The organism is Candidatus Binataceae bacterium, assembly GCA_035294265.1.
Lineage (GTDB): Bacteria > Desulfobacterota > Binatia > Binatales > Binataceae > DATGLK01.
On the sequence record DATGLK010000076.1, the window covers coordinates 1 to 44,296 of the forward strand.

General features: G+C 62.9%; 45 protein-coding genes, 2 tRNA genes and 1 other RNA gene. 18 read left to right on the forward strand and 30 right to left on the reverse strand.

Features of this window, described 5'->3' with window-relative positions; all coding sequences use genetic code 11:
* From VKV28_12430 to rsmI, 4 genes are all read right to left on the reverse strand, one after another.
* Window positions 1–498, reverse strand: a 498-nt coding sequence (locus VKV28_12430; protein HLH77603.1) for a biotin carboxylase N-terminal domain-containing protein, incomplete at its 3' end; no start/stop codon positions are given.
* 19 nt (window positions 499–517) lie between these two features.
* The gene (gene accB / locus VKV28_12435) at window positions 518–1,030 is read right to left on the reverse strand and encodes an acetyl-CoA carboxylase biotin carboxyl carrier protein (GenBank protein ID HLH77604.1); all 513 of its coding nucleotides are present in this window, start codon (window positions 1,028–1,030) and stop codon (window positions 518–520) included.
* Window positions 1,023–1,547, reverse strand: coding sequence for a type II 3-dehydroquinate dehydratase (gene aroQ, locus VKV28_12440; protein ID HLH77605.1), 525 nt, complete (start codon window positions 1,545–1,547; stop codon window positions 1,023–1,025). Before aroQ ends, accB begins: the two co-directional genes overlap by 8 nt.
* 111 nt (window positions 1,548–1,658) lie before the next feature.
* A complete protein-coding gene (rsmI, locus tag VKV28_12445) occupies window positions 1,659–2,531 on the reverse strand; it encodes a 16S rRNA (cytidine(1402)-2'-O)-methyltransferase (protein HLH77606.1) in 873 nt (290 codons plus the stop codon).
* Between the two features lie 211 nt (window positions 2,532–2,742).
* Between rsmI and purU the strand changes: the two genes are divergently transcribed.
* The 6 genes from purU (at window position 2,743) to VKV28_12475 (ending at window position 9,024) form a co-directional block, all read left to right on the forward strand.
* Window positions 2,743–3,615, forward strand: coding sequence for a formyltetrahydrofolate deformylase (gene purU, locus VKV28_12450; protein HLH77607.1), 873 nt, complete (start codon window positions 2,743–2,745; stop codon window positions 3,613–3,615).
* Entirely contained in the window at window positions 3,616–4,512 is an 897-nt protein-coding gene (gene folD, locus VKV28_12455) for a bifunctional methylenetetrahydrofolate dehydrogenase/methenyltetrahydrofolate cyclohydrolase FolD (GenBank protein HLH77608.1), read from the forward strand.
* A gap of 84 nt (window positions 4,513–4,596) precedes the next feature.
* The gene (locus tag VKV28_12460) at window positions 4,597–6,495 is read left to right on the forward strand and encodes a formate--tetrahydrofolate ligase (protein HLH77609.1); all 1,899 of its coding nucleotides are present in this window, start codon (window positions 4,597–4,599) and stop codon (window positions 6,493–6,495) included.
* 9 nt (window positions 6,496–6,504) lie between these two features.
* On the forward strand, window positions 6,505–7,143 hold the full coding sequence (locus VKV28_12465) for a cyclodeaminase/cyclohydrolase family protein (protein ID HLH77610.1): 639 nt from the start codon (window positions 6,505–6,507) through the stop codon (window positions 7,141–7,143).
* Window positions 7,144–7,357: 214 nt separating this feature from the next.
* On the forward strand, window positions 7,358–8,026 hold the full coding sequence (locus VKV28_12470; protein HLH77611.1) for a hypothetical protein: 669 nt from the start codon (window positions 7,358–7,360) through the stop codon (window positions 8,024–8,026).
* A gap of 656 nt (window positions 8,027–8,682) precedes the next feature.
* Entirely contained in the window at window positions 8,683–9,024 is a 342-nt protein-coding gene (locus VKV28_12475) for a DUF202 domain-containing protein (GenBank protein ID HLH77612.1), read from the forward strand.
* A 569-nt stretch (window positions 9,025–9,593) separates the two neighbouring features.
* On the opposite strand, the gene VKV28_12480 is transcribed toward VKV28_12475, so the two are convergent.
* From VKV28_12480 to VKV28_12510, 7 genes are all read right to left on the reverse strand, one after another.
* Window positions 9,594–9,827 carry a DUF1902 domain-containing protein gene (locus tag VKV28_12480; GenBank protein ID HLH77613.1) on the reverse strand — a complete coding sequence of 78 codons (234 nt, stop codon included), beginning with the start codon at window positions 9,825–9,827 and terminating at the stop codon, window positions 9,594–9,596.
* A 105-nt stretch (window positions 9,828–9,932) separates the two neighbouring features.
* Window positions 9,933–10,070 carry a hypothetical protein gene (locus VKV28_12485; GenBank protein HLH77614.1) on the reverse strand — a complete coding sequence of 46 codons (138 nt, stop codon included), beginning with the start codon at window positions 10,068–10,070 and terminating at the stop codon, window positions 9,933–9,935.
* 454 nt (window positions 10,071–10,524) lie between these two features.
* Window positions 10,525–10,601: transfer RNA gene (locus VKV28_12490), tRNA-Arg, on the reverse strand.
* Window positions 10,602–11,040: 439 nt separating this feature from the next.
* Window positions 11,041–11,478: a hypothetical protein gene (locus tag VKV28_12495; GenBank protein ID HLH77615.1), complete on the reverse strand. Its 438-nt coding sequence runs from the start codon at window positions 11,476–11,478 to the stop codon at window positions 11,041–11,043.
* A gap of 622 nt (window positions 11,479–12,100) precedes the next feature.
* Window positions 12,101–12,739 (reverse strand): LON peptidase substrate-binding domain-containing protein, encoded by a 639-nt coding sequence (locus VKV28_12500; protein ID HLH77616.1) that lies wholly within the window; start codon window positions 12,737–12,739, stop codon window positions 12,101–12,103.
* A gap of 71 nt (window positions 12,740–12,810) precedes the next feature.
* Window positions 12,811–13,620: a carbon-nitrogen hydrolase family protein gene (locus VKV28_12505; protein HLH77617.1), complete on the reverse strand. Its 810-nt coding sequence runs from the start codon at window positions 13,618–13,620 to the stop codon at window positions 12,811–12,813.
* A gap of 57 nt (window positions 13,621–13,677) precedes the next feature.
* Complete coding sequence (locus VKV28_12510) at window positions 13,678–14,004, reverse strand: rhodanese-like domain-containing protein (protein ID HLH77618.1); 327 nt, start codon at window positions 14,002–14,004, stop codon at window positions 13,678–13,680.
* 94 nt (window positions 14,005–14,098) lie between these two features.
* On the opposite strand from VKV28_12510, the gene tadA reads away from it, so the two are divergent.
* From tadA to VKV28_12530, 4 genes are read left to right on the forward strand one after another with little or no spacing between them, the layout of a single operon-like run.
* The gene (tadA, locus tag VKV28_12515) at window positions 14,099–14,560 is read left to right on the forward strand and encodes a tRNA adenosine(34) deaminase TadA (protein ID HLH77619.1); all 462 of its coding nucleotides are present in this window, start codon (window positions 14,099–14,101) and stop codon (window positions 14,558–14,560) included.
* A gap of 4 nt (window positions 14,561–14,564) precedes the next feature.
* Window positions 14,565–14,900 (forward strand): DUF4236 domain-containing protein, encoded by a 336-nt coding sequence (locus VKV28_12520; GenBank protein ID HLH77620.1) that lies wholly within the window; start codon window positions 14,565–14,567, stop codon window positions 14,898–14,900.
* 30 nt (window positions 14,901–14,930) lie between these two features.
* Window positions 14,931–16,484: a TldD/PmbA family protein gene (locus VKV28_12525; GenBank protein ID HLH77621.1), complete on the forward strand. Its 1,554-nt coding sequence runs from the start codon at window positions 14,931–14,933 to the stop codon at window positions 16,482–16,484.
* A gap of 4 nt (window positions 16,485–16,488) precedes the next feature.
* Window positions 16,489–17,997, forward strand: coding sequence for a metallopeptidase TldD-related protein (locus tag VKV28_12530; protein HLH77622.1), 1,509 nt, complete (start codon window positions 16,489–16,491; stop codon window positions 17,995–17,997).
* A gap of 238 nt (window positions 17,998–18,235) precedes the next feature.
* On the opposite strand, the gene VKV28_12535 is transcribed toward VKV28_12530, so the two are convergent.
* The 6 genes from VKV28_12535 to VKV28_12560 all read right to left on the reverse strand — a co-directional run bounded on the left by VKV28_12535 (window position 18,236) and on the right by VKV28_12560 (window position 24,009).
* On the reverse strand, window positions 18,236–19,003 hold the full coding sequence (locus tag VKV28_12535; protein HLH77623.1) for an enoyl-CoA hydratase-related protein: 768 nt from the start codon (window positions 19,001–19,003) through the stop codon (window positions 18,236–18,238).
* Window positions 18,996–20,552, reverse strand: a complete 1,557-nt coding sequence (locus VKV28_12540) for an AMP-binding protein (protein ID HLH77624.1) — start codon at window positions 20,550–20,552, stop codon at window positions 18,996–18,998. The genes VKV28_12535 and VKV28_12540 overlap by 8 nt, the downstream gene beginning before the upstream one ends.
* A 23-nt stretch (window positions 20,553–20,575) precedes the next feature.
* Window positions 20,576–21,280: an enoyl-CoA hydratase/isomerase family protein gene (locus VKV28_12545; protein HLH77625.1), complete on the reverse strand. Its 705-nt coding sequence runs from the start codon at window positions 21,278–21,280 to the stop codon at window positions 20,576–20,578.
* 13 nt (window positions 21,281–21,293) lie between these two features.
* On the reverse strand, window positions 21,294–22,826 hold the full coding sequence (locus tag VKV28_12550; GenBank protein HLH77626.1) for an amidohydrolase family protein: 1,533 nt from the start codon (window positions 22,824–22,826) through the stop codon (window positions 21,294–21,296).
* A gap of 86 nt (window positions 22,827–22,912) precedes the next feature.
* Window positions 22,913–23,056, reverse strand: a complete 144-nt coding sequence (locus VKV28_12555; GenBank protein HLH77627.1) for a hypothetical protein — start codon at window positions 23,054–23,056, stop codon at window positions 22,913–22,915.
* A gap of 26 nt (window positions 23,057–23,082) precedes the next feature.
* Window positions 23,083–24,009 (reverse strand): glycine cleavage T C-terminal barrel domain-containing protein, encoded by a 927-nt coding sequence (locus VKV28_12560; GenBank protein HLH77628.1) that lies wholly within the window; start codon window positions 24,007–24,009, stop codon window positions 23,083–23,085.
* A gap of 153 nt (window positions 24,010–24,162) precedes the next feature.
* Between VKV28_12560 and VKV28_12565 the strand changes: the two genes are divergently transcribed.
* The 3 genes from VKV28_12565 (at window position 24,163) to VKV28_12575 (ending at window position 27,740) form a co-directional block, all read left to right on the forward strand.
* Window positions 24,163–25,680: a hypothetical protein gene (locus VKV28_12565; protein HLH77629.1), complete on the forward strand. Its 1,518-nt coding sequence runs from the start codon at window positions 24,163–24,165 to the stop codon at window positions 25,678–25,680.
* 212 nt (window positions 25,681–25,892) lie between these two features.
* Entirely contained in the window at window positions 25,893–26,453 is a 561-nt protein-coding gene (efp, locus tag VKV28_12570; protein ID HLH77630.1) for an elongation factor P, read from the forward strand.
* A 132-nt stretch (window positions 26,454–26,585) separates the two neighbouring features.
* A complete protein-coding gene (locus VKV28_12575) occupies window positions 26,586–27,740 on the forward strand; it encodes a methyltransferase domain-containing protein (protein HLH77631.1) in 1,155 nt (384 codons plus the stop codon).
* A gap of 91 nt (window positions 27,741–27,831) precedes the next feature.
* Here the strand turns inward: VKV28_12575 and VKV28_12580 are convergent, their stop codons facing one another.
* The 4 genes from VKV28_12580 to VKV28_12595 form a co-directional block, all read right to left on the reverse strand.
* Window positions 27,832–28,746 carry a 2-dehydropantoate 2-reductase gene (locus VKV28_12580; GenBank protein HLH77632.1) on the reverse strand — a complete coding sequence of 305 codons (915 nt, stop codon included), beginning with the start codon at window positions 28,744–28,746 and terminating at the stop codon, window positions 27,832–27,834.
* 71 nt (window positions 28,747–28,817) lie between these two features.
* Window positions 28,818–29,432, reverse strand: a complete 615-nt coding sequence (gene coaE / locus VKV28_12585) for a dephospho-CoA kinase (GenBank protein HLH77633.1) — start codon at window positions 29,430–29,432, stop codon at window positions 28,818–28,820.
* Between the two features lie 10 nt (window positions 29,433–29,442).
* The gene (locus VKV28_12590) at window positions 29,443–31,311 is read right to left on the reverse strand and encodes an ABC transporter ATP-binding protein (GenBank protein HLH77634.1); all 1,869 of its coding nucleotides are present in this window, start codon (window positions 31,309–31,311) and stop codon (window positions 29,443–29,445) included.
* Complete coding sequence (locus tag VKV28_12595; protein HLH77635.1) at window positions 31,263–33,212, reverse strand: glycosyltransferase; 1,950 nt, start codon at window positions 33,210–33,212, stop codon at window positions 31,263–31,265. Before VKV28_12595 ends, VKV28_12590 begins: the two co-directional genes overlap by 49 nt.
* Before the next feature lie 80 nt (window positions 33,213–33,292).
* Here VKV28_12595 and VKV28_12600 point away from each other — a divergent pair, with 80 nt between their 5' ends.
* Window positions 33,293–34,132: an alpha/beta hydrolase gene (locus tag VKV28_12600; GenBank protein HLH77636.1), complete on the forward strand. Its 840-nt coding sequence runs from the start codon at window positions 33,293–33,295 to the stop codon at window positions 34,130–34,132.
* 17 nt (window positions 34,133–34,149) lie between these two features.
* Here VKV28_12600 and VKV28_12605 read toward each other — a convergent pair whose 3' ends face one another.
* Window positions 34,150–34,899, reverse strand: a complete 750-nt coding sequence (locus VKV28_12605; GenBank protein HLH77637.1) for a methyltransferase — start codon at window positions 34,897–34,899, stop codon at window positions 34,150–34,152.
* A 494-nt stretch (window positions 34,900–35,393) separates the two neighbouring features.
* Between VKV28_12605 and VKV28_12610 the strand changes: the two genes are divergently transcribed.
* The 3 genes from VKV28_12610 to VKV28_12620 all read left to right on the forward strand — a co-directional run bounded on the left by VKV28_12610 (window position 35,394) and on the right by VKV28_12620 (window position 37,536).
* Window positions 35,394–35,807, forward strand: a complete 414-nt coding sequence (locus VKV28_12610; GenBank protein ID HLH77638.1) for an Hsp20/alpha crystallin family protein — start codon at window positions 35,394–35,396, stop codon at window positions 35,805–35,807.
* Window positions 35,808–35,933: 126 nt separating this feature from the next.
* The gene (locus VKV28_12615; protein HLH77639.1) at window positions 35,934–36,506 is read left to right on the forward strand and encodes a LemA family protein; all 573 of its coding nucleotides are present in this window, start codon (window positions 35,934–35,936) and stop codon (window positions 36,504–36,506) included.
* A 25-nt stretch (window positions 36,507–36,531) separates the two neighbouring features.
* The gene (locus VKV28_12620) at window positions 36,532–37,536 is read left to right on the forward strand and encodes a M48 family metallopeptidase (GenBank protein HLH77640.1); all 1,005 of its coding nucleotides are present in this window, start codon (window positions 36,532–36,534) and stop codon (window positions 37,534–37,536) included.
* Between the two features lie 49 nt (window positions 37,537–37,585).
* Here VKV28_12620 and smpB read toward each other — a convergent pair whose 3' ends face one another.
* Both smpB and VKV28_12630 read right to left on the reverse strand, forming a co-directional pair.
* Complete coding sequence (gene smpB / locus VKV28_12625; GenBank protein ID HLH77641.1) at window positions 37,586–38,068, reverse strand: SsrA-binding protein SmpB; 483 nt, start codon at window positions 38,066–38,068, stop codon at window positions 37,586–37,588.
* Window positions 38,069–38,121: 53 nt separating this feature from the next.
* Complete coding sequence (locus tag VKV28_12630; protein ID HLH77642.1) at window positions 38,122–38,292, reverse strand: hypothetical protein; 171 nt, start codon at window positions 38,290–38,292, stop codon at window positions 38,122–38,124.
* A gap of 144 nt (window positions 38,293–38,436) precedes the next feature.
* Between VKV28_12630 and ssrA the strand changes: the two genes are divergently transcribed.
* Window positions 38,437–38,798: a transfer-messenger RNA gene (gene ssrA, locus VKV28_12635) on the forward strand.
* A 160-nt stretch (window positions 38,799–38,958) separates the two neighbouring features.
* Here the strand turns inward: ssrA and VKV28_12640 are convergent.
* The 6 genes from VKV28_12640 to serS all read right to left on the reverse strand — a co-directional run bounded on the left by VKV28_12640 (window position 38,959) and on the right by serS (window position 44,224).
* A tRNA-Arg gene (locus tag VKV28_12640) sits at window positions 38,959–39,035 on the reverse strand.
* Between the two features lie 110 nt (window positions 39,036–39,145).
* Complete coding sequence (locus tag VKV28_12645; GenBank protein ID HLH77643.1) at window positions 39,146–40,573, reverse strand: ATP-binding protein; 1,428 nt, start codon at window positions 40,571–40,573, stop codon at window positions 39,146–39,148.
* Entirely contained in the window at window positions 40,566–41,306 is a 741-nt protein-coding gene (locus VKV28_12650) for a response regulator (protein HLH77644.1), read from the reverse strand. Before VKV28_12650 ends, VKV28_12645 begins: the two co-directional genes overlap by 8 nt.
* The gene (gene phoU, locus VKV28_12655) at window positions 41,303–41,989 is read right to left on the reverse strand and encodes a phosphate signaling complex protein PhoU (protein ID HLH77645.1); all 687 of its coding nucleotides are present in this window, start codon (window positions 41,987–41,989) and stop codon (window positions 41,303–41,305) included. The genes VKV28_12650 and phoU overlap by 4 nt, the downstream gene beginning before the upstream one ends.
* 11 nt (window positions 41,990–42,000) lie before the next feature.
* Complete coding sequence (gene pstB, locus VKV28_12660) at window positions 42,001–42,762, reverse strand: phosphate ABC transporter ATP-binding protein PstB (GenBank protein ID HLH77646.1); 762 nt, start codon at window positions 42,760–42,762, stop codon at window positions 42,001–42,003.
* 187 nt (window positions 42,763–42,949) lie between these two features.
* Window positions 42,950–44,224, reverse strand: coding sequence for a serine--tRNA ligase (gene serS, locus VKV28_12665; protein HLH77647.1), 1,275 nt, complete (start codon window positions 44,222–44,224; stop codon window positions 42,950–42,952).
* Window positions 44,225–44,296: the final 72 nt, after the last annotated feature.

Genomic DNA, 44,296 nt, shown 5'->3' on the forward strand with positions numbered 1-44,296 from the left:
GCCGCCGGCCGCCGCCTTGATCAAGACCGGAAAGCCAAGTGCGGCGCCCTGTGCCATCGCATCGCGCAGCTCGCTAACCCCAGTCCCTTCGCTGCCGGGCAGGACCGGCACGCCGGCGCGCTTCATGATTCGCAACGCCCGCGGCTTGTCGCCCATCAGCCGGATATGACGGGCGCGCGGGCCCACGAAATGCAGGCCTGAGCGCTCGCAGGCTTCGGCAAAATCGCCATTTTCGGATAGGAAACCGTAGCCCGGATGAACCGCGTCGGCGCCGTAGGCAACCGCCGCACTAACCACGGCCGGAATATTAAGATAGCTATCCTGAGCCGCGGGCGGACCGATACAGACCGCTTCATCCGCCATCCGTACGTGCATTGCCGACTGGTCGGCGGTGGAATATATCGCCACCGTCGGGATCCCCAGCTCTCGGCAGGCCCGAATAATTCGAATCGCGATAGTGCCGCGATTAGCGATGAGTAATTTGCGAAAACCAGCCACGATTATTCCGATTGTAACCTTAGGCGCCTTCGATCACCATCAGGGGCTGCCCATACTGTACCGGTTGGCCATTGTCCACCAATACCCGCACCAACCGACCGGCTACCGTCGCCTCGATTTCGTTAAGCATTTTCATCGCTTCCACGATGCAGAGGGTTTGTCCCTTATGGACCGAATCGCCCTCCCGCACGAAGGGCTGCGCGTCGGGCGCCGCGGCGCGAAAAAATGTCCCCACCATCGGCGACGTAATCAGCACCTGTCCGGCCGCCAGCTCCAACGCCGGGATAGCCGCCGGGCCGGCGGGTGCAGGACGGGCCACCGCGCTGGCAGCTTCGGCCACGGGCGGTGCAGGTGGTAGCGCGGCCTGCGTGGCACGCGGATGCGCCTCCCCGCGCACCAGGCGGATACGTCCCTGGCGACCATCTACTTCCAATTCGGTAATTGCGCTGTCACGCATCAGCTCAACCAGCGCCTTGAGTTCGCGCAGATCCACCATCGCGCCCCGAGCAGCCTTCTGATTAGTCTTATTCATTGGCAAGCTGACGCCTGACTCCCTTCTCCATCGGCGGTTGGCGCCGACCGCGTGCTTGCGCCAGCTCAACCAGCGCGCGCAGGGCCAGGGTATACCCCTGGGCGCCCAAGCCTATGATCCGGCCGTCGACCAGATCGGCAATCGTGGAATGGTGACGAAAGGGCTCGCGCCGATAAATGTTGGACAAATGCACCTCCACCATCGGCACTTCCAACAAAGCCAGCGCGTCGCGAATCGCGATACTGCTGTGGGTGTAGGCGGCGGGGTTGATAATCACGCCCTCGACCTGGCCGCGAGCCGCCTGAATGCGCCCCACCAATTCGCCCTCGCTGTTGGACTGAAAGGTCTCCACACGCACCCCGAGTTCGGCTCCTAGCGCGCGCAATTGCGCGTCGATCTGGCGCAGCGTAGTGCTCCCGTACAGGGCCGGTTCCCGCTCGCCAAGCAGATTGAGGTTGGGGCCATGCACCACCAAAATGCGCATCGCGGCCGCCCCACCACGTCTTGCCCTCGCCATGGACTCCCACATCCTCCCCGCGGCATTCAATCGTAGCGCTCGCTTGGTTTCAAGCCGGCCGCCGCTCTTCGCGCTCTGGCGCGTGCCGCTCAGCCGCCGACAGAAGCCAGTTCAGGGCTTGGAGGGTGCGCGCGCGCGCATCGCCTCCTGATAAATTTCGCGGCTGGAGCGGCCGCTCAGCCGTGCAACTACCTTGCTGGCTGCCCGTGGCTCCATCCCGGCCGCAATCAAGTCGGCAACACCAACCCCCGGTTGAGCAGCCGCCGGCTGCGCCTCGGCACCCGCCACCACGACGGTAATCTCACCGCGCGCCCGGTCGCGAGCAAAGCGCGCGGCCAACTGCCCCAAAGTCTCGCGCGTAGCCTCCTCGTACAGTTTGGTCAACTCCCTGACGAGTGCGGCCGGTCGCTCAGGCCCCAATTCGCTCGCCATCGCGGCCAGGCTTTCGCCCAACCGGCGCGCGCTTTCATAAAAAACCAGCGTGCGCGACTCGTGGGCCAACTCCCGCAGGCGCTGCGCACGGGCCTGGGCACGGGCGGGCAAAAAGCCTTCGAACACAAAGCGATCGGTGGGCAGGCCGGCGACCGCCAGCGCGGCAATCGCGGCACAGGGGCCGGGAATCGCGCGTAGCGCGATTCCCGCCTCCTGCGCCGCGCGCACTAGGCGGTAGCCGGGGTCGGAGATTCCCGGCGTACCCGCGTCGCTGACCAGCGCGATCCGCTCTCCGCGCTGCAGCCGCGCCACCAGTTCTTGCGCGCGGCGCTGTTCGTTGTGTTCGAAATTGCTAATCAGCGGTTTGCGAAGCCCGTGCGCCGCCAGCAGGCGTGCGGTATGCCGGGTGTCTTCGCAGGCAATCGCATCCACCTCCGCCAGCACCTCGAGCGCGCGCAAAGTCAGATCGCGCAGATTCCCAATCGGTGTCGCCACCACATACAACACGCCCTCGGAAGAGGCTGGACGCTGGCTTGGATCGGGGTTGGACATAAGCTGTAGGTCCTTGGAGCACACACGATAGTGGCTCGCAGGGTGAGCCGCTATCGTGAGGCAAAGTTGGCCGTCTAACAAGCTGCCTACTCTATCGCCAAACGACCGACGCTATTAGATTGGGAGACGGTCGGAAGGCCGATGCAACGCGCTTTTCCAACACCCGCCGGGGCCGGCCCAGACCAAGGAAGTCTCGCAAGGAGTCCGATCGATGTCCGCTGCCCAGGACCAGCCGCAGACCGCGACCCTGCTGATGAAATGTCCCGATCGCAAGGGACTGGTGCGCGACATCGCCGATTTCATCAGCAGCCGCGGGGGTAACATTCTGCACGCCGACCATCATCTGGATGGCGAAACCAGCGAGTTCTTTGCCCGCGTGGAATGGTCCTTGGCTGATTTTGGTCTGCCCCCAAGCGACATTGCGCAGGCCTTTCGCCCACTCGCTGAGCGCTACCAGATGGAATGGCAGTTGCGCTTTTCCAGCGAGCAGCCGGCAGTGGCAATCTTCGTCTCGCGTCTGGGCCATTGCTTGCTCGACCTGCTCCATCGATGGGAAATTGGCGAAATGCCCGGACGAATCGTGGCGGTGCTTAGCAACCATCCCGCCTTGAGACCAGTGGTCGAGCGCCAGCAGGTACCCTATTATTACTTTCCAATTACGCCGCAGAACAAACGGGCTCAGGAAGCTGCTGAGCTGGAGCTGCTAAAACAACTGCAAGTCGATCTGATTGTAACCGCGCGCTATATGCAGGTCTTCACCGACGACTTCATCGCTTGCTATCCCAGCGCCATAATCAACATTCACCATTCTTTTCTGCCCGCCTTCGTCGGCTCCAGCCCGTATGCCCGGGCCTACGAACGGGGCGTCAAGTTGATCGGCGCCACCAGCCATTACGTCACTCCGCTCCTTGATTCGGGACCGATCATCGAGCAAGACGTCGTCCGCATCAGCCATCGCGACAGCCTGGCCGACCTGATTCGCAAGGGACGAGATCTGGAACGGGTGGTGCTGGCCCGCGGGGTGCGCCTGCATCTGGAGCGCCGAGTGCTGTCTTATGCCAACAAGACCGTGGTGTTTGATTAAATGGTAGCCCAGACAACCGCTCAAGGCGCCCCAATCGTGCTCGGACAACTCCTGGACGGCACCCTGGCCGCGCGCGCGGTGCGCGCGCAGGTCCGCCAGGGGGTCGCGCGGCTCAAGCAGGAACACGGCATCACGCCTGGCTTGGCGGTGGTGATGGTGGGGGAGGACCCCGCCTCGCGCATTTACGTGCAGGCCAAGGAACGCGCCTGTCAGCAGGTCGGAATCAACTCGCAAGTCCATCGCTTGGCTGCCGACATCAGCGAGGACGAACTCACGCACTACATATACCGGCTCAACCGCGATCCGCGAGTCCATGCCATCCTGCTCCAGTTGCCGCTGCCCGATCGGAGCTTGGAAAACCCGGCCTTGGCCGAGATTGACCCGGCCAAAGACGTCGATGGCCTCTCGCCCAGTAGCCAGGCCCGGCTGCTGGCGGGCGAGCCCGGCCTGCGCCCCTGCACGCCGCTGGGGATTATCGATCTGATTGACCGCACCGGGGTCGATCTGACCGGCAAGCGAGCGGTCGTGATAGGTTTGAGTGTGCTGGTAGGCAAACCACTGGCGCTGCTTTTGCTTGAGCGCAATGCGACCGTGGTGCTGTGTCACGAGTTCACCCGCGATCTGGCGGGCGAAGTCGCCGGCGGAGACGTCGTGATCGCGGCTGTGGGCAAGCCCGGGCTGATTCGCGGGCAGTGGATCCGGCCCGGCGCGATCGTGATCGACGTCGGCATCAATCGCACCCCAGCCGGAATCGTGGGCGACGTCGAATTCGAAGCCGCCCGCCAGCGCGCCGCTTTCATCACGCCCGTGCCCGGCGGGGTGGGCCCGATGACAGTTGCGATGCTGGTGCGCAACAGCCTGCTGGCGGCCGAGCGGATTGCGCTCTCGGGCCGCTGAGAAAACCAAGGCGAACCAGCGCATCGGCTTGGATGAAGCGCCGAGCCCGCGCGTTGGCCAACGACTCAGGAGCAATCAAGTCAGATGCCGCATAAATTGACTAACCTACTTGCCGCTGTTCCTTCCGACCTGGAAATCGCGCAGGCCGCCATCCCGCTGCCGATTACCCAAATCGCCGCCGAGGCCGGAATCGAGCCGGACGAACTAGAGCTCTACGGCCAGACCAAGGCCAAGGTCCGGCTCTCGCTGCGCGATCGGCTGCGCGCGGCCCCTAACGGCAAATATGTGGTCGTCACTGCGATTACTCCCACCCCTTTGGGCGAGGGCAAAACCACCACTACCGTAGGCCTCAGCCAAGCGCTGGGCGCCCATCTGGGACGCAAGGTCTTCACCTGCGTGCGTCAACCCAGCCAGGGGCCAACCTTTGGAATCAAGGGAGGCGCGGCCGGCGGCGGTTACAGCCAGATCATTCCGATGGAGGAATTCAACCTTCATCTGACCGGCGATGTTCATGCCATCACCGCCGCCAATAACTTGCTGGCGGCGGCAATCGATGCCCGCATCCTGCACGAAAAAAGCGCCAGCGACAAAGCCCTATTCGATAGGCTCTGTCCGCCCGCGGGCGACGGCCGCCGGCGCTTCTCGCCGGTGATGGAGCGGCGGTTGCGCAAGCTAGGCATCGCGCATACCGATCCCAACGCACTCAGCGCAACCGAGCGTAGTCGATTCGCGCGCCTGGATATCGATCCCGACTCGATCACCTGGCGACGCGTGATCGATACCAGCGACCGTATGCTACGCGCCATCACCATCGGCCAGGGCGCCGACGAAAAGGGCTTCGAGCGTGCCACCGGTTTCGATATCACGGTGGCCAGTGAAATCATGGCGATTCTCGCCCTGACCACCGACCTGGCGGATATGCGCGAGCGGCTGGGTCGAATGGTCATCGGCGCCGATCGCACGGGCGCCCCGGTCACTGCTGACGACCTGGGGGTGGGCGGTGCGCTGGCGGTGCTGATGAAGGACGCCATCATGCCCAACCTGATGCAAACCCTGGAGGGCACCCCTGCCTTCGTCCATGCCGGCCCCTTTGCCAACATCGCGCATGGCAATTCCTCGATCGTGGCCGATCAAATAGCGCTCAAACTGGTGGGCGAAGAGGGCTACGTCTTGACCGAAGCCGGCTTCGGCGCCGACATGGGCTTCGAGAAATTCTGCAACATCAAATGCCGCACCAGCGGTCTGAAGCCCAATTGCGCGGTGTTGGTGGCCACGGTGCGTGCGCTCAAGATGCATGGCGGCGGACCCAAGGTAGTGGCCGGCCGCCCACTCGCCGCGGAGTATACCGAAGAGAATCTGCCGCTGCTGGAAGCGGGATGCGCCAATCTGACCAAGATGATCGAAAACGTGCGCCTCTTCGGCATCCCGGTGGTGGTCGCGATCAATCGCTTCAAACACGATACTAGCGCCGAACATGCCTTGATCCGGCGCTTGGCGCTGGCCGCCGGCGCCTACGAAGCGGTGGTCAGCAATCACTGGGCCCAAGGCGGCGCGGGCGCCGTGGCGCTGGCGCAAGCAGTGGTGGAAGCCTGTGCTCAACCCAGCGATTTTCATTTCTTGTATCCGCTGGAGCTCGGCATCAAGGAAAAAATCGAGATCATCGTGCGCCGGATGTACGGTGGCGCGGGTGCCGAGTACCTACCCGCGGCGGAGGCCAAAATCGAGCTGTTTACCCGCAACGGCTTCGATAAGCTACCAATTTGCATGGCCAAAACCCATTTAAGTCTCAGCCATGACGCCGCTCTCAAAGGCGCGCCCCGCGACTTCGTGGTCCCGGTGCGCGACGTGCGAGCCAGTGTCGGCGCCGGCTTCCTGTACCCGCTACTGGGAACGATGAGCACAATGCCAGGATTGCCCACCCGCCCGGGCTTTTACGACGTAGACCTCGACCCGCATACTGGCCGTATAGTTGGCCTGTCGTAGGTCAAATTCATGGCCAACAGCATCTGGACCGCGCCCCTTGAGGAGTTGAGCGCCCAAGTGGCGCGTGGTCCGGTGCCGGCCGCGGTCAGCGTGAGCGCGGTCTGCGCCGTGCTGGCATTGGATCTGGCAACCATGGCAATCCAGGTCAGCGCGCGGCGGGCCAAAACCGGCGGCGGTAAGACTGAAGAGATTGTGCAGCGGCTCGGCTTGGTGCGCGCGCGTTTGCAGCGGGCGGCGGACGAAGACACCTCCGCCTATAACGATTACCTGGCCCAGCGCCGACAAGCCAAATCCAAGCCCCAGGCCGACGTGCATCAAACTCTGGCGGCGACCCTTGGCCGCGCCATCGAGGTACCCTTGGATGTTGCCGAGGCCGCTACTCAAGGGTTGCAACTTTGTGTGCAGGCCATCTTATTCGCTCATCCAGTGGTCCGCGCCGATCTGACGGCCGCTTTGCTCCTGCTCGACGCCGTGGCGCAGGCGGCGCTGCGCAGCGCCGATACCAACCTGGAGCTGTTGGATGCACCAGGCTTGATAGAGACCTTGCATCGGCGCCGCGATGCCTTGGCGGCGGCGGCGCAGCAGGCACGCCAGGCGGCTTACCATGCGAGCTTCGCAGCATCGCGTACACCGCCCTCGCGACCGTAAAGCCGGTCCCACGCCTGGTCTGGTGCGCGCAGCCAACAACCCCGCAGGCGCGTGCGCCGCCGATTTTTGATTGACAAATCGGCTCCTCGGTAAAACGCTAAATACTTAAAGCGCCACAACTACTGAGGTCACGATTTTCATCCACCGCCGCGCCGATAGACTGGACAAGGGGAAAGGGGCGGCGTCACGCGTCACGGAGTGCAAGGAGTTAGCCGTGAAAAAGACAACTAACAAGCAAGGTCGCACCGCTGCGTCATCGTCACGGGCCTCGGCTCGTCAGACTCGCGCCAAACGCGCCACCAATGGCCGCCGAGTCCGCCGTCAGCCGCTCAACATGCAATGGTTGAGGGATTTTGTCTCCCAGATGCTGGCGGTTGAACGTGGCGGGGAAAAACTTTATCAGCGCGCTCTAGACGAACTGGAGCACGAAGAGCTGCGCGACCGCCTCGAGCGCTTCGCCGAGCAAACTCGCCGCCACGTCGAGCTGTGCGAGCAGATGCTCGAAGTGGCAGGCTGCGATCTCGACTACTTGAGCCAAGAAGCCCACCTGGCCGAGCAGAAAGTCGAGGGCTTGCTCTCGGCCGAGGCCGATGAAGAGCTACGCGATCTCAACAATCTGGAAAACCTGCTCCTAGCCGAAACCAAGGATCATTGGAATTGGGAAACGCTGGCTACGGTCACCAGCGAAATCGAGGATCGCGAGCTGAGCCGCGCGGTGCGCAAGGCGGCCACCGAAGCCACGCGCCAGGAACTGGATCACGTGAAATGGACCGCCGATCAAATCACCAAATTAACGCAGGAAATGGCGCGGCGCGAAGAGCCCACGGAGGAAGAAGTGGAAGCGGAGGATTCTGAGGAAATGGCTGAACAGCATCGCTCCTAATCAACGTGCGAGCGTTATCCTCACGCCCGCAAAGGAAAAAGGACCCTCGCACCCTCTCCGCCCGCGCCCTACGTAGAGTATAAGGTCCCTCCCTGCTGGCCAGGGGGCTTTCAACTCGAGTAACTCAGCAACTGCGGCCCCTCGCTTGGCTTCGAGCTGGCGCGGCTTTTCATCAAGAGGTCAAGCTCGCAGGCCGCCACCACCGTCGGCGACAATTTCGACCTCGCGAAGCGTCGTGATTAGATCGCGCACTAAAGACCGAAACAGCTTAAAACCAAGATCAGCGCTTGCATGGCCATTAGCGGACATGCGGCATCGAGAGTCCTGGCCAAGTGGCGTTTGCGAACGCGCGAACGATAAGATGCTTGACGACCTTTAGCCATCTTTATGATTGTATTTATACGCACGGCCATCGGGATCGAAGCGATGAGGTGTTCTCGGGCAAGAGGCTAAGCGTGATTCCGGCCGCGGAGGCCATGCCGCAATGGTCGGTGGAGTTGCGGGTGTCCACCGAAGGCCAGGCCTGCACCCAAAATCGGTCATGGCAATCACATGTCCTCCGACCGCGGCCCTTTGGCGCACTTTAGAGGACGCAGAAATATGAGTGCCGACCATCTGTGACGGGAAAAATCAAAAGCAGCGCGCCAAGTGACTATTTGGCCGCGGAGCGAACCTTCCTTGCCTGGATCCGAACCGGCCTGGCGCTGATGGGATTCGGTTTCGTGGTCGCCCGCTTCGGCCTGTTCTTGCGTGAGATCGCGATGACCACTCATGCCCGACCGCTTGAACCCACTGGCGTTTCCCTGTGGATTGGCACCGCGCTCCTTTTGGTCGGGGTGTTGACGAATGTAGCAGCGGCGATCCATCACGTCGGCCTGATCGGCCGGCTTAACCGTGGCGAGGAGGTTGGTCGGCCGTCTGCCGCCGGAATCGCTATCGCGCTGATCCTCGCGGTCTTTGGCTTGGCGCTGGCCGCCTATCTGGTGCTGATGAGATAAGCGGCCTGCGACGGTGGCGCGCGCCTGCCATGCTGCGGGAAGCCGTCGGAGGAAAACGCCGCTTCTGTTTGAGCAGCTGGTTCGGAACGGTGATAAAGGCCCCAGCAGCGTTGGCACCCCGTGCGGGATTTGAACGCGCGACCCCAGGATTAGGAATCCTGTCGAAAATGCTAGGGTTTTTCGGAATGCCTAAAACGCGGGCAAAACGCGATAAAAGCACTGCGAAGCCCTGGCCGTCCTGGTCCGCCTTCGCGCCTACACCCTGCCCGACGGCCGCATGGCCGCGGCTCGCGCGCTTGTCGAGGGGTTGCACCCGCTGCTAACGGCCCCGGAGCTGGACCCCACACAAGCCCTGACCGACCTGCAAGCCGGCGAATCCTTCAGAACGCTTTTGGGATTCCGGCCTGCTTGAGAACCGCGTCGGCTGTATGGCGCGACAGAATGTTGCCGTCAACTGGGAAATAGCGGCGGGTTATAGGGCTGAACCAGACTTCGTGATCGCCCTTGCCGTGACGGTCGAATCGGCAGGCATGCTCGCGCAAGATGCGCTTGAGCTGTGTAACCGGCCATCAGGCCGCGGCGAGCGCGATCCGTGCTTCATGCTCGAAGCGCGCCACCACTGATCGAGTCTCCCTGGCCGACGAAGGCGCGTTCAATTCGAGCAATTCGGGAACCAAAATCCCAAGCTTGGCTTCTAGCTCGCGTGGCGTGGCCGCTTCTGCCACCAATCCCGGCACCTGCTCGCTTTCCGCTACCCATACGCCCGCTTCGCCATCCCAGAAGGCCTGGATCACAATGTCCATGGTGGGTTCGCCCCCGTCTGTATACCTACCCAGCATATCGCCCCGTTACGAGCGCCGACAAGCTCCCATGCTGACCGACTTCGAGGCCGCTATCTATGCGAGCTGCTACCTGCTGGCGACGACTGGCTGGCTCACCCCGTAGCCGATGCGCGCGCCCATCTGGATAAGCTGGCGGCCGGCGATCGCGCTGAAGACTACCCGGTATTGGAAGGCCAGTCGGATGGTTGCGCTGCTTGAAAGCATTGACGCGCGGCTGGCAAAGACAGAATCAACCGTGGCGCTTTCCAAGGGCCCGCCTGGCTTGGGCATCTAGACCCGCAAACCCGCCGGGCTATCCAAGGGCACCATCGCGTCAGGACCGCACTTCGGACAGGCGTTGTGACGCGCTGCTAAGCGCCATCGAGTAAATCAGGCCCGGGACGATGAAGAGCAGCCACAAGCCAAGTTTCACGACGAAGCTACTAGCGTCAGCGCTTGGGGCGGCCGACGAAGCCACGAACAGTGCATACCCGGTCTTTGGCCGACGGCATCGGATAGCCATAGCGCGCTTTTCTTAGCGACCGCACCCCCGGCGCGACAGGTTCCCGGCAACCAAACTGAGGCGCTAGCCGGCCCCGGCCGGGCTTCAAACGCCTACAATACGCCTACACCGAGCGACAGCCGTCTGACCTGAAACCCGAAAACCCCTTGAATTTATTGGCGCCCCGTGCGCGACTTGAACGCGCGACCCCAGGATTAGGAATCCTGTGCTCTATCCTGCTGAGCTAACGGGGCGCTGTAGAACGGCACGAACCCAGTGGCCATTGGGGAGCAAAGCTGAGCGAGCCGTCACCAGCAAAGCCTAGTCCGCACCCGCCGCCTTGCCAAGCGCGGCCATAATTAGCGCTTTGACCGTCAGGCGTACGATTTGGGAAATTGCGGTACCGCGGAAAGCGATTGCATTCCTGGCCAGCTCCGCATCTGATGGATGTGCCCTCTGACGCCGCGAGGATATGGCTGGCAGGTGGCAGGGTCGCGTTCAGCGCGTCACGTCAATCAGGAAAATGGGGAGCCGCTTGGCCCTCCAACCGCAGTCCCAATTTCCGTTGACAAAGAACCGCCAAGGCGCTGTCGCGCCCTGGCGGCGGTGGAGACCTAGGAATAAAAACCCGTGCAGAAAGTAAGCTGCGCGGTGCGCTACAGGCGGGTGGCCTAACGCGCGCGGGGCGGGCAATCAGGCCTGATGAGCGGTGCGGTCGCGCCGGCGTACAGTAGGCGCACTAATCCGCCGCGGCCGAACCACCGGCGAACGGCGAGCCAACGGACGCCGGATCACTCCGGCCAGCTGCTGGGCGCGCCAATGAAGCAGCTCCCGCCGCAGCATCTCCGGCTCGATACCGAGCGTCTCGCACACCGTATTGAAAGAGAACGGCCCCTCGCCGCCGGTGCCGCAAAGCCATTCTTCCGCTTCTTGAAACAAGCGCTTGCGCCGGCCATTTTGGGCCCCGGCATTGTTCTGAAAACAACGCAAGGCATCTTCCAGAATCGCCATCATCAACCGCTTAACCGGTGCGAACTCGCTATCTTCCTGTCGCCGGCCATCATAAAACTGAGCCGGAGTCATAATCTCAGGGACAAATAGCGATCCTACGACGCCATTATCTTGAACCATCGGAATAAGATCTCCAATTGGTTCAGTAGCAAGCAATCTCCGTTCCATTCGTAAACAACAAATAACCGCTTTATTTTAAAAATTTAACCGAGCCTCGGCTTGCAACCTGCAAAAGCGCCGAGCGGCTGGAGCTTAATCCCAGCATCTGCGCGCCTTATCCCTTCGGCCGGTGACAGACGGGTCGCCTAAAAAACCGCCCTGAAGCGGAGTACCTGCTTGACCCAACTCACGGCTTTCGTTCACGCATCACTCCTTCGCAGATTGCAAAGCAATAGCGTGAATTCATCTTTTGCGAAAACACGCCTTGTCAGCAAACCTCCGCAGCGGCGCGGTTGGGCCGGGTTGGCTACGACTTGTGAGTGGGGTTTTGTGGGAAGAAGCCAGGGTTTAGATGGGAGGCTTCGGATGCCGAGGCTGCGAAGGGGGGGGACGCATCCTCAGTCGACTCGTCAGCCTCCCATCTAAATCCTGGCCCATACCGCATGGACGCAAGGATATCTGATCCAAGGGCCAAAATCGTACCATCGAGCCGACCAGACTGTCAATCAGCTTGCGACGGTAAATTCTTCCTGCTCAGTAGTAGGGACAGCTAGAGATTACCTCTTTTATGCTGTCTTCGGTGCTATTGCAATAGGGTGGATTGACCGCCGCCGGAGCCGGCTGCGCGCTGGGCGAGACGAAACTTCAGAATTTCGACTAGGGCTGCCGCGCGCCGCTCCCGAGCCTCGAGTAGACTTTGCTTTTCCACCGCGTCGAGATCGAGATGAAAGCACAGAAAATTGAGCAAGCCGGTTCCTGCAAGACCGCGCTGTTCGACCAGTACCCTCCAGGCTTCAGAAGCCGCCGAACCACCGTATTCCAGCACGGTGGCTTGCAGGGCCGCCATCAAGGAAGGTTCTGGGTCCGAGCTGGCCATGGCCGGCCAGCCCACCCGAGCCTGACGGTAGGGCAAGTCGCCAAATTCTTCGATGATCTCGAATTCGCTGAAGCCGCGCAGAACGAAGTTATAGCGACCGTCGGGTAGCTTAACCAGCCGCTCGATACGGCCAGCGCACCCCACCCGGTAGAGGTCGGGCTTGCCGTAGTAGCGAGGCTCCCAATCGCCCTTGAGCAGGACCATACCCAAGATTCCGTCACGCTGGCCAACCTCGGCTATCATCTGACGATAGCGGGGCTCGAAGACGTGTAGGGGAAGCTCGACCGTGGGAAACAAGACCACGTTGGGTAGCGGAAAGAGTGCGATACGCTCCGGATAAGCCATTATGGGCCTCAAGACGCCCTCGCTCATTGAAATCTGCCGGCAACCCCGCATGCCCGGGGCCCGGCGCTAGCCTACAGGCGTCGATTCTTGAGCGCCGGCAATTCGCGCCGCACTCGCTCCATCTCGGTCCGATCCAAGGGCGCCATCACGACCTCTTCGTGTTCGGTACTGGCGCGGACCAACACCCGGCCCCAGGGATCGACAATCATCGAATTGCCGTACTCGTTGTATCCGTAGGGATTCATTCCGTATTGACCCGGCGCGATCAGAAAGGCCTGATTTTCGATCGCGCGGGCACGCACCAGGACTTCCCAATGCGCTTGACCGGTGGGATAGGTAAAGGCGCTGGGCAAGGTGATTATCTCGGCACCGAGCGTGGCCAATTGCCGAAAAAGTTCGGGAAAACGCAAATCGTAACAAATGCTCAAGCCCAGCCGTCCCAGTTCGGTAGCCGCGCACACCACCTCGCTACCGGGCCGCTTGACCTCCGATTCACGCGTCACCACGGCTCCGGTCAGCTCAACGTCAAAGAGATGGATTTTACGGTAGCGCGCCACGCTCACTCCCTCGGGGTCGATCAGGACCGAGGTATTGTAGGCATGGCTGTCATCGCCAGCGATGCGCTCGGTGATCGAGCCAGCTAGCAGCCAGATTCGATGCTGGCGCGCGAGTTGCGCCATTAATTGCAAAGTAGGCCCCGACAGGTCTTCGGCCGCCTGCGCCTGAGCGGCCCGGGTCCCTCGCCAATTGAAGGTCTCGGGCAAGACCACCAGGTTGGCGCCTTTGAGCGCGGCCGCCCCGATCAGGCGTGCGGCCGTTTCCAGGTTGCGCTCCTTGTCGCTATCCGAACGCATCTGCACCGCCGCGGCTATCACTTCCATGGCTGCTACCCTACGCCAGCGCCAGCGCAACTGCTAACCTGGCGGGCCACCCGCCGCTCAATAGCGCGGCACGGTTGGATCGACCTCGCACGACCATGCCTCGATGCCGCCGGCCAAATTGAGGACTCGGGCAAAGCCACTTTGGTGAAGATAGCCGGCAACCTGGGCGCTGCGCATACCATGATGACACAGCACCACGGTTTCGCGTTCCTTGTCCAATTCGGCCAACCGAGCGGGAATTTCGTCCATTGGAACGTGGATCGCATCGGGAAAGGGCGCACAGGCCACTTCGAAGGCCTCACGTACATCCAAAATCACCGGCCGATCGGCTCTCTTCATGCGCTCGGCCAGTTGTGTCGCGGTAATAACTCCCAATTCCGCCATCGCGTCGTCCTGCTCCTAGCTGAGCATACCAAGTCCGAGCTACTTAGGGCAGCGGCTTGCCGCCAACCGGCGCCCGATCAATCATTGCACTCCGATGCCGTACGACGAGCACGACGTAGCCCTAATGCACTTGGCGCTGGATGAGGCCGAACGTGGCGCCCGAGGCGGCGAAGTCCCGGTCGGCGCGATAATCGAGTACGACGGCAAGGTCATCGCACGCGCCCATAATCAGCCCATCGGTCTTAACGATCCTACTGCCCATGCCGAAATCCTCGCGATTCGCGCGGCCGCTCAGAGCTTGGGTAGCTACCGGCTGGGCGGCGCCGCTTTGTATGTCACGTTGGAGCCCTGTCCGATGTGCATGGGTGCGATTATTCAAGCGCGGCTGGCGCGAGTTAAGTTTGGTGTACGTGACCCCAAGGCCGGAGCAGCCGGATCGGTTTACGATTTTGGCCGGGATGGTTGGTTAAACCATTGGGTTGAAATCTATCCCGAGCTTATGGCATCAGAATGTGCACAGATCCTGGCGCGCTTTTTTGCCGCCCGACGCTGTTAGGGTTGTGAATTATCGATTTCACCGGCGCTTTAAAATCTTTCCCAACTTAAACGTCGTGGTGAGTCGTTCGGGACCAGGGATCACGGTGGGAATCGCCGGCCGTCACGTCAATTGGTCGCGCGGCCGGCTGACCTGTATCCCAGGTATCCCTGGCTCGGGCATCTTTGTGACCTCCCGCATCGGCAGCTACAGCGGCTTTCATTCCGCCCACGTCGAGCGCCCGGTCCCACCCAACCGCCAACGTTGGGCCCATCGCATGGGCGCCTTGGCCACGCTCACGACCATCCTGGCGGCCGCGGTGGTGGTCACCCTGCTAGTCATGGATTTCGTGCTAAAATAATTTCACAAGTTGCAACTTCCCGCGGCAGACATGAACGACCTGTTCGAGACGGTTGACTACCTCATGCAACATGGGGAAGACGAGCTGGCCCGCCTGAACCGCCCGCGACGTGATACCTGGTTTTCTTCCTTGCGGCTAGAAGTGATTTTTCGACGGGCAGCGAGCGCAGACAACGGCGCCGCGCGGCGCAGCACAGTGACCCAAAGTGCGGGCTTGGGAATGAGCGTGCTGGCTCGGTCCGGCGCCGCCCTGGGCTTCGGCTACAGCGGTTTGGAACTGGGCAGCGAAGCGCGCAGCGCGCACAAATTGCTGGCGGCGTTGCGGGCGGGTTATGCCCGAGCCTACGAACGCGCACGCTACAATGCTCGTCAAGCCGCTGCTTTGGCTCGCTCCCGCCCCGGCCCTACTCCCGGCTGGGTCGCAACGCCCTCTCAGCGCTCCAATCTACCGGCCCGCTTCGCCCGCGATCCGACCGGGCTGGCGCAGTCCGAATTGGAGGCACTGTGCCGCCAAGTCTCCGGCGAAATTGGCGGCTTGGGGCGCGAGGTAGTCTTTAACAGCGTTTCGGCGATGACCGAATTGCGCCGGGAATTGCTGATTACTAGCGAAGGAAGCGTGCTTGCCCAGGGCTTCGCCTTTGCTCAAGGGGATTGCTATGTGGTCGCGCAGAGCGCCCAGGGGCATGACGAGTCCCATGACAGTATCGGCCAACAGCTCGGACCCGAAGTCCTCTTCGAGGGCGGGGGCGAGCCGCCGATGGTGACTCCCTCGCTGCGCCAGTTTGCGCTCGATCTGGCCGGCGAGGCTCGGATGCTGGCTGCCGCTCCTGCCCTGCGTCCATCGGAGGAAGAGGCGGTGGTTGTCACCGATCCCCATTTCAACGCGCTAGTAGCCCACGAGATCGTGGGGCATCCCAGCGAAGCCGACCGCGCCCTCAAGATGGAAGCAGGATACGCTGGCCGGAGCTGGTTTTTGCGCTCGCTGAGCGATAATCAAATCGGCTGCCAGATTGGCTCTGCGCTGTTGTCCGCCTGCTCCGATCCGAGCCTGCCCGGCTATGGCCATTACGCCTATGACCACGAAGGAGTGGCCGGCCAGCGTGTGACGCATATCGATCGCGGAATATATGTGGACTTTCTCAACTCGCGCGCCACCGCCGCGATCCTAGGCGTAGCGCCCAACGGGTCGGCACGGGCCAGCGCAGCACCCTACGCACCGCTGATTCGCATGTCCAACACCTTCATCCTGCCCGGCCAGCGTACCCCCGAGGAAATCATCGGCGAAGTGAACCACGGCTATTACGTGTGCGGCAGTCGCACGCCTTCCATCGCCGAATCTCGCGAGAACTTCCGCATCTCGGCCCGCCGCGTCTATGCGATCGAGCACGGGCGCCTGGGCCAGCTTTATCGCGCCGGCAGCCTGGCCGCCGACGCCAAGCGCTTCTTCAGCCAAATCGACGCGGCGGGCAACGATTTGCACCTGTTCGCGATCCCCAATTGCGGCAAAGGACAGCCCATGCAGATAAAGCGCATGTCCAACGGTGGACCCACCTTGCGCTCGCGCGGCTATTTGTTGGGAGTCTGACCCGATGCCAACCCTGCACGCACTGCGCGATTTCCTGACTCGGGGCTTAGCGCGGGCGGCGCGCGAGCCCGGCCTGCGCCAATTCGAAATCTATGCGCAAAGCGGCGAACAGATCGTCGCGCGGCTCAATTACACTTCCGACCTGCCCTCGCGCGGGGTCGAAGAAACCAAGTCACTTCACAGCCAGGGGCTGGCGGTTCGTGTCTTAACCGACGACGATCCGGCACGCTTCGGCAGCGCCTCGCGCGCAGGAGAGCTCAACCTTCCATCTCTTTGCGCGGCCCTGGCACAAGCACGCCGCGAGGCGGTCCATGACCCCCATTTTCAAAGCCTACCGGCCAGCCGCGCGCCGGCCGCAGCCACGTGGGAACGCCCTGGCTTGATGGGGCTGACTTCGTTAGCGCTGACCGGCTATGCCTGGCGCATTCTGCGCGGAGCACTCGATACCTTCGACCATCGCGAAGAGGTGCCCAATCCGCCCGCACTGATCGTCGGCGGCGACCTTACCCTGACCCGCGATCGAATCGCAGTGGCGGGCTCCCAGTTAAGCGGTATCCGCGCCGACGAAAGCGCCCATTTCACCGCCACGGTCACCGTAGTAATCGAAGCCACCGGCGCCAAGTCAGCCGCTAGCGCCGCCGGCCGCTCAATCGATCAATTAGAGCAGGCCGTCCAACTGGGTGCCCAGGCAATGGCTGGGGCGCTGCGCGGCGGCAATGGCATCTGTCCACCCGAGGGGCGCTATCCGGTATTGCTTGGCCCCCAGCCGATCGCCGAAATCCTAGGGTACATGGTGCTACCCTCGCTCAGCGCGGCGTCGTTTTACCGCGCCGATTCCGCCTACTACGGACGCTTGGCGAGCGCGGTCATGGATCCCCGGCTCGATCTGGAGGACAACCCGCGCGCCGCCTGGGGCGCGCTCCATCGGCAGATTAGCTGCGAGGGACTCTCAACCACGCGCACCAGCCTGATTCGCAACGGCAAGGTCGCTGGCTTGATGGCCTCCTATTACGACACCCTGCGGCTACGCGCGGCGCAAGCCGGGGTGGCGGCGCAGACCTCCGGCCTCGCCCTCAAGCCCAATTGCGGCTGGCGGCTGGGCAGTTACGGCGGACGGCGTTTCGACGCGCCGCCACGCGCGGTGGCTAGCAACGTTGCGTTGCGAGCACGGGGCGGCAGGGAAGAAGGCAAGCTGGCGGGTGATATCCGCCACGGCATCCAAGTCGGGAGGGTCTGGTACACCTATCCGATTAACGGCCAGCGAGCCGGTGATTTTACCTGCACCGTGAGCGGCGATTCCTACCTGATCGTAGACGGCCGCGTAAGCGCGCCAATCGTGCCCAATCGACTGCGTATCAACGCCAACATCGACGAAGTCTTCAACGCCGTCCGTGCCGCCGGCAATCGCACCCATCTCGCCCTGGTATGGGGCGAGCCGCATGTTTTTTACGTACCGGCGCTGGCTGTCGACAGCCTCTCATTCGCCCCGGTGGGACGCGAGCCACCACGGTAACGAGAGTCGACATCGCCAGCCATCTTCAGGTCGGCGTGTACCTTGCGGAAAAAGAAGCGCAGCAATGAACCGCGCCGCACGCTTCGATAGTGGTTACTTTTTCTGTTCCATAGCCACGCCGCAGCATTTCAGCACACCGGCGCCGGCCTTGGTCACAATGACCTGCGAATTGCACTTACCGCAAATGTAAATCTTGCCTAGCTGGTTAGCCATCTTGACGGAACTTACTCCCAAACGCTCATCTTCCCTTGAATAGCGGTTTGCGTTTGTCCAGGAAAGCGCGCACACCCTCGGCCCGATCGGCGGTGGTTTGGAGCAGCGCGTAGAGATCCTCTTCCAGCCGAATGCCCTGATCCAAGGTCAGATCGTAGCCCTTGACAATCGCCTCTTTGACCAACCGCGTGGCTAGCGGCGCACGCGCAAGCAGGCTCGCGATCAGCTTAGCCCTGAGCGCTGCCAACGCCGCCTTGCTGGCCGGCGCGTAGGTTACCAGCCCCAGCTTCAGCGCCTGGCGGCCCGACACGGTGGCGCCGGTCAGCATCATCCGCAGCGCCGGCGCAACCCCGATCAGGCGAGGCAAGCGCTGGCTGCCACCAAAGCGCGGCAACTGCCCACGCAGCAATTGGCGCAACCCCATCCGCGCGCCGGCATGGGCCGCGCGCAGGTCCAGCGCCAGAGCAAGCTCCAGTCCCTCGTCAAAAGCCTGGCCTTCGATCACGGCCAGCGTGGGCTTACTGAGCGCGGCGAGCGATTCCACTACCGCCCCGTCCACGTCGGGCTGAAAACCGGCGCAAAAATTTCCACCGCCGCCGGCGATTACCACAAAGCGCACGCCGTCGTCGTCTTCCACCTCTTCGGCCAGTTCGATCAGATTTTGCGCCATCCTGGCAGTGAGCCGATTGGCGCGCGGTGCTTCCAATACGGCGCTTACATAACCCGGCAGGCGCCGAATAATCACGCGTCCGGATGGCGGCACGGCACGGCGCGATCGATTCGGCTCAGTCAATAGCGCGCAGTTCCTTGCGCAGGATTTTGCCCAGCGGGTTGCGCGGCAGGGCAGCAATGAAGCGATAATCCTTGGGGCATTTGAAGCTGGCCAGGCGGGCTGAGCAAAACGCGTGCAGTTCCGCGCTGTCGAGCTTATGGCCCGCACGCACCACGATGAAAGCCGCCACCGTCTGCCCCCACTCCTGCGAGGGCCAACCCACCACCGCCGCCTCTTCCACTGCGGGATGGCTCATCAGCACCGCCTCGACCTCGGCGGGAGCGATATTCTCGCCGCCGCGGATGATCAAATCGTCCTTGCGTCCCGCGAAAAAGACATACCCGCCGCGGTCGATCCAACCCAGGTCGCCGGTGGCTCGCCATCCATCGCCCAAGGCCAACTCGTCGCGATGGCCGGCGTAGCCTTTCATCACGCGGGGGGTTCGGATACACAGTTCGCCGACCTGGTCGGGTCCCAGTCGGTTGCCGCTTTCGTCGCGCACCATCACTTCGACGTCCGCCAGGGGCCGGCCGATCGAGCCTAGGCGCTTAAGCTTAAGCTCGATCTCTTCGGGATTGCCCTCCAAGCGATGGTCTTCGGGCCCCAACACGGTCAGCGACGAGGTGGTTTCGGTCTGGCCGTAGGCATTGACGAATCCAACGGACCGGGGCAGCACTTCGATCGCGCGGCGGATGACCCCAAGCGGCATCGGAGCGCCGCCGTAGGCTAGATTCTGCAGGCTAGAGAGATCAGTGTGAGCCAAGGCCGGCTCGTCGAGCAACTGCTTGAGCATCGTGGGCACGACGAAAGCGTGCGTTACCCGCTCACGCGCCACCAGTTCCAGCCAAGCTCGCGGCTCGAATTGAGGCATCACGATCATCTTGCGGCCACTCCATGGCGAACTCATCATCGCGGTGGCGCCGGCGATATGGTAAAAGGGCACGCAAATCAGCGCGACACCGCGCTCGCCGCCGTCGGCCATCTCGACATTGGCGGTCACATAGGCGGTGAAGTCGTGAAAGCTCAACATCACGCCCTTGGGCTGCGAGGTGGTGCCGCTGGTGTACATTAGGATTGAGGTATCTTCTTCGGCGATTTCAGCCTCCCACTGCGCGGGCATGGCCGCCTCCGCCATCTGGCGCAGATTATCCGGGCTGTCTTCGCCCAGGTCGATAATGGCGTGGAGGGCGGGCAGGCGGTCGCGAAGCTGGGCCAGCGTGGGGCGATAACGCTCGCCCACCAGCAAAACCCGCGCGCACGCGGTGGCTAGCATGTATTCCAACTCGGGCGCCTTGGCTCGGTAATTGAGCGGCAGAAAGGTCAGGCCGGCTCGAGCCGCGGCATAGTAGGCCGCCAGATAAAGGTCGGAGTTGGTATCGAGCACCGCAACCACGTCGGCCCCGCCCGCGGCCTGCTCGTGGCGCTCAAGGCCCAAATTGGCAAAGACCGTGCAGATCCGCGCGCTCAGCTCAGCGAGTTGCGCGTAAGTGTAGCGGCGGCGACCGAAGACCAGGATTTCCTGGTCGGGAAACAGGCCAGCCGGAATGGAGAGAAAGCCAACGGTATTCACTCAAGTGTTCCTGCGTCGAAGGTTCAGGCGAATGATTTCACTCGCGCCGCCAGATTGCGCTCGTGCCTGAGAGCCTGCGCCATGGGCAACTCCAGCCCTTCCCACACCGCGCATCGCAGCGCCGCGCTGAGCGCGCGCGGGAAGCGGCTGCACTTAAGAGCCAGCCGCTGAACCCTCGCATCGAGCTGGGACGGCGGGCTGATTTCGGCCACCAAACCTATACGTCGCGCCAGATTCGCGTCAATCCAACGACCGGTCAAGGCAAGATCGAGCGCCCATCCCAGCCCCAACCGTCGCGGCGCCGTCTGGGTTCCCGCCACCCCCGGAATCATCCCCATTGCGGTCTCGGGCAGAGACAGCCGGGTATCGCTGGCGGCGATCGCGAAATCGCACAGCAATGCCATCTCCAATCCACCACCCACGGCGTAGCCGTGCAGGGCCGCGATGGAAACCACGGGCAGGCTGCGCAAGAGTTGCCAAACATCACGCCGAAAGCGGACCCAACGGGCCACGATCGGCGAAGGCGCCTGGCCGAATTCGCTTACGTCACCGCCGCTGCAAAAGGCGGCACCCGCACCGGCCAACACCATAGCGCCGACCTCGGGGTCATGGTGGACCGCCCACAAGGCCTGGTAGAGTTCGTCGCGCATGCGAAGGTTATAGGCGTTGAAGACCTCCGGCCGATTGAGGGTCAGCCAAGCTACCGGACCGCGCTTGTCCAGCAGCACGGTGGCCGATGGTTCAGAATCCGGGGATACCAGTGATGGTTTCGGGCCGCCCGCGCTCATATACCACTCGTCCGCCAATGATCGTCAAATCGATCGGCACAGCAGCCAGTTCCGCCGGCGTGAGCTGGCTGGGATCGGCCGCCATCACGATCATGTCGGCGGCCAGACCCGGCTGCAACGCGCCCGCCGGCCAGCCCGCCAACTCGGCGCCGGCGCGAGTAAAAAGGTCGAAGGCCTGGGGCAACGGCAAAGCTTCATCAGCCCCCAATTGGGCTCCCTCCAACGTGGTTCGGGCGATGGCGGCGGCGATCGCCACCAGCGGGCGGGCCGGGGTTACCGGCGCATCGGTGCCGGCCGCCAGTGGAATTCCGGTGCGCAGCAGACTGCGCGCGCGATAAAGGTAGGGCGTCAGGCCCGGCTCGTCGCAATATTTCGCGCCGCGATAGTAGATGAAGCCGGGATTGGTCACCACCCAGGCACCCAGGGCGGCGATACGCGTGGCCTGCTCGTCGGTGATTATCCCGCCATGCTCGATCCGGCAGGGCGCGGTGGGCGGCCGCTTCAAGCCCGCAACCGCCGCTTCCACCGCGTTGAGCGCAGCTTCGAGCTCTTCAATCTCGGTGGCGTGAAAGGCGCAGCTGGCTCCCATTTCCAAGGCGCGACGAACGCTCTCCACTCGCTGTGGCGAAGCCGGGGCGGCGCGAAATTTAATCCCTGTACACGCCACCCGCGCCCCCTGGGATAACTCCTTGGTCGAAGGAAAATGCGCTATCTGCCCTTCGCCCAGCATCACCGAGATGCGCTGGGTGATCGCACCGGCGGCGCACAGTTCAGCCAAAGTCGCTAACTGGGCCAGGTCGTTGCATGCGCCGGCGTCGGTAAATGCCGTTACTCCAGCGGCCGCCAGCTCGCGACTGAAGGTGCGCGCGCGACTCTGCAAATCGGCCGCCAGCACGCGCGGCAGGCGCGCGCCCAGCCAATCTTCCATCCCAACCACCAAGCTCTCCACTCGGCCGTTGGCGTCGCGGGACAAACGAGCGCCCGGCGGCGGTATGAAATCGGAGCGCTCCAGCCCCAGCAGAGCGATCGCGCGCGAATTGAGCCAGGAGGCGTGCAGGGTTTGATGGCGTAGGCGCAAGGGATGCCTGGGCGTGGCGCGGTCTAGTTCTTCGCGCCGCGGCCCGCGCCGCTCGCGCAACAAGCTTTCGTCGCAGCCAAACACTCGCAGCCAGTTGCCGGGCGCGGTGCGGGCCGCCGCCTGACGCAACTCCTGCTCCAACTCCTGCAAGCTGCGCACCGAGTTCAAGCGCACCCCCGCGGCAGCCGCCGCCGCTTCCATGAAATGCAGGTGGGAATCGATAAAACCGGGCGCCAGCAGGCGCCCACCCAACGGAATTAGATAGGTACGCGGGCCAACACTGGCGCTCAGCTCCGAGAATCGGCCGCAAGCAACGATCGCGCCGCCCGCTACCGCTACTGCGTCGCAATCCGGACGCCCCCACAGCCGAGCCCCGTGCAGCACTAAATCCGGTTGCCCGTCAGTCATGACCCACTAAGTACCGCGGGTGGTGCAAGCTTGCTCGCTGGTTTGGGAAAAAGCGATCGCGCCGGCTACCTCTCGAATCATTACGCTCAGTCGGAGGCGGGTAGCGCTTTGGCTTCTTTGATTTGCATGGGCTGATCGCAGCATTCCACCGTGCCCTCGCCCGGCTTGTTGCACAGCACCTCGGTTCCACATTTGGCGCACATGTAGCGCTTGCCCAACAGATTGGCCATTCACATCCTCCCCTCAAGTACACCCTTCACTGCTCAAAGGGCAGCTCGCAAATATGCGCCGCAAGCTTCGCTTGCGGCGATACGATCGTGACTTCCGTCCCCGGCGGCCAAGCCGCCTGCTGAATGATCCCCAAACCGATAAGCCCGTAGCGCGGCGAGCGGGCGACACTGGTCAATTGACCTACCGCGCGGCCAGCCAATTCGATCGAACCCCCTGGCGCGCTGGCGGCAGCGTCAATTCGCAGACCCATCAGGCGCCGCTTCACTCCGCCGCGCGAGGTGGCACGCTCCACGGTCTCCTGACCCAGGTAGCATCCTTTGCTAAAGGAAATAGCCCGCTCCAGTCGTGCCTCTAACGCGAGCGTGCGATCGTTGGTATCTTGTCCCACCCGTGCCCATCCCGCTTCGATCCGCAGCCGCTCGCAATCGGCCTCGCCAAGCATGGACCACGAGGACTGGAGCCCCGCCCCGAGCGCTTCCAGTTGATCGCGCGGTCCGATGACGCAACAGGCATCCTGGCCGTAGCGCTGAATGCGTCCGATCATCAACCCATCGCGCGTGGTAAAATGACCCGGCAACGGCGCGTCGATGAGGCGGGTTGCATGCGCCAGCGAGGCCGGATCGCCCAGCAATTCCATCACCGCGGCCTGAGGACATTGCTCGAATTCGACGTCGTCGGCAACTAGAAATTTCTCCAAGTGCGCCTGCGTGGTGGGCCATAACTCGCGGTCGATCTCCAGCCACAGTGCATCGGCTTGCGCCCACACGTGAATATCGCTGATGATGTGGGCGTGATCGGTGAGCATCAAGGCATAGACGATCGAGCCGGGCGCCATCCCCTTGACATCGTTGCTGCACATCCCGTGGAGGAAAGGCACCCGATCCTCGCCCGTGACCCGCACGATCAGGGTCGCGAGCCGAATTCGCCAGCCCAGGCCCGGCGCCAAACTCAACCGCTGAGGCTCGTTCGAAATCAGGTTGGCGCGTGCTTGCTCCATATTTATTGTAATTTAACAGATCGAACCGGCTTTGCCACACGCCCTGTTCCAGACGACTACCGCGCAATCAGTGGAGAGCTGGCATAGTTCGTATCGGGAGGTTAAAAGATGGCGCGGTTAGTTCGAGCCTTTGCCCTCCTGGCGCTGGTTCTGACGCTGCTGCCGGGCGAACTGGCGCAGGCCCAAGCTCCTACCGCGCTGGCGCGCACGCTGAGCGATCAGGCCTTTGCCCTGCTCGACACGCTTAACGCTACCCACGCTCACAGCCAACCCAGCGCCCTGCTGGGTCCGATCGGAATGTACGCCGCCGACTCGCAAACCCTGTTGCGCGCGCTCAAGGAGAACGCGGGCGAGCAGGCCGGCGCCGCCCTGGCCGCGCTGGAGCGCGACCAGGCGGCGGTGGATTCGACCCTGCAGGGCGCCGGCGCCGATCTGAATCGGGCTCAATGGACGAAGATGAAAGAGGAATTGGCTACACTAAAAATCGCGATTCCGGCGACTGCTGCTTCCGAAGCCGTGCCCACGCTAGTTCCAGCCGGGACCGGCGCGTCCTCGGATCTCTCGGTGCGGATTGATTCCACAAGATTCGATAGCGCCGACCAGCTGCACATCAAGGGAGTAATCACGGGGCGCGACATCACTTCGGCGGGCATCTATGCGGGGAATGAAGAAATAACCGATTTGCGTCCTACTCCCGATCGGCGCGATCAGCGGATCGAACTGGACCTAACTATCGCGCCACCACCCGCGGGCAGCGTTATCCGAGTTTACGACGGCAGCGGACATAGCGCGCAAGCGGCGATATCGATGGCGGGAGCGCCGGCCGAGGTTGGGGAAACCTTGCCACCAATGAACCGACCGGCCCCCAAAGTCTCTATCAATATCAGCCAGTTTGCGCTGGCCAATTCCGCGCTGCGGCAATATGCGGTGGCCGGACAGATCGCCGGCGCGGACATAACGCGCGCGGGAATTTACGTCGACCATCGGATGGTGAGACAAATTCCCGTGCTGGCGGGAGCGGGCTACCATATCTCCAATTTTGCCACCAACTTCGAGCTGCGTGGCAATCAGGCCAGCGTGCGGGTGTACACACGCGGCGGCCGCTATCAGGAAACTGTGCTGAACAACACCGGCCAAACCTACGGCGCCAATACTTATCCAGCTGAGGTGTACAATTCCTTCCCTCCTACGACCAGAATCCAGATCACCGGGATGCAATCGATCGGCCCCGACCTGATGGCGGTCAGCGGCATAATCTATGGGCTGAATGTCGTAGGCGCCGGGATTTATCAAAACGGACAGTTGATTGCACCAATCAATGTCGGCGGCGAGATGGGAACGGTGCCCGGTGGCTACCGCCAGATTCCCTTTGTCGCCCGCTTCAATACCGCTTTAGGAATCCCGGTTGTGCAGGCGATGGACTCAAGCGGCGCGGTCACCAGTCAACCGATCTACGGCGGCGACGCCACCTTCCCCCCCAGCTATCCCTATGGGGCCAGTCCGTACTCGTACGGCACCAACCCCTATGGCATCTTGCCCTATGGTGGCAGCACGGTTCCGGTCGTGCCCGGTCCGGGAGTCCATTACGGCCCCTTCGCACCGGGCCCGGGTGTCTCACCTCGTTAGACGGGTTCGGCGAGCGCAGAAGCACAGGCGGAAACGGCTCAAAGGTTCCGGCGCTTTTCCCAATCCTCCCACGCCAGCCTCAATAGCAGCGACCAGGCGCTCGTGAACCAGCTTGCCACGGATGCAGCCTCGCTGTAGCTTGACAATTTAAAAGCACGGAGCGGCAGCGCTTAGTGCCTTTCAACCGTTAATTCTCTCGGCGAGACTATCGAATGCTATTGCAGGCCACTCAGTTACGCCCCGGCATGGTTATCGAGTACAACAAAGACCTGTGGCGCATCATGACCATCACTCACATCACGCCCGGCAACTGGCGGGGCATGGTGCAGACCAAGCTGCGCAACATCAAGACCGGTTCCCAGACTGAAAACCGCTTCCGCTCGGAAGACCGGGTCGAGCGCGTGATCCTAAACCAGATCCAGATGGAATTTCTCTACCGCGACGGCGAGGACTTCCACTTCATGAATACGGAAAGCTACGAGCAAAGCACGATTCCCCGCGAGCTTATCGAAGAGGTCGTACCTTTCCTCTCGCCCAATCTGCAGGTGGAAGTCGAACTGCATGAAAACACGCCGCTCAACGTCAAGCTGCCCAAGACGATCGAAATGAAGGTGGTTCAGACCGACCCTGGAATGAAAAGCGCCGCGGTGACCAACACCCTCAAGCCCGCGACCACGGAAACCGGGCTGGTGGTCCAGGTGCCTCATTTCGTCAACGAAGGCGACGTGATTACGGTCAACACCGAAACCCACGAGTACGTTTCGCGCAGATAGCATTTTAATCCACGCCTCCGCCGCCATCTCGCTCAGCAGGCGCGCATTTCCCGGCGGACAGGATGTTCGGTCAGAGCAGGCCAAGGAGCCAACCGTGCGCGGCGGCGAGCTGACGGCGCAACAAGGGTGCGGATGGCGACGATACGCAAGCAATTTAAGCCCTCCACCCAGCTCGTCTCCACGGCGCAGGTGCACGCCGCGCCGCGCCTGAAGTTTTCCTCCCAAACGATCATCGCCCACACCCAGCCTGGGCTAGAGGCGGTCGTGATCAGCGAGGCTGTGAGCCGCATCGCGGGCGTAACCGAGCTCGGACGGCGGGTAGTGCCCGATCGTTCCGGATTGGCCGTCTTCGACGCTCCCGATCCGCGACTGCTGGCTCGGCTACGTTGTGCCGAGGATCTGTTCGCAATGGTCGGCTATGCGCGTGGTATCGCCACCGACGAGCACGGGTTGGAAGCGGCTCGCCGCCTGGCGCGCGCGGCGCCCTTTGTCGAGCAGGCCCTTCTTAGCCGCGTGCAGGTGACGGCGGGCAGCCGCGCCGGCTATCGGCTGTCGTTTCGCGTGCTGGTGCGAGTGGTGGGCGACCATCAGTTTCGCCGCGTTGATCTGGCGCGCGCACTCGAGCGCGGCATCGGCGAACGGGGCGACCATCGCTGGCGCGCACAGGCCGACGGCGAGGTCGAATTCTGGGCCACTTTGCTGCAGGACGAACTGATTCTGGCGCTGCGCTTGAGCGATGACCGGATGCGCCAACGCCAATACAAGGTCGCTCACTTTCCCGGCTCCCTGCGCCCTTCGGTCGCGGCCGCGATGGCTTGGCTGTCGCAACCTCAGGACGACGACGTAGTAGTCGATCCGCTGTGCGGCGCGGGGACGATTTTGATCGAACGCGCTCATCTGGGTCGCTATCGGATGTTGCTCGGCGGCGACCACAATGAGGCGGTGCTGGCCGCGGCGCGCGAGAATATTGGCCCGCGTTACAAGCCCATCGAGTTACGCCTGTGGGATGCCACCGCACTTCCTTTGCGAGACGCCAGCGTCACCCGGGTTATTGTCAATCTGCCCTGGGGCCGGCGCATCGGATCACATTCCGATAACCGCCGCCTCTATCCCCGCCTGATGGGCGAATTTCGCCGGGTACTGGTTCCGGGCGGTAGGCTGGTGATGCTCAGCGGCGAGGGCGGCCTGCTACGCGAGAGCATCGCGCGCAGCGATCTGACTCCTAGCGCAGTGCTCCCGGTGACCATTCTGGGCACGCCGGCGCGCATCGTGGTCTGCGCGATCTGACCCAACTTGCCGGCGCCCGCGTACTACCTCACACCAATTGTCTGAATGAAGCGAAGTGAATAACCTGTCCCACCACATCGAAAGACGTGTCTTACACCGGCGTCGGGTTGGCCAGGCTCAGCAACGCGTAAATCGTCTGACTAGCCGGCACCGCCAGATTATGCAGGCGCGCCAACCGCACCACTACCCCGATCAGAGCTTCAACCTCCATGCGGCGACCCCGCTCCAAATCCTGAAGGGTCGAAGGACGATTGGTATAGAAATGCTTGCGGGTAAAGGCCAGTAAGGCGTCGGTGCGCTCGGGCCCGATACGGGCGCCCTCGGCGCCGGCTACCATCCGCACCTCTTCGAGCATCTGACGCACCAACTCCAATCCCCGTGGATCGTCGAGCACTCGCCCGACGGTACAGCGAGCCAGCGCGCAGATCGTGTTGAAGGTCGCGTTCCACATCAACTTCTCCCAGCGCAGGTCGCGGATCTTATCCGACAACGCACCCAGGATACCGGCCCGTCCCATCGTGTCGGCCAGCTTTTGCGCGCGTCCGCTGATTGTGCCATCCAGTTCGCCGAATTCGATATAGCCGGCGGCCGAATGGCGCACGTGGCCAGGCCCGGTCAGCTCGGCCCCAATGCGCGCGTTGCCCGATAGCACCGCGCCGGCGCCAAAGCTCGCAATCAGTCGGCCTTCGTTTTCAACTCCGTTTTGTATCGTCAACACCATCCCGTCCGCCGCCAAACAGCCCTGGCATTGGGCAATTGCCGCCTCGGTATCGTTGCTCTTGACGCAAAAGATGATCAAATCGTAGGGCTGGTGCTGGCTTGGCTCGGCGACTGCGGTCACTGGCAGATGGAAGTCTCCCAGCGGGCTGGTCACGCTCAGCCCCTGGCTCTGCAGGGCTCGCAGATGCGCGCCGCGCGCACAGAAGGTGACGTCCTCGCCCGCCTGTTGCAAGCGCGCGCCGTAGTAGGCGCCGATGGCGCCCGCTCCCATGATCAGAATCTTCATCAATGCTCCGTGCGTACGTATTTGATCTATTAATGGGCAATTAACTAATAGCAGGGCAGGCAAGACGACGTTCACGACGCATCGTTGGCCCGCTTGAGCGATTGCTCCCACAAGCCGCGCACGCGCACCCGCAAATCTTCCAGATTACCCTGATTGTCAATAACCAAAGTGGCGCGCGCGCGGCGTTCTGCCTCCGGCATCTGGGCCGCGATGCGGGCCGCGACCTGGGTCGCATCCATGCCCCGCTGCAGCGCCAGACGGCGCACCACGTCGGCGCGCTCGGCCACCACCAGCCAGATCTCCTGGAAAAAATCCTGCCAACGCGCCTCGAGCAAAATCGCCGCCTCGATCACGATCGGACGCCGCTCGCCCTGAGCGCGCAGCACGCCTACCCGCGCTTTGATTTCCGCCAGGATCAGCGGGTGGACAATCGCCTCCAACTTGGCCAGCGCGGCGCGTTCGGCGAACACGATCGCGCCCAGGCGGCGACGGTCGATCGTGCCATCGGGAGCAACAATCTCACGTCCGAAGGTCGCGACCACGTCGTTAAAGGCCGGGCGGCCGGGCCGATAGACCTCGTGTCCCAACTGATCGGCGTCGATCACGGGCGCGCCCAGTTCGCGCAAGATGGCGGCAACCGTGCTTTTGCCCGAGCCGATCCCGCCGGTTAATCCAATATTAAACATGCTCTCTCGCTCAGCGGGCGCTTATCGCGCGCGCGGTCTCCAATCCACTCGCGCCCTGCGTCATGCCGCCGCTTTGCAGATGGTAGAGATAGCTGAAGTAGCCGCCACGTGCGACCAATTGATCGAAGGTCCCACCCTCTTCAATCCGCCCGCCGCGCAAGACCGCGATTCGATCAGCAATTCTAGCCGCCGACAGACGATGGGTAATCAGGACGACGGTGCGGTTGGGCGCCAATGCGCGCATCGCACTCAGTAGCTGCGCTTCGCTCTCCGCATCCAGCGCGCTGGTCGGCTCGTCCAATATCATCAGGGCGGCTTGCTTGAGCATCGCGCGCGCCAGCGCGATGCGCTGGATCTCGCCCAGCGAAAGCGGCGCACCGCCCTGCCCCACGCGTGCATCGAGCCCGCCCAGGCGCGCGATCAACGGCTCCAGGCCAAATACTCGAACCACCCGTGCGATGCGCGCGCGGCTTGCTTTCGCACAGCCCAGGGTCAGATTGGCGCGCAGCGAGCCTGCCAATAGCATCGGCCGCTGCGGAACCATCGCAATGGCTTGGCGCAGGGATCCAATCGTCAAGGATTGCACCCGCTGGCCGTCGATCTCGATAACCCCGCCACTAGGTTCATCAAAGCGCGCGATTAAACCGGCCAAAGTGGTCTTTCCCGCCCCGCTGGGACCAACGATCACCAAGGTCGCGCCCGGCGCCGCCGTCAAACTGACTTCCGCCAGCAGCGGCGCGCCAGCGGGATAGCTGAAACTCAGCCCCTCTATTCGCAGCGCGCCACGTGGTCGGGTCAGGGGCAGCGCGCCGGGCGCGTCGGCGATTTCAATGGTTTCGGCCAGCAACTCCAGACAGCGACGCAGGCTGGCCAGGGCGCTTTGACTGGCACCATGGGTCTGGAACAAGTGGCTCAACGGGGCGTACATCGAACCCAGGTACGCGACAAACACCACTAGATCGCCTACGCTCAAGCGTCCTTGGACGACGTGGCGCGCGCCCAGATAGATTACGCCCGCCGCCCCAGCTGCCAGCAACACGCTGACCATCCCCCCGTATAACGTCTGCATCAAGTACAGGTTGAGATTGCGCTTGAGATTGAGCGCGCTTGCCAACCGCCAGCGCCGGCTGGCCTGACGCTCCGCGCCGTAGGCCTGGAGCAGTTCCAGCGCAGCCAACTCGCGGTGGGCAGCATCGTAGATTGCCCCCTCGGCCATTCGCGCCGCCAGCGCGGTGCGCTCGATTCGCGGGTTGAGCACCAAAATTGCCAGCGCCAAGGCGGGCAACACCAATAGCGCGGCCAGCGCCAAAACCATATCGATACGCGCCATCGCGGTTAGCATCGCGACCAGCAGCAGCAGCGAAGCCGCGGCAGGAAAAACCCCATTCATCGCCAGGGCCTGGACGCCGTAGGAATCGGAGGCAACCCGCACCATCAGATCAGCCAGCGAGCGGTTGCGATGGAAGCGCCAGGAAAGGCGGGTAAGATGATCGAACAGGTGCGCGCGCAAGTCGGCGACCATCCGCTGGCCGATCACTACCGTGCTGTGCGTGTTGGCCAATTGAAGCAATGCGAGGAGCAGATAAATTCCCAGTTGTGCCAGGCAGGCCGCGGGCAACAACCAGCCCGCGTGCGCCAGCCCAAGTATCCGCGGCCCTAGCCGGCTGGACAGCGGCACCTTTCCCAACACATTGTCGATCACTATCTTGAGCGGCCAAGGCTTGAGCAGCTCCAAGGCGGTGATGATCGCGATTTGAGCGCCCACCAGGCCCAGACCCGCTAGATGACGGCGCATCTGCCGCGCCATCCACCAATACACCGCCGCCGTGCTCACGAGCGCCGCAGCCTGGCCGCGGCCAGCCCCACTCGCTTGACCCATCGCGCCGCACCCCGGCAGACGGGGCCGATGAGCGCCAGGCAACCCAACCGGCATCGTACCGCGAACCTGTCGTATTCGCGCGCCAACCGCGCCCTGCGCGCGTAGCTCACAGCGCTTAGCACCGTCAGCATCAGCGCGCATGCTCCCAGTGCCGTCAACCATGGCGCCCAAGCGCCTAGCAGGCAGGCGGCGGCTGCCACTGTAACCCAGGCGAATTCGCGCGGCAGCTCAATCAAGTCGGAACTAGCAGGATAGAGGCTCTGAAACGATCCTTGTCCCCATTCACCCCGATAGATGCGAGCTTTCCAGCGCCCGCCCACGCGATCCTGGGACGGCCTCGCAGCGGCTCGATACTTGTACCCTAGTATCGCTTCCGCTCGCCCATAACCGCGCTGCTGGCTTAGGTAGGAGAACAGCGAGGCACGGGCGCGATGGTGTACCACTGCGCCCGGCGCATACATGATCGCCGCGCCGGCGGCGGCCAGACGGCGGGAAATATCCACGTCGTCGCCGGCGGTGGTAAAGCGGGGATCAAAGCCTCCCATGGCCTCTAGCACCCTGCGCTGCATCGCCATGTTGCATCCACAAAGATGGAGCAGGCGCACGCCCGCTAGGTGGACCGCGGTGGCTTGGCCGGGCGCGGCCGCCAACGCCGCGGCCAACGGCGTCGCGACCGGCGCCGCGACCACCGAGCCGCCCGCGGCGGCGGCTCGATGATGGCGCATCGTGGCTATCAATTGGCTCAGCCAATCGCGGTCCGCCTTCGCGTCGGCGTCGATAAATGCGACGAACTCGCCGCGCGCGGCGGCAATTCCCAGGTTGCGGGCGGCACTTAGACCGCGATGGCTGGTGCGCAGCACAGTGACTCCTGCGGTGCGGGCGATCTCCCAGCTTTGGTCCTGTGAGCCGTCATCGACCACGATTACCTCGTAGGCGGGATAGTCCAGCGCCTGCAGCGAAGCCAGACATGAGCCCAGCGTCTGCGCCGCATTGTATGCAGCCACCACCACCGACACCATCGGCGCCGCAACTAGCGCAGGTCGCGTCCACTGCCTGGCCACCGCGGCAAAGGCGAGCTTGGGATGACGCTGGCGGGTGAGCAAGCCGAAGGCCCAGTCAGTGATGTCAGCGCCGGCGGTATGCCATTCGTCGGTCAGCGCGAACAGAATCATGCCCGCCACTCCGGTCTCGGCGCCAGCCGCGATCAGCCGGGGCAGCAACGCCGCCTGCGCCGCTTCGCCATTGCGCACGGTATCCAGCCCCGTCTCGCCCACCAGCAACGGACGCGTTCCGCATTGAGCCTGCAAATGGCCCAGATAGTTCCGAAAATCGGCCAATGAGTGGAGGTAGAGATTGTAACAGGCGAAGTCCAAAAAACTGAGATCGAGGTACTGGCTGGGAGGATAAGCGGCAAGCGTGAACAAGCCCTCGGGATCCAGGCTTGAACCCAATCGATAGAGCTGGCGCACAAAGCGACGTATCCGCCGTACGCCATGATAACGGACCACGTCGGGGCGAATTTCATTGGCCAGGCAATAAGCGAATAGCCATTCCCGCCACGGCCGCATCCGCTCGATTGTGGCTACCAACGCCAAGCGCACCTGTTTTATCAGGTCGGGCGAATCCAACACCATCACGTAGCTGGGCCAAGCCACCCCGACCATCAGACGTAGTTCGGCCCGCGCCGCCAGTTCGAGCAGCCACTCCGGCGGCATCGCATATAGCCGCAATAGGTTGGCGCCCAATTCGCGGGCGCGCGCGAAGTCGGCCGCCACCAATGCCGAATCCGGATAAGGTTCGCCGCGCGCGTTGGGCGCGAACGGCCCATAGCTAACGCCGCGAACCTCAAATTTGTCCGGCCCCACAAAAAAGTACTTGTCACGTGCGATCGGCCGTTCCATTTCCCTGCTGACTAGGTGCTAGGGGCACACTTAACTTACGCTGCCCTTGCTCCCAGCCGGCAGCTAAAATAGCGGGCGCGATGGCACCGCCCAAGAGTTTCGACCTGCGAGTCAACGGTATTCGCCTGCGCTGCCAGGATTGGGGCGGGCACGGCCGGCCTATCCTGCTGGTCCACGCCACCGGCATGATGGCGCTCCTATATGCGCCCATCGCGCGGGCCCTCACCAGCGCTGGCCAAGTGCTGAGCTACGATCAACGGGGCCACGGTGACAGCGATCATCCACCCGATGCCGCCTACGACTGGGAGCATCAACTGGCCGATTTACACGCCCTGATAAAGGCACTGGGGCTGCGCGAGTTGCGCGGCGTGGGCCATTCCGGCGGCGCTACCATCCTGGCTGCCCTGTCAGCACAGGAGCCGGCGCTGATCTCTCGCCTGGTGATGGTCGAGCCGGTCCTGATCGGGCAACCTCCGGCGGTTGAAAATCCGCTGGTCCAAAGCACTCTGCGGCGCCGCGCCAGCTTTACCGATGCGGCCGAAATGTATCGGCATTTTGCTGGCAAACCACCCTACGATAGCTGGCAGCCCGAGTTGCTACGCGCCTACTGCGAGGAGGGGGCGGCCTGGGACCCACAGGGACGCTGGCGGCTTAAATGCCCACCCGAGATAGAATCCAGCTTCTATCGACTGGAGTTGCGCTTTCAGACCCTGCGGCGGGTACTGGGATGCCGGGCGCCAGCCTTGGTGATCTTCGGCACGCGAGGCAATCGTTCCACCGGCGCCGCTCACGCCTTGACCCTCAAGCGCGCACTGCCCCAGGTGGAAATTGTCACGATGGCCGAGTACGGCCATCTTATCGCGATGGAAAATCCCGACCTGATCGCGCAAATGGCGTTGGACTTCCTGGCTCGCCCATGACCGCTTTGCATGCCCGCTCATGGCAGCGGCTCGGGCTCGCCGTTCTCCAGTAGAACCCGCGCCTCTTGGCTGAGCACTCCCGGCTCCCGGTACAAAATCAGTGGCGGTTCAACCTCCAGCCCCACCCCACCACCCTTGCATGCTTCGATGAGAATTGTGCTTGCGCTCTGGCCGGCGCGGGGATGAACCAGGCGCATCCGCTTGGGCTCCAGGCGGCGCATCCGCAGCGCGCAAAGCAACTCCGCGCCGCGGCGCGCATCGAAGACGAAGCCTGCCTTGCCCGTGCTCTTGAGGTAGCGCGCGGCCGCCGCCACGAACTCTTCCAGCTCCGCGCCAGCGCCGCCGCGGGCCAAGCGTCGACCGTCAAGGGGGCTTTCCTGTCCGCTGCCAGCGCGAAAAAACGGTGGGTTGGCGATCACATAATCAAAACTGTCCGCGCTCAGGCCGGGAATCCGCTGAGCACGCAGATCCCCCACGATCGCGCGCACGACTGTGAGCTGGTTGAGCGCGGCGTTGCGCGCAATCAGGGCAGCCAACGTCTCCTGCAGCTCCAGCGCCACTACCTCTCGCGGGTGATACAGCCGCGCCGCAGCCAACGCCACCACCCCGCATCCCGCTCCCAGTTCGATTAGGCGCACACCGGGGCGTGGTCTGATAAAGCGCGCCAGCATAATCGCCTCGACCGAAAAGCGGTAACCGCGACGGGGCTGGAGTATGCGCAACGCACCACCTAGGATTGCATCGAGGCTTTCCTCGCTTGCTGCCATGGACTCTTCGCAGGCCAAAACCTACGCTCGGCTGTTCCGTCAGGCCGGCATTTTGATTGGCAAGGGCAGCATATCGCGCGCCCTGGGTGTGCTTAAAGCCGGGCAACAACAGGCCGAACGCGCCGGTCACCGGGTGATGGCCGGCCGTTTCCGAGCCGAAATCCAGCGACTCTCCCAACCTCTAACCTCATCCCGAAGACGCCCACAGTGACATCATGCCATGCTTGCCCGGTGGCTTCGGTCGCCGGCTCTGGCTTTCTTCCTCAGTTCTACCAGAGGGAAAATCGGAGCTCGGTTCCTAGTCATCCTGCGACGGCCACACGCAAGCCTTAGTCAACGGCCTGAACATACAGGCCTTAGGCCCCCGTCTGAAAAAGCATGATCGAGCCGATGCGCATGCCCTTGACGTCGCGCCGTTCGTACTTAAGTTGGAGAGTGTCAGTGAAAAAACAAATTATCCCCGGAATGAATTCTTAAGGAGGTCAATAATAACAATGGCTGCGCTGCTGACTAATGGATTGGCTAATGGATGGGCTGCCCCCTGGCTCAATTCATTCGAGGAATCTGAGCATACTCCGGTCGCCTTGCTGGCGGCCGACGTGACCGAGGATGCAGACGGCTTTGAGTTCGATTTCGACCTTCCCGGCGTCAAGGCTGAGTCGATCGAGGTCCGGGTCGAGGATGGCATGCTGCTGGTCAGCGCGGAGCGGCCAGCGCCGCGGCGCTCGGATGACGTGACCGTGCGGCGTGCAGAGCGCTATTACGGCAATTACCATCGGGCCTTCAGGTTGCCGGCGCAATGGGCTAGCGAGCCGATCGTGGCCAGCTATCGCGACGGCGTGCTTCACGTGCGCGTGGCCAAGCCGGCCTCCGCCAAGCCCGTGCGGATCAAAGTCGAGCATAACTAAACTGCCTTTCGTGGCGAGCCACGCCCCACCCCGGCCGTGGCTCGCCACTTGCGCTCGCGCCAAAGAGTCGATAGGCCTGACAGAGCAACAACCCCGCTTTATCGTGTCGCGGGCCAAGAGGAAAACATGGGCGGCTGGATCGCTTTGATCGTAATCGCCATCGTCGCGCTGGCGCTGATCCTGCTCTACAATTCTCTGGTCGGGCTCAAGAACCAGGTCGACGCGGCATGGCGCCAGATCGACGTCCAGCTCAAACGCCGCCATGATCTGATTCCCAACCTGGTCGAAGCTGTCAAAGGCTACATGCAGTTTGAGCGCCAGACCCTGACCCAGGTGGTCGAGGCGCGCGGTCGGGCGATAAGCGCACCCGATCAGGGCGCGCGGATACAGGCGGAAAACCAGCTCAGTGCTGGCTTGGGTCGCCTCTTGGCGGTGATCGAGAATTACCCGCAGCTCAAGGCCGATCAGAATGTACTGCGCCTGCAGGAAGAGCTGACTACGACGGAAAATCAAATCGCCTTCTCGCGCCAAGCCTACAACGACGCGGTGCTGGCTTATAACACTCGTGTCCAGACCTTTCCCGCCAACCTGATCGCCAACAACTTCGGTTTTCTGCCTGCTACCTACTTCCAGGCCGCCCCGGGCGACGAGGCCGTGCCCAAGGTCGATCTGTCGATGGGCGCAGGCAGCCAAGCCTGAGGCCGCCTAGCAAAATCAACCCCGCATGGCCGTCAGTTTTTGGCAATGGGAGCGTACCAACCGGCGCCAGACCGCCTTTCTGGTTGGAATTTTCGTGATTTTCTTCTGCCTTCTCGGCGCGGGGCTCGATTTCGTATTCGGTAACCTGCGCATCACGCCCGAGGGGCTGAGCGGTTTTCCTTTTCTCACCATCGCCGCGTTGATCGTAGCCTTGGTTCAGACCGTCGTCTCATACTACGGTGGCGCTAACCTCATCCTGGCCTCCGTCCATGCGGTGGAGCTGCAACCGGATAGCAACCGCCATAAGGTCGTCCTTGACGTAATCGAGGAGATGCGGCTGGCGGCGCGGATGCCGCCAATCAAGGCGTACGTAATGGCGGATCCGGCGCCCAACGCTTTCGCTACCGGCCGCGACCCGCAACATTCGGTCATCTGCGTTACCCAGGGATTGATCGACATGATGGATCGCGAACAGCTCCAGGGCGTGATCGGCCACGAGATGGCGCATATCCGCGACTACGACATCCGCACCATGATGATGATCGCCGTACTGGTGGGCGGTATCGCGATGCTGGCGGATTTTCTGGCGCGCTGGATGTGGTTCGACGGCTTCGGCGAGCGCGAACGTAGGCGCGATAATGACCAGGGCCAGGCCGGGATCCTGATCGCGCTTGCGGTCTTTGTCCTGGCCGCGATCTCGCCCATCCTATGCCAATTGCTGGCGATGGCGGTGGCGCGCCAGCGCGAATATCTAGCCGATGCTGGTTCGGTGGAGTTTACCCGCAATCCCCGCGCCCTGCTGCGCGCACTGGAACAGATCGCCGCTCACGAATCGCCCCTGAAGAATGCCTCGCGCGGGACCGCCCATCTTTTCATCGTCAATCCGCGCGAGGGACTGCGCGAAGACGATCGCGAGGGCTTCTTCGACAACCTCTTTTCCACCCATCCGCCCCTGCCCCGGCGAATCCAGCGGCTGCGTGCGATGCTCGACGCGCCCGCCGACGCCGCATCCCCGCCCACCTCCGCCTGATCCAGGAGACGGACGAGACTCGGCCGGAAGACCGCCGCCGCGCGGCCGCTCAGCGATTGCGCTCTTTGAGCAGTCGTTCGATCTCCCGCCGGCTACTCTTTTGCGCAATACTCTGGCGCTTGTCGTAGGCGTGTTTGCCGCGCGCCAGCGCCAGCTCGACTTTGGCCCGTCCTCTTTTGAAATAGATCCGCAGCGGCACCAGCGAATAGCCGCGCTCGCGTACTTTGCCCCATAACCGCTCGATCTCGCGTCGATGGAGCAGGAGCTTGCGGGCGCGGGTCTCGGCATGGCTGAACTGGCCGGCCGGCGCGTAGGCGCCGATATGCACGCCCACCAAAAACATCTCGCCACTGCGGATACGCGCGTAGCTGTCGCGCAGGTTGGCCTTGTGAGCGCGCAACGACTTGACCTCGGTGCCGGTCAACGTCATTCCGGCCTCCAGCGCCTCCTCGATAAAGAAATCGTGGCGCGCCTTGCGGTTTTCCACCACCAGCTCATAGCCGTCACGCGCGGCCGCTTGGTTGGAAGCCATTGTCTAACGATTGCTGGAGGCGCCGGCCGATGGAAGCGCGCTACCCTCGCCCGTCACGGGTGGCGCCGATAGACCACAGTGCGTACCTTGTGAACCGGCTTGCCGGCGGAAGGAGGCGGCTTGCCCCGCCGTGCCAGACTGATACCCACCGCGGCCATGATTGCCACCAGCAGTACCACTCCGGCCAACGTGCCGTACAACCATCCGACCAGTAGTTGATCCACGATTAAATGGCGTAGCGCAAACCGTCGGTCGCGGCAAGCTAGGACCCAGCTTGCGACGGCGTGGAGGCAAGCTTAAATTAATAGATGCGTAGCCGTTCGACGACCGAGACAATGGTTCGATCTCGCGATTGCATCTTGCGCGATGGGGGCGAAATGGGTTCGACGGAGGCTAGAGGGTTGCGGTCGCACGCCGGGGTGCTGTTGGTCCCGTTAAACAAACAGCTCTGCGAAATTTACCCGCAGACAATAACGGATACGCTCTGGCGGCCTAAGGGCCGCTAGCGTCCCACTGCAGCTCGCCCATGGCCGCAGAGTGGGGCGTCATTTAGTGGGCTAGGGAAGCGTAGTTCACCGATTGGACGCCACTCCCGAAATTTCAATCGGCTGGCTGGCGGACAGCCCGTCCGTGGGCGGCCCGGTGGCGAGCTAGAGTGCGCGGACTAAGCGTGTAGTGACCACAGTCGGACAGTCTTCGGACGGGGGTTCAATTCCCCCCGCCTCCACCAAAATTCTGTCGGAAATTCGGGCCTTTTTCCGAAGACCCCCTTAGGGGGTCCGGTCAGGGGTCCGCTTTTTCCCCCAACTGCTGCTTCGCGGAGGCTCTCCGGACGTTGCAATGATGCCTCGCCCGCGAACGCAGGCTGCTCATGTGTTATTGAATTCTTTTGGCGCGCCCTGAGGGATTTGAACCCCCGACCCGTAGATCCGTAGTCTACTGCTCTGATCCGCTGAGCTAAGGGCGCGCGCAGGTGGCGTGAAGTTTGGTTTTTATTCGATCCTCGCAACTGGGGCAAGCTTGCTCCCGACCCTGCAGGACACCAAGCGCAGGCTGAGGAAAAAGTCTACGTGACCGCTAGAGCGCGGCGCGGGGAATACCGTTGACGATTGGCGCTCCCGCCGCCCCTTCCAGGGGAAGTCGCACAGTCACCGTGGTACCCTCGCGCACCCGGCTTTCGATCAACAGTTCGCCATGATGCAACTGCACAATATGTTTGACGATCGCCAGCCCCAAGCCGGTACCGCCCAACTCGCGTGAACGCGCTTGATCGACCCGGTAGAAGCGCTCGGTCAGCCGCGGAATGTACTGGGCGGGAATCCCCTCACCTCGATCCGCGACCACAAGTTCGACCCCGTCGCCGCCGGGCGCCATCCGCGCCGCCAGGGTAACAACGCCACCTGAAGCGCTGTACTTGACCGCGTTGTCGAGCAGGTTGATCAGGACTTGATGCAGGCGGTCGTGATCGCCTTTGAGCTCGGGCAGTTGGGGCGGGCAGTCGATCGCAAGGCGAACACCTTGGCGCTCGGCCTGCTCCTGGATAAGCTCGATCACTTCCTCAAGCAGGCGGCGCGGCTGTAATGCCTCGCATCGCAAGGGGGTCAGACCGCGCTCCAGATCCGAGAGCGAGACCAGATCATCCACCAAGCGGGCCAAGCGGTGGGCTTGACGCTCGATAATCGCTAAAAAGCGTTGGCGCGCGTCGGCATTGTCCACCCCCAACAGCAGGGTTTCGGCGTAGCCGCAGATCGCGCTGAGCGGAGTGCGAATTTCGTGGGTGAGGTTGGCGATGAAGTCGCTGCGCAGATTTTCGTAAGCCTTGAGCTGGGTGATGTCGTAGAGCAGCAGGACCCGCGCGGCGCGTCCCGCACCGGCCTCGCCCACTACCCCAGCGGTCACGCGCAAATGACGGATGGCGCCGCCGGGCAAGGCGACCTCGGCATTAGCGACCACCGCGCCGGGCTGCGCGATGGAGCGCTGGAGCAGTTGCTGCAAGGCCGGCTCGCGGCAGATTTCCACCAAACTGCGACCGCGGTAATCGGCCTCGGGCGCCAGCCCAAACAGCTCGCGCGCGGCGCCATTGGTCAACAGGACTTGGCCGTGGCTGTCGGTAACGACCACGCCCTCGGACATTCCACGCAGGATAGCGGAGAGTTCGTTGCGTTGCTCGGCCAGGGCGAGGACCTCGCGCACGAGTTGGTCGCCGGCCGCCAGCAGGTGGTTTTCCGCCCCGCCCATCAGTCGCTCGCTGTGGATCAGGCGCATCGGAGGGCGCTTGGCCTCCAGATCGCGCGCGCCCTGTTCCAAGACTTGAGCGCGCTCCAACAGCAGGCGCACCACCAGCGCGCACATCAGGGCCCCGCCGACCAAACCCAAACCCAAGGCCAGCGCCAGCCACCAGAAACTGAGCGCGCCGCGGGCGGCGACCACTGTCAGCACCAGGGCGGCAGGCAGGATGCTCAGCAGCACGATGGCAGCCAAGCGGCGGATAAAAGTCTTACCCAAGGGCGTCGGGGTTAAAGCGATAGCCCACGCTTCGCACGGTTAAGATCAACTCGGGGCGGCTGTCGTCGCGCTCTATCTGGCAGCGCAGCCGGCGCACGTGTACGTCCACGGTGCGCGGCTCGACGAAGACGTCACGGCCCCAGACCAAATCGAGCAACTGCTCGCGCGAATAGACCCGAGCAGGATGTTCGACGAAAAAGCGTAACAGCTCGAATTCTCGCAGACAGAGTTGACGCCGCTGGCCGCGCACGAAAACCTCGTAACTGCCGGCATCCAGGCGCAGCCAGCCACGCTCGTAGACCGGACCGCTGACCGCCGCCTGCTGAGCCCGGGCTCGGCGCAGGACGGCGCGCAGGCGGGCCACCAATTCGCGCGGACTGAAGGGCTTGACCACGTAATCGTCGGCGCCCATCTCCAGCCCCAAAACGCGATCGACCTCCGAACTTTTGGCCGTCAGCATCAGGATGGGGAGTGCCGCGCTGCGCGCGTTGGCGCGCAACTTTTGACACAGCTCCAACCCCGGCATCCCAGGCAGCATCAGGTCCAGGATCAGCGCGTCGGGCAGCCGCTTGGCCAGGATTTCGTTGGCCTGGACCCCGTCGCCAGCCTCCTCCACCGCGAACCCCTCCTGCTCCAGGGCAAAGCGCACCAAGCCGCGGATATCCTGTTCATCCTCGACTACCAGGACCCGCGCCCCGGCCCCCTGGCGCGACGCTAACGAGGTAGCGCTCATCGGCTGCTCTTATCCATATGCTTGATGGTCTTGCCCTTGACCATGAACACCACCATCTCGGCGATATTGGTCGCGTGGTCAGCTATTCGCTCGAGGTACTTGGAAACGAACAGCACCCGAGTGGCGCGCGAGATGGTGCGCGGTTCCTCGGCCATGTAGCTTAGCAACTCGCGGAAGATCTGATAATTGAGCTGATCGACCTCGTCGTCCTGCTCGATCACCTTTTCCGCCGCTTCCGTGTCGTTGTTGACGAAAGCGTCCAGGCTGTCCTTGACCATGCTCTGAGCCAACGCCGCCATCCGTGGAATGTCGATATAAGGCTTAAGCACGGGCTCGTGATTGAGTTCCAGCGCGCGCTCACTGATGTTGACCGCGATGTCGCCAATGCGCTCCATGTCGGTGGTTATCTTCAAGCTGGTGGTAATAAAGCGCAGGTCGCTGGCCGCGGGCTGGCGCAGGGCCAGCAGGCGCAGGCACAGCGCGTCGGTCTCGATATCCATGCGGTTGACTTCGCCGTCGCGCGCGATGGTGGCGCGCGCCAGTTCGGAATCGCGCTCCACTAGCGAGCGCACCGCGTCGGCGATCTGGCGCTCCACCAAGCCGCCCATCTGCAGCAGCAACGTGCGCAGACCGCGCAGCTCTTCCTCGAACTGGCGGTTGGTGTGGGGATGGTTAGTATCCATCGTCTCGCCCCTCAGCCGAAGCGGCCGGTAATGTAATCTTCAGTCTCGTGCCGGGTGGGATTGGTGAAAATTTGGTTGGTATCGCCAAACTCGATCAGGTCGCCGCCCAGCAAAAACGCGGTGGCGTCGGAAGCGCGCGCCGCCTGCTGCATATTGTGGGTGACCAGGACGATCGTATAGTTGGCGCGCAACTCCAAAATCAGTTCCTCGATACGGGCGGTCGAAATCGGATCCAGCGCCGAGCAAGGCTCGTCCATCAACAGCACCTCTGGCTCGACCGCTAGCGCGCGGGCAATACACAGGCGCTGCTGCTGACCGCCGCTTAGGCTGACACCGCGGGCCCGCAATTTGTCTTTGACCTCCTCCCACAGCGCCGCCTGGCGCAGGCTGCGCTCCACCACTATATCACGTTGGGCGTGAGAAAGGCCGCGCCCGTTGAGGCGCAGGCCGGCGGCGACGTTGTCTTCGATCGACATGGTGGGAAATGGCGTGGGCTTTTGAAATACCATTCCGACCCGCCGCCGGATCATGACCGGATCGATCCCCGCCGCGTAGATGTCCTCACCGTCCAGATGTACCGCGCCGCTGACCCGCGCTCCCGGCGTGACTTCGTGCATCCGATTAAGGCAGCGCACCAAGGTGGATTTGCCGCAGCCCGAGGGACCGATGATGGCGGTCACCCGATTGGCGGCGAAGCCCACCGTGATGTCGCGCAGGGCGGCGTGCTTGCCAAAATACGCGCTTAGGCGGCGCAGATCGAGTTTCGCCGTCATCGCGCCGCCCTCAGTTTTCCCCGCCCTCGCATGCCAAGTACAAGCCGCGCCAAAGCCTCGCGTCCATCTCTTCGAGCCAGCGGCAAACCCAGGACATCACAACGGGGCACATAAGCTCTGCCACGATATAGCGCGCATTTGTTACAGATATGTGACGCCGCCACGAATTAAACTTGAAGCCAACCGCTCAGTTCGCCGGCTCGATCAGCTCCAAGCCGCCCAAGTAGGGTCGCAGCACGGGAGGCAGCGCGATCGAGCCGTCGGCCTGCTGATAGTTTTCCAACAGCGCGATCAAGGTGCGAGGCAGCCCCAAGCCCGAGCCGTTCAAGGTATGAACCAACTCGGGCCGCCCGCTGCGTTCGCTGCGAAAGCGGATCTGGGCGCGGCGCGCCTGAAAATCCCAGCAATTCGAGCACGAGCTGACCTCCAGCCATTCCCCCACTCCGGCTGCCCACACCTCGACGTCGTATTTGGCGGCAGCAGCAAAGCCCAAATCTCCCGTACACATCTGAATTACCCGAAAGGGCAAGCCCAGCCGCCGGCAAACCTCGCAGGCGTCTTCCACCAGGCTCTCCAATTCCTGGTCGGAGTGCTGTGGATGGACCAGCTTGACCATCTCGACCTTGTCGAACTGATGGCCCCGCTTGATCCCGCGTACATCGCGCCCGGCGGACATTTTCTCTCGCCGAAAGCAGGGCGTGTAAGCGGTCAGATAAATCGGCAGCCGTTTTTCCTCAATTATTTCTCGCGCGTAATAATTGGTCAGCGGAACCTCGGCGGTAGGAATGAACCAATAGTCCTCTTCGACGTCGCGGTACATGGTATCGCGAAACTTAGGCAGATGGGCGGTGGCGGTGACCGCCTCGCTGTTGACCATCAGAGGCGGGGCCAGCTCCAGGTAGCCCTGTTCGCGTTTGAGATCGAGCATCAAGGAGATCAGCGCCCGCTCCAGCCGCGCGCCAACGGCGGTCAGAAAATAAAACCGGCTGCCGGCAAGCTTGACCCCCCGCTCGAAGTCGATGAGTCCCAGGCGCTCGCCCAATTCCCAATGGGTGCGCGCTTTGAAGGGCAGCTCTTTGACCTCGCCTTCACTGCGAACGATCCGATTTTGGCTGTCGTTGTCGCCCACCGGGACCCAGGGGCGAGGTAGGTTGGGCACCTCCAGCATCGCTTGCAGATATTGCGCCTCGGCGGCCGCCAACTCGCGCTCGCCCGCGGCGATCTGTTCGCCCAAGACGCGCATCTCGGCCCGTCGCGTCTCGCGCACCTGTGGCTCGGCCTGTCCTATCTCCTTGGATTGCTTGGTGCGGCTGGCACGCATTTCGTCGAGTTGATGCTGCAAGCGGCGCCGAGCGGTGTCCAGGGCCAATAACCGCTCCAGCTCTGCGGCCGGATAACCGACCTTGGCCAGCTCCGCCCGCGCACCCTGGGGATCGTCACGTAATAGCCTGATATCCAGCATCAAAACGCGTCCTTGATTACTTCCAGCCGCCAGCGCCGGCGCTGCGCGTCGATCGCAACCACATCAAAGCGG

Bases quoted from the DNA above. Each gene is read 5' to 3' on its own strand.
- smpB (HLH77641.1), bottom strand. From the start codon at position 38,068: ATGGCTTCCAACCAAGCGGCCGCGCGTGACGGCTATGAGCTGGTGGTG.
- VKV28_12460 (HLH77609.1), top strand. From the start codon at position 4,597: ATGCCGCATAAATTGACTAACCTACTTGCCGCTGTTCCTTCCGACCTG.
- VKV28_12600 (HLH77636.1), top strand. From the start codon at position 33,293: ATGGCACCGCCCAAGAGTTTCGACCTGCGAGTCAACGGTATTCGCCTG.
- VKV28_12610 (HLH77638.1), top strand. From the start codon at position 35,394: ATGGCTGCGCTGCTGACTAATGGATTGGCTAATGGATGGGCTGCCCCC.
- VKV28_12495 (HLH77615.1), bottom strand. From the start codon at position 11,478: ATGGTTCAAGATAATGGCGTCGTAGGATCGCTATTTGTCCCTGAGATT.
- VKV28_12590 (HLH77634.1), bottom strand. From the start codon at position 31,311: ATGGGTCAAGCGAGTGGGGCTGGCCGCGGCCAGGCTGCGGCGCTCGTG.
- VKV28_12620 (HLH77640.1), top strand. From the start codon at position 36,532: ATGGCCGTCAGTTTTTGGCAATGGGAGCGTACCAACCGGCGCCAGACC.
- VKV28_12465 (HLH77610.1), top strand. From the start codon at position 6,505: ATGGCCAACAGCATCTGGACCGCGCCCCTTGAGGAGTTGAGCGCCCAA.
- VKV28_12485 (HLH77614.1), bottom strand. From the start codon at position 10,070: ATGCTTTCAAGCAGCGCAACCATCCGACTGGCCTTCCAATACCGGGTA.
- tadA (HLH77619.1), top strand. From the start codon at position 14,099: ATGCCGTACGACGAGCACGACGTAGCCCTAATGCACTTGGCGCTGGAT.
- VKV28_12605 (HLH77637.1), bottom strand. From the start codon at position 34,899: ATGGCAGCAAGCGAGGAAAGCCTCGATGCAATCCTAGGTGGTGCGTTG.
- folD (HLH77608.1), top strand. From the start codon at position 3,616: ATGGTAGCCCAGACAACCGCTCAAGGCGCCCCAATCGTGCTCGGACAA.
- VKV28_12580 (HLH77632.1), bottom strand. From the start codon at position 28,746: ATGAAGATTCTGATCATGGGAGCGGGCGCCATCGGCGCCTACTACGGC.
- VKV28_12530 (HLH77622.1), top strand. From the start codon at position 16,489: ATGCCAACCCTGCACGCACTGCGCGATTTCCTGACTCGGGGCTTAGCG.
- VKV28_12555 (HLH77627.1), bottom strand. From the start codon at position 23,056: ATGGCCAATCTGTTGGGCAAGCGCTACATGTGCGCCAAATGTGGAACC.
- efp (HLH77630.1), top strand. From the start codon at position 25,893: ATGCTATTGCAGGCCACTCAGTTACGCCCCGGCATGGTTATCGAGTAC.
- accB (HLH77604.1), bottom strand. From the start codon at position 1,030: ATGAATAAGACTAATCAGAAGGCTGCTCGGGGCGCGATGGTGGATCTG.
- coaE (HLH77633.1), bottom strand. From the start codon at position 29,432: ATGTTTAATATTGGATTAACCGGCGGGATCGGCTCGGGCAAAAGCACG.
- serS (HLH77647.1), bottom strand. From the start codon at position 44,224: ATGCTGGATATCAGGCTATTACGTGACGATCCCCAGGGTGCGCGGGCG.
- VKV28_12500 (HLH77616.1), bottom strand. From the start codon at position 12,739: ATGGCTTATCCGGAGCGTATCGCACTCTTTCCGCTACCCAACGTGGTC.
- VKV28_12650 (HLH77644.1), bottom strand. From the start codon at position 41,306: ATGAGCGCTACCTCGTTAGCGTCGCGCCAGGGGGCCGGGGCGCGGGTC.
- phoU (HLH77645.1), bottom strand. From the start codon at position 41,989: ATGGATACTAACCATCCCCACACCAACCGCCAGTTCGAGGAAGAGCTG.
- pstB (HLH77646.1), bottom strand. From the start codon at position 42,762: ATGACGGCGAAACTCGATCTGCGCCGCCTAAGCGCGTATTTTGGCAAG.
- VKV28_12525 (HLH77621.1), top strand. From the start codon at position 14,931: ATGAACGACCTGTTCGAGACGGTTGACTACCTCATGCAACATGGGGAA.
- VKV28_12575 (HLH77631.1), top strand. From the start codon at position 26,586: ATGGCGACGATACGCAAGCAATTTAAGCCCTCCACCCAGCTCGTCTCC.
- VKV28_12565 (HLH77629.1), top strand. From the start codon at position 24,163: ATGGCGCGGTTAGTTCGAGCCTTTGCCCTCCTGGCGCTGGTTCTGACG.
- VKV28_12595 (HLH77635.1), bottom strand. From the start codon at position 33,212: ATGGAACGGCCGATCGCACGTGACAAGTACTTTTTTGTGGGGCCGGAC.
- purU (HLH77607.1), top strand. From the start codon at position 2,743: ATGTCCGCTGCCCAGGACCAGCCGCAGACCGCGACCCTGCTGATGAAA.
- VKV28_12480 (HLH77613.1), bottom strand. From the start codon at position 9,827: ATGGACATTGTGATCCAGGCCTTCTGGGATGGCGAAGCGGGCGTATGG.
- VKV28_12510 (HLH77618.1), bottom strand. From the start codon at position 14,004: ATGGCGGAATTGGGAGTTATTACCGCGACACAACTGGCCGAGCGCATG.
- VKV28_12505 (HLH77617.1), bottom strand. From the start codon at position 13,620: ATGGAAGTGATAGCCGCGGCGGTGCAGATGCGTTCGGATAGCGACAAG.
- VKV28_12550 (HLH77626.1), bottom strand. From the start codon at position 22,826: ATGACTGACGGGCAACCGGATTTAGTGCTGCACGGGGCTCGGCTGTGG.
- rsmI (HLH77606.1), bottom strand. From the start codon at position 2,531: ATGTCCAACCCCGATCCAAGCCAGCGTCCAGCCTCTTCCGAGGGCGTG.
- aroQ (HLH77605.1), bottom strand. From the start codon at position 1,547: ATGGCGAGGGCAAGACGTGGTGGGGCGGCCGCGATGCGCATTTTGGTG.
- VKV28_12615 (HLH77639.1), top strand. From the start codon at position 35,934: ATGGGCGGCTGGATCGCTTTGATCGTAATCGCCATCGTCGCGCTGGCG.